The sequence below is a fragment of the Nocardia testacea NBRC 100365 genome (assembly GCF_000308775.1).
In the GTDB taxonomy this organism is placed as follows: Bacteria; Actinomycetota; Actinomycetes; order Mycobacteriales; family Mycobacteriaceae; genus Nocardia; species Nocardia testacea.
Window position 1 is genome coordinate 168,253 of the sequence record NZ_BAGJ01000011.1, and the last position, 56,304, is coordinate 224,556.

Here is a 56,304-nt window from a genome sequence, read left to right on the forward strand (position 1 = left end):
CAGCCCACGCGGATGGGCGCAGGCGATCGCCGCGGCGTTCGAAGCACAACCGGAACCGACCGAGCGCCCAACGGTCACGGTTACGTAGTTGCCCAAGGTATGCGGTACACCCGTTACGTCACTGTGATTATCCCCGGCGCGGCTCGGTAATCGTGCCGGGCGGTCGGTCTGTATTCTTCCGTGCCGCGGAACTTCAAGGGTTTCACGAGCTCCGCCGGAGGAAATTTTCCCGTCCATGGGAACACTGTGTATGGATTTCCCCGGCGCAGACGTCGGCGCGGTGCGACCCTCAGGGAGATCGCACCGCGCCGACGATGCCTGCTATTCGGTGCCGTCCGGCGGAATTTCGGGCAAGCCTTCGCTCGCGCGCAGTTTTTCCGCCATGGAGGTGAGCAGGTTCTGCGACTCCTCCGACAGGTCGAAGGCTCGGCTGGACAGCCGGCGCAGACCGTAACCCTGTAGCTGCGATAGAAGTTCCAGATCGTGGTCGATCTTCGCGGCGTAGATGTCGTTGAAGAAGTAGTCCGGCTTCACCTTGAAGAACTTCGCCAGCGCCGCAACCGTCTCATCGGAAGGATTCGTACGCTGGCCCGACCGTAACTGCGACAGATACGGTTTGGAGATCGGATGACCGGATGCCGTCAGGGCGGCCGCTACCTCTGCATTGGTATGCGGCTTACGCCCCGGGGGATGCACGGTTTCGAACAGCTTGTTCAGCCGCGCCGCGAAATCAGCCATTGTGAGCCGCCCAATTCCCTTCACTGTACTAACAGTCGTTATCTCGGATACCTATCATTGATATTAGCGGCTCAGTAGCTGAAAACCTACGCCTGAATCAGGATTTCCTTGAAGCTTCCAGGCGCATATCAGGGGAAGTGGACCGTGGTACCGCGTTTGCGGGTTGCCCGCACCGGACTTGTGGACCTCTGATACGGCCAGGTAGCCGCCCGTCGCAGGGGTCTTCCCGGGCGGGTGGCCAGTAGCCTCTGGATAGCTGGTATCCCTTCCGTAGTCGCGCCGGAGCCATTGTGTGGCGTACGACACGTCTGCCGAAAGCTGAGATGAACGTTCAACCTACCGGTTCGAATTTGTGATGGACACCGGGCCCGTGCGGGTGCGGCTGGGATCCCGCACAGGCCTGGTGTCCTGTTGTATTAGGGAATTCGGCGATCTCCTACAGGCGTTCGATGATCGTTCCTGTCGCGAGTGCGCCACCGGCGCACATGAGAACCATTGCAATGTTCCGGTCGGAACGTTCGAGTTCGTGCAGGGCCGTGGTGATCAGGCGGGACCCGGTGGATCCGACGGGATGACCCAGGGCGATGGCGCCACCGTTCACATTCACCCGATCGAAATCGGGCTTGTGTACCTGGGCCCAGGACAATGCTACGGAAGCGAACGCCTCGTTGATCTCGAACAGATCGATATCGCCGATGCTCATACCGGACCGCTCCAGCAACCGGCTGCACGCCTGGACCGGGCCGTCGAGATGGAACTCCGGTTCGGAGCCGACCAGGCACTGGGTCACCACCCGTGCCCGCGGCCGCAATCCTTCGCGCTCGGCGGCCTTTTCGTCCATCAGCAGCACCGCCGCGGCGCCGTCGGAGATCTGCGAAGACGTTCCGGCGGTGTGGATTCCGCCCTCCAGTACCGGCTTCAGTTTCGCCAGGCTCTCCGCGGAGGTCTCCCGCAGACCCTGGTCGCGGCTCACCTCCTGTTTCTCCCCGGTCGGATTGCCTTCTTTGTCGACGACGGGTGCGGTGACGGTGAGGACCTCACGGTCGAACCGGCCCTCGGCCCAAGCCTGGGCGGCCAGGCGCTGGGACCGCACGCCGAGCGCGTCCACGTCCTCGCGAGTGATCCCGCGCCGCTTCGCGATTCGCTCGGCCGCCTCGAACTGGTTGGGCATATCGATATCCCAGGAGGCGGGCCGGCGCGGGCCGGCCTGGTCGCCCACGTTGGCGCCCAGCGGCACCTGGCTCATCGCCTCCACGCCGCACGCCACGCCGATATCGATGGCGCCGGTGGCGATCAGGCCGGCGACGAGATGGTTGGCCTGCTGGGCCGAACCGCACTGCGCGTCGATGGTCGTGGCGCCCACCTGCCACGGCAGGCCGGCGGCCAGCCAGGCCGTGCGGGTGATGTTGTTGGACTGGGCGCCGGCCTGGGTGACGCAGCCGCCGATGATCTGTTCGACCTTGGCGGGGTCGAGGTGGGCGCGATCGAGCAGCCCGCGCTGGGCCAGGCCGAGGATCTCGGCGGCGTGCAGTCCGGACAGCCAGCCGTTGCGTTTGCCGATGGGGGTGCGAGCTGCCTCGACGATAACGGGATTGCCCATCATGAACCTTTCGTTTCGGACATAAAACTGTAACGTGTTCCGCACATGGCACGAGGCCTGATCAGTCCACTTTCTTTCCTCGTTCTCCCGCCTGTGCTTCAATGATTGTAGAACGTGTTTCAGTTTGTCGAAGGAGACATCTGGTGGTGGATACGCGCATGGCCCGGCCGAACCTGCCGGACGGGTTCGACGTCACGGACCCCGACATGTACATGCAGCGCATACCGGTCGAGGAGTTCGCCGAACTCCGGCGTACCGCACCGATCTGGTGGCAGGAGAAGTCGCCGGAGGTGGGCGGATTCCACGACGACGGCTTCTGGGTCGTTACCAAGCACGCCGATATCAAGGAGGTGTCGCGGCGCAGCGATGTGTTCTCGACCTTCGAGAACACGGCGCTGCCGCGCTTCAACGACGATATCGAGCGCGAGCAGATCGAACTGCAGCGTTTCATCCTGCTGAACATGGACCCGCCCGAGCACACCCGGATGCGCAAGATCATCTCGCGCGGCTTCACCCCCCGCGCGATCAACTCGCTGCGTGAAGAGCTGTCCAAGCGCACCGAGGCCATCGTCAAGGCCGCTGCCGAGGCCGGGTCCGGTGATTTCGTCACCCAGATCGCCTGCGAACTGCCCCTGCAGGCGATCGCCGAACTCATCGGCGTCCCGCAGGAGGACCGGATGAAGGTGTTCACCTGGTCCAATGAGATGACCGGCTACGACGATCCCGAGATCGACGTGGACCCGGTGCAGGCCTCCACCGAGCTGCTCGGATACGCCTACGCGATGGCCGAGGCCCGTAAAGCCTGTCCGGCCGACGATATCGTCACCACCCTGGTCGAAGCCGATATCGACGGTGAATCCCTCAAGTCCGAGGAATTCGGCTTCTTCGTCATGCTGCTGGCCGTCGCGGGTAACGAGACCACCCGCAACGCCATCACCCACGGCATGATCGCCTTCCTGGAGAACCCGGATCAGTGGGAGCTCTACAAGAAGGAACGCCCCAAGACCGCGGCCGACGAGATCATCCGCTGGGCCAGCCCCATCACCACCTTCCAGCGCACCGCGCTCGAGGACACCGAACTGAACGGCGTCCAGATCAAGAAGGGCCAGCGGGTCCTGATGGTCTACCGGTCGGCGAATTTCGACGAGGACGTCTTCGAGAACCCGATGAAGTTCGACATCATGCGCGAGGACAATCAACATGTGGCGTTCGGCGGTACCGGCGCGCACTACTGCATCGGCGCCAACCTGGCCAAACTGGAGATCGACCTGATCTTCAACGCGATCGCCGACCATATGCCCGACATCACCAAGCTGGGCGACCCGAAGCGGCTGCGGTCGGGGTGGCTGAACGGCGTCAAGGAGTTCCAGGTGGACTACAAGACCTGCCCGGTCACCGGTAAGACCGGAAGCTGACGCTCGCGACCGACCGCTGTTCCGGCCCCGCGTGACCACGGTCCGCGGGGCCGGACTCTTTCGGGCCTCCCCGGCGAATTCTTGCCAGATCGTCGGCCGGTCATCGGCGACGACGGGTTCCTCCGGGCCGACGTCGCAGTTTTCGTCGTCCCGCTGCTCTGGGGCAAAACTGAAGGATTCTGCCCCGCACACCCGGTGGTGTGCGGGGCGGGACCGTACTGCGGAAGCGGCCGCGCCGGGAGGGAAACCGGCCGGCCGCCGCTCAAGTGGCCGGTGCGGCCGTCGCCATGGCCCGATCGACCTCCCAGAACGCGCGCAGCGCGAGGATCTTGCCGGCTTCGTCGACCTTGTAGGTGAACACGCCCTCGGCATCGATGCGGTGGCCCCCGACAACGCTGCGGATGGTGCCGGTGAACGCGACCTCGGCGCCGCAGGCGAACGAATCACCGAACAGGAATTCGATGGAATCCGTCGCGGCGATCGCTTTGTCCCAGAACGCCCCGATGGCCTCCGGGCCACGGTGGCCCTTGCCTTCGGGGTCGAAACCGGACGGGCCGATGGGGTCCTCCACGATGCCGTCCGGAGCGAACAGCGCGAGCCAGGCGTCCTTGTCCCGGGCACGCACTGCGGCTTGGGAGGCGAGCCCGGCCGCGCGGGCGGGATGTTCCTCGCTGCTCATCGGTTCCTCTCGGCAAGCCGGTGTGCCACCACTTCCGTGGCGGCACACGCGGAAGTCAGTTGATCGGGTTCTGGATGTACTCTTCGGCGAATTCGCGCAACGCGTCCTTCTTGGCCTCGAGCTCACCGTCGAAGCCGATACCCGCTGCCAGCCAGGGGATCACGATCGCATCGGTGACCCCGGCGTCGTACTGCTCCTGGTAGCCGTCGCGGCCGAACTTGTCGATGCAGACCGCCTGGATCTCGAACGGCACCTCGGCCCGCCCGTATTCGGCGCGGAGTTCACCGAGCCGGGCGATGGTGGTCTGCAGATCGTCGAACTTCATCATGGCCGAGGTCCAGCCGTCCCCGACCTTCGCGGCGCGGCGCAGTGCCACATCGGTATGGCCGCCGATGTAGAACGGGACCGGTTCGCTCGGTGCGGGACTCATCTGCAGTTCGTCGAAATCGAAGAACTCACCGTGATACTCGACCGTGCCACCCGCGAGGACTTTCTTGATAACCTCGATCATCTCGTCCACGCGGGCGCCGCGGCGCGCATAGGGCACCCCGCACCATTCGAATTCCTCCGGCGCCCAGCCGATCCCCACCCCGAACCCGAACCGGTTACCGGACAGGTTCGCCACCGACCCGACCTGACGGGCCAGCAGCAGCGGATTGCGGGAGCCGAGTTTGAGCACATTGGTGTAGAAGCGCAGCCGGGTGGTCACCGCGGCCATGGCTGTCGCGGCGATGAGCGGATCCACCCACGGAGTGTCCGGACCCCAGAAGCGGCTGCCGTCGGGGGTGTACGGGTACTTCGCCGCCTGGGATTTCATGTAGAACAGCGAATCCGGCAGGGCGATCGAGGTGAATCCGACCTCTTCCGCGGTCCGGGCCAGTTCGGGCAGCTGGTCCAGCGGGCTCAGCGCGATACCGAGGCTGAACTGCAGCGTCATGGGCGTTCCGATCCGACGACCCACATGGAGAAGTACTGCGAGCCGCCGCCGTAAGCGTGGCCGAGCGCCTTGCGGGCATTGTCGACCTGGTAGTCGCCGGCCCGGCCCATGACCTGTTTGGCGGCCTCGGCGAACCGGATCATGCCGGAGGCGCCGATCGGGTTCGAGGAGAGGACACCGCCGGACGGGTTCACCGGCAGGGCGCCACCGATCTCGGTTTCGCCTTTGTCGGTGAGTTTCCAGCCGTCACCGGGGGCGGCGAACCCGAGGTTCTCCAGCCACATCGGCTCGAACCAGGAGAACGGGACGTAGATCTCGGCGGCGTCGATCTCGGCCAGCGGATCGGTGATCCCGGCCTGGGCCCACAGCGCCTTCGCGGCCTCTTGGCCGGCCTGCGGGTTCACCTGGTCGCGACCGGCGTAGGCCAGCGGTTCGGTACGCATGGCGGTCGCGTGGATCCAGCCGACCTTCTTGCCCGACGCCTCCACCGCGGCCGCCGATTTCTCGCCGCCGATGACCACGGCACAGGCGCCGTCGGAGGAGGGGCAGGTCTCGTCGAACCGGATGGGATCCCAGAGCATCTGGGAGGCCAGCACTTCGTCGGCGGTCTTGTCGCCCTGTTTGAGATGGGCGTACGGGTTCTTGGCCCCGTTGCGCCGGTCCTTGGCCGCGACCATCGCGCCGATGTGCAGGGGCGCGTTCGAGCGGCGGATATAGGACCGCACATGCGGAGCGAAGTAGCCACCGGCACCCGCGCCGACCGGCATGGTGAAGGGGACCGGGATCGACAGCGCCCACATGGCATTCGATTCCGACTGCTTCTCCCAGGCGATGGCGAGCACCTTCTCGTGCACCCCGCCCTGCACCATACTGGCGGCCACACAGGCGGTGGAACCGCCGACCGAGCCCGCGGTGTGCACGCGCAACAGCGGTTTCCCGGGTGCGCCCAGCGCGTCGGCCAGGTACAGCTCGGGCATCATCATGCCCTCGAACATGTCCGGCGCCTTGCCGATGACGATCGCGTCGATATCGGCCATGGTCAACTCGGCGTCAGCCAGTGCCCGGTCGATCGCCTCGCGGCACATCCCGGCCATCGAGACATCGCTGCGCTTGGCGACGTGATGGGTCTGTCCGGTGCCCAGCACCGCGGCGGGGAAACTCATCGGCCGGCCTCCTGTGTCATGCGGGACACCCGCACCCGGTCGGCACAGCGAATGGCTGCGCAATGGTGATTCACTGTGCCTCCGAGTTCAAAACGGTCACAAGGTTCTGCTGCAGGGCCGGGCCGCTGGTGGCATGTGCCAGGGTGCGGCCCGCGGTGCCCGCCATGATGGGCAGCGCGGCGTAGCCGATGCGCTCCAGCCCGGTGGCGAACATGGGATTGCCGGCCAGCGCGCCGCCGGACGGGTTGACCTTCGTCTCCGGTTTCAGGCCGAGTGCCTCGGTCAGGATGAGCTGCTGGTGGCTGAACGGCGCGTGCAGTTCGGCGACGTCGATACCGCTGGTGTCGCCGGTGGTCACCGCCTGTCCCGCGGCGGCCGCCGACGGGGAGGTGGTGAGGTCGCGGGCGCCCAGCACACTGGAATCGATCCGGTGGGCCATCCCGGTGATCCACGCGGGACGCTCGGTCAGTTCGCGGGCGCGGTCGCCGACCGCGAGCACGATGGCCGCGGCGCCGTCGGTGATCGGCGCGCAGTCGTGTTCCCGGAGCGGGTCGGCGACATAGGGGTTGGCGAGCAGCTCGTCGACCGATTTCCCGTCGACGGTGTGCGCGGCCGAGACCGCGGCCATATCGCGCTCGGTCCAGCGGCCGGCGTCCAGACCTGCCCGGGCCTGCAACCCGGCGATGGCCAGGGAATCCGGCCACAAAGGCGTAACCAGGTATGGGTCGAGCTGGGTGGACAGCACCTGGCGCAGCGTGCTCGCGGAAGACTTCCCGAACCCGTAGACCAGGGCGGTTTTCGCCTGGCCGGTGCGCAGTTTCACCCACGCTTCGTACAGGGCCCAGGCGGCGTCCATCTCAACATGGGATTCGTTGATGGGCGGTACCGCGCCGATCGAATCGATGGCGGAGATGAACGAGAAGGACCGCCCGGCCAGGTAGTCCGACGATCCGGAACACCAGAAGTCGATATCGGACTTGGTGATACCGAGCTGGTCGTAGAGCTGCTGGAAGCAGGGCACCAGCATCTCCACCCCGTTGGTGGTGCCGTAGGTCTCCGACACATGCGGTGCGTGCGCGAAGCCGACGACGGCGATCTCGGTGGCGTTGTCGATGGAACGCTCGGTGATGGTCACGCGGGGAGCCCTCTCACAGGTGATGCTTGTAGGTGTCGTAGTCGGCATCCGGCTCGCCGGTCGGCTCGAAGTGGCTGATATTGGCCATGGTGTAGCCCCACTCCTCGCGCGGCTTCCAGACCACCTTGACCCGCATCCCCATCCGCACCTCGCTCGCGTCACAGCCGAGCACGAGGTGCAGGAAAGGGATATCCGCGCCGTCGAGCAGGACATACGCCGCCACATACGGTGGCTTGATCCGCTGCCCCAGGAACGGCACGTTCACGATGCAGAAAGTGGTGACCGTAGCGGTCTCGGCCAGTTCGACCGTTTCCGCGGTGGACCGGCCGTCCATGGGGTCGACTCCGCGCGGCGGGAAGTACACCTTGCTGTTCGCGTCGGCCCGCGCGCCGATGAGCTTGCCCTCTTTCAGGCCGCGCAGGAAGGTGCTCTCCTCGGGAGACGCGGTGTGTTTGTAGTCCATCCCGATCGGGGTGGTGATGATGGTGACCGGGTCGGCGTCCGAGGCCGGGGCCGGCTCCGCCGTCGGGGTATCGCCGGGCTCGAAGCAGACGATGTCGTGGATGGTGCCGGTGAGTTCGGCCGCCCAGCGGGCGGTCACCCGCAGGCCGGTGCTGATCTCGTCCGGGCGCTGTACGTCCACCGCGTGCAACAGCGCGGTATCGGCGCCGTCGAGCTGGATCAGCGCGTAGGCGAAGGGCCGGTCGAAGGGCTGGCCGGGCAGTGGGTCGCGGACCCAGGTCCACGACTTCACCGTGCCGGTGGCGGCGACCTCGACGAACTCCGACAGCGGTTCGGCGGTCACCGGGTCGAATTCGGCCGGTGGTACGAGCACCCGGCCGTCCGAACCGCGGATACCGAAGATGCGTCGTTCGCGCAGGCCGGTAAGGAACTTGCCGATGATGGGTCCCACGGAGCGCGTGTAGTCGAACTCCATCCGCAGGGGCGCACTGAGCACATCGCTCGGTTTCAGTCCCGGCGGGCGTTCCTGCGTAATTACCGTGGGTGCAGTATTCCCCTGAGTCACGATATCGAGTAGAACAGGTTCTTATTCTGCTGGCAAGCAGTAGGCCGGAAAGGGGTCGGATGTGAAGTTCGGATTGCAGCTCGGATACTGGAGCGCCGGGCCACCGGAGCATGCCGCGGAAGTGGTCGTCGCCGCGGAGGAGGCCGGGTTCGACGCGGTGTTCGCCGCCGAGTCCTGGGGGTCGGACGCGTTCACGCCACTGGCCTGGTGGGGTTCGGCGACCCACCGGGTACGGCTGGGGACCTCGGTGGTGCAGCTGTCCGCCCGCACCCCCACCGCCACCGCCATGCACGCATTGACCCTCGACCATCTCAGTGGCGGGCGGGCGATTCTCGGCCTCGGCGTCTCCGGTCCGCAGGTGGTGGAGGGCTGGTACGGGCAGCCGTTCGCCAAACCGTTGCAGCGCACCCGCGAATACGTCGATATCGTGCGCAAGGTGCTGGCCCGGCAGGGTCCGGTGACCAACGACGGGCCGAACTATCCGTTGCCCTACAACGGCGTGGGCGCGACCGGTCTGGGTAAACCGCTCAAACCGATAACCCATCCGCTACGTGCGGATCTGCCGATCTGGCTGGGCGCGGAAGGGCCGAAGAATGTGGCGCTGACCGCGGAGATCGCCGACGGCTGGCTGGCCATCTACTACACGCCCCGCATGGCGGATGTGTACAACGAATGGCTGGACGAGGGCTTCGCCCGGCCGGGTGCCCGGCGTTCGCGGGCGGACTTCGAGATCGCCGCGACAGCGCAGGTGATCATTACCGACGATCCGGCGGCCGAGATCGAACGGATGCGCTGGATCACCTCGCTCTACATCGGCGGGATGGGCGCACCGGAACTGAATTTCCACGCGCAGGTGTATCGCCGGATGGGCTACGAGAAGGAAGTCGACGAGATCGGCACGCTCTTCCAGGCGGGCAAGAAGGCCGAGGCCGCGGCCGCGGTGCCGGACGAACTGGTGCTCGAGACCGCGATCATCGGCAACGAGACCCAGGTGCGGGAGCAGATTGCTGTGTGGGAGGCCGCCGGGGTCACCATGCTGTTGGTTTCGGTGCCCGATGTGGAGCAACTGAAGCGTTTGGCGCCACTCGTCGGAACCCGGTGAACTTGTTCCAGAATTGCTCTATCTACCGATACCCGCCGGAGGCGCCCGGTGGGTATCGGGTCGCACCCGCGATGCCGATATCCGATACCGGACCCGCACCGGGCACGAAATCGACGGGGCCCGTTCCGGCCGGTTCGATCGACCCTCACCACTCGGAGATTTCCCCGCCGCTGCCCCGGCGTCATATGTGGTCGGCGCCCCTCGGCACTGGGTAGGACTCGTTTCGGATTCGGCTTGGAGAAGCTTCCCTGGCGGTGTGCAGTGGTGCGGCCAGGTCGAGACGGCCATGGACGAGGGCACCCGGAATACCGGTGAGTCGGTGATATCGGCTGCTCGGTGACGATCAGCCGATATCACCCCGAGAGGTCGTTTCCCAGGGATTGATGATGGTGAGGCCGAGGTCGGTGAAGTCTTCGACGTTCCGGGTCGCTACGGGACAGTCGTTCGCGAGGCAGATCGCGGCAATCTGTGCATCCGCATACCCGATCGGCCGACCTCGGCGACGACGTTCGGCGACAACTCGACCGTAGACACGCGCCGCGCGGAAATCGTAGGCCTCGACCTCGTCGCCGAATTCGTCGAATAGTTCCGCCGCCAATGTGGCCAGGCCCGCCCTGCGAGACCCCTCGGGCAAATTCTCGATGCCTGCCCAGATCTCGCCGATGGTGACTGTGCTGATCGTGACGTCGTCGGAGTTCTCCAGCCAAGTCAGGACGTGGCTGTCGGGGGTGGGTCTGAACAGCTCGGACACCACGTTCGTATCGGCGATGATCACAGCTGTGCCGCTCCGGCCTCAGGCTGTTCCGGGATATCCAGCTCGGCTGCGTAGAGTCGGCTGCGCTCGTAGAGTTCGTGGAGTAACCGTTTCGGGCGCACCGCCGCGGCGAGTATGTCCCGGGCCTCGGCTTCCATGCTCCGTCCATGCGCGGCGGCTCGCCGGCGCAGGCGCTCCTTCACGTCGCTGTCCAGGTCGCGGATAGTTATCGTTGCCATGCAATCAATGCTATCAGTGATTGCATGGGTCGGCGATTGCCTGGACGGAGTGAGATTCTCTCTTCGGCCGGCCATTCTCGGTTGCGCGAGGCGCTCCCTGTTGTCGGTTCCTTGCCCGCGCTTCCCGGGCATGATCAGGGCTATCCGCACCCGTCGCCAAGATGCTCACAATCTCTCTCGGGAGCTATTGACCGAGACCGAAGCGCAATCCAAGTGGATCGTCCCACTGATCCGTGGACGACCTACGCCAGTCGAGTTCGAGTGCTCATCCGCACAGTGCGTGGGTGAGCAAGCCGCGGATGTCCACGGTGGCGGGTGTACCGGTGTAGGTGACGGTGACCGCACGCCCGACCGCGGTGGCACCGGAGATGGCGGAGAAACCACGCACGCTGCCTACGTGGCCGATATATTGTGTACCGCAGGGTAATTGGGTGTAGCCGACGCCGAGCCCATAGGACATGCCGTCGCCTTTGCTCATATCGCTTCCATCGAGCATCTGCTCGAGTTGGGTCCGCGGCACCACCTGTCCGGCCAGCAAAGCGGTGAAGAACCGGTTCATATCGGCGCCCGTGCTCACCAGCGCGCCCGAGGTCCACGGCAGCGACGGCTCAATCCGCGTCTGGTCGGTGACGATGCCGTCGATAGTGGCATAGCCGGTCGGATGAGGCTCGCGCAGACCGGTTTCGCCGGTCGCCGGTAGGTATGTGTCCTGCATGCCCAGCGGAGTGAGGATGCGGTCGCGCAGTTCATCGGCTTAGGAGCGTCCGGTCACCGCCTCGATCAGCATGCCGGCGACGATGTAGTTGGTGTTGGTGTATTTGAATCGGCTACCCGGGGTGAACTGTGCGGGGTGCTGCAGCGCGAGTGCGATCTCCTGTGCTGGGGTGAAGGTGCGACCGGTGCGCGCCGCCTCGTACTCATCGGTCTGCGGGGAGTAGGCCGGTTCGGGTATACCGCTTCGATGTCCCAGGATCTGGCGGACGGTGATGACGTGTCCGTCTACGCCGTCTCCGGCGAGCAAACCGGGTAGATATTCCTCGATCGGCCGGTCGAGGTCGATCTTGTTCTCAGCCACCAGTTGCAGCGCGATCGCGGCGGTGAAGGTCTTGGTGATGCTACCGATCCGGACATGCTCGGGCGGATCGGTGGGCATCGAGGTCCCCGCAGCGATATCTGCCAGGCCGGAGGCCACGACGGTGGTGGCACCGTTGTCGGTGAGTGTGGCAATAGTCCCGACAGCACCCGAGCCGACGATTGCGTCGAGGTCGCCGCGTGCCTTCTCCACACGGGCAAGGGCAACCGTAGGTGCGGTGGACTCTGCCGAACGCGTTGTGCAGCCGGCGAGGAGCGCCGCGGTTGTGCAGATCGAGAGGACGAAGACTCGTTTGTGCATGATTCGACGGTAGGGATGCGAGGTCGGCAAGCACATCGGGCTGCGGTGCCACAGCACATAGGACCGGGGTACCGGTCTCTCGGATCATCGTCGAGTATTGACATGATGCCGACGACGAGTACGTCGAAAAGCCCAGTAGCCGGAGTACCCGGTCTCAGGCCGGTTCGCCTGCCGGTTCCTCCGTCCATTCCGGCGGCAGACCGAACAGCGGGAACAGGCGCTCGGTATCGAGGAAGAAATTGAGCCCGGTGATCACGCCGTCGCGCATCTCCAGGACCGTGATCGACCACGGCAGCCAGCGGCCTGGCTCACCGCTCGGCTTGTAGTGGCCGAACGCGGGATGGCCGTTGGCGCCGGCCAGCGGCACCATACGTGAGCCCCGGCAGGCCGCACCGGTACCGAGCATGAACGCGGCCACGTTCTCCGGGCCGGAAACCCAGAGGTCGAAGGGCGGCATGGACAGCGCCACATCGCTTTTCAGCAGCGCGGTGAGCGCGTCCATATCGTAGGACTCGAACGCCGTGACGAAATTCTCGACGAGTTTGCGCTGGTCGTCGTCGGATTCGTCGTAGGTGTCGGTATCGGCGGGCTTGACCTTGCTCATGGTGGCGCGGGCGCGCTGCAGGGCACTGTTCACCGAGGCGGTGCTCATGGTGAGTGCCTCGGCGGTCTCGTTGGCGGAGAAGCGCAGGACCTCGCGCATGATCAGGATGGCGCGCTGCGTGGCGGGCAGATGCTGGCAGGCTGCGACGAATGCCAGGCGCAGGCTGTCCTTGGCGGTGGCGTGCTCGGCGGGGTCGGCACCGAAGGCGAGCGAGTTGGGGATGGGCTCGACCCAGACGTAGTCCGGCTGCGGGGCCGGCAGCGGGCGGTCCGGTGTCGAGGGGCCGGACAGATCCATCGGCCGGGCGCGGCGCTGCGGGCCGTCGAGCATATCCAGGCAGATATTGGTGGTGATCTTGTAGAGCCAGGAGCGCAGGCTGGCCCGGCCCTCGAAGGAGTCGTAGGACTTCCAGGCCCGGGTGAACGCGTCCTGGACGGCGTCCTCGGCTTCGAAGGACGACCCCAGCATGCGGTAGGCGTAGGCACACAGTTCCCGTCTGTGCACCTCGAAAGATCTCATGACATCGGCATCGACTGTGCTGGTCTGCTCGCTCATGCGTGCCACTGTGGCACAGGGCACCGACATGTGAACAGAGGATGAAACGCGCCGTTTTCGGTCGGCTTCCCAGGCGTATCACCAGGCCCGGTTGCCACAGTCCGCAGCGCACCGGCCGGCTGCCCTCGCCCGCACTGTCGGCTTCGGTCGAGTCTCCGTTCCGCGGGCGCAGGTTCCGCGGCCGGTGGTGATCGTCGTTTCGACGGAATCTGTCCGGCACCGATGATTTTCCGGGATGGCCCGCGTCCGAACCTTTGCAGCCGGCGAAACGCAGACCACCCTCCCGAAAGGATCGACACCGTGAGCAGCAAGATGATTTTCGTGAACCTACCCGTCACCGACCTGGGTCGGTCCAAGAAGTTCTACGAGGCGCTCGGGTGGAAGGTCAACGACGATTTCACCGACGACAATGCCGCCTGCATCGTGGTCGACGACAATATCTGCCTGATGTTGCTGACCCATGGGCATTTCGCCACCTTCAGCCGACGGCCGATCGCCGATACCCGGGCCGCCACCGGCGCCGCCTACGCACTGTCGCTGAGCAGCGCCGAGGAGGTCGACCGGCTGACCGCGGCCGCGGTGGCCGCGGGCGGTACCGAGGAGATCAATACGGACAAGCAGGCCCAGGAGGCGCAGGTCGGGATGCACGGCCGGACCTTCCTGGACCCCGACGGCCACCAGTGGGAGCCGTTCTACATGAATTACCCCGGCGTGTAGGCGTAGTGCGCTCACACGAACGCCCCGGCCGACAACCGTCGAACGGGGCGTTCGGTGTTTCGGTGGCCCGACGCCGGCCGCTGGAACCGGCCGGGCCGTGTATCGACCGGACGCACCGAGCTGTGCTCGGCCCGCACCCGGCTTCTATTTACCGCTGAAGTTGGGCTTGCGCTTCTCCTTGAACGCCTTGGGGCCCTCCTTGGCGTCGGCGGATTGGAAGACCGCCATACCGAGTTTGGCGTCGATCTGGAAGGCCTCTTCCTCGGGGATGCATTCGCTGTCGCGGATGGTCTGCAGGATCGCCTGCACCGCGAGCGGGCCGTTGGCCGCGATGAGGTCCGCCAGTTCCAGCGCCTTGTCCAGCGCTTGGCCGTCCGGCACGACATGGCCGATGAGACCGATGTCCTTGGCCTCGGCGGCGCTCAGATGCCGGCCGGTGAGCAGAATATCGGCGGCAACCGTGTAGGGGACCTGACGGACCAGCCGGACCGCGGAGCCGCCCAGCGGGAACAGACCCCAGCGGGCCTCGGACACCCCGAACTTCGCGCTTTCGCCCGCGACCCGGATATCGGTGCCCTGCAGGATCTCGGTTCCACCGGCGATGGCCGCGCCCTCGACCGCCGCTATGAGCGGTTTGGTGAGCCTGCGGCCCTTCAGCAGCGCCTCGATCTTCGACAGGTCCCAGCCCCCGCCCGCGAACGAATCACCAGGATGCTGCTGGGTCATGCCCTTGAGGTCGGCGCCCGCGCAGAAGGCCCCGCCGGCGCCGGTCAGGATCGCGACGCGAATGTCGGGATCACTGTCGACCTGATCCCACGCATCGCGCATGATCGCCATCATCTCGGTCGAGAGCGCGTTGCGCGCCTCGGGGCGGTTCATGGTGACGATGAGGACATGGCCGCGCTTCTCGACGAGGCATTGAGGCATCGTTGTTTCTCCTGTTACTCGGACCCTTGCCAGAAACAGTAACACGTTCTATTTTTGACCTTGTGACGTACAACATAGCCGACCTCGTCGAACACACCATCGACCTTGTGCCGGACCGGGTTGCGCTGGCTGACGACCACCGCTCGGTGACCTTCGCCCAATTGGAGGACCGGGCGAACCGGCTGGCGCACTACCTGCTGGAACACGGTGTCCAGCCGGGCGACAAGGTCGGTATCTACTCGCGCAACACCATCGAGGCCGTCGAGTCGATGCTGGCGGTGTTCAAAGCGCGGGCGGTGATGGTGAACGTCAACTTCCGCTACGTCGAGAACGAGTTGCAGTACATCTTCGAGAATTCGGACATGGTGGCGCTCATCCACGAGCGGCGCTACACCGACAAGGTGGTGAACGTCCGGTCGAAGGTGCCGCATCTGAAAGCGGTCCTGATCGTCGACGACGGCACGGACGCCGCCACGCCCGCGGACGCGGTGGAGTACGAAGCGGCCCTGGCGGAATCGTCGGGTGAACGCGATTTCGGCGATCGGTCCAACGACGACATCTTCATGATCTACACCGGCGGCACCACCGGTATGCCCAAGGGCGTCATGTGGCGGCACGAGGACTGGTGGCGGGTGCTCGGCGGCGGTATCAACTTCATGACCGGTGAGTATGTCCAGGACGAATGGCAGCAGGCCAAGACCGGCGCGGCCGGCGGCCAGATGGTGCGTTACCCCATTCCGCCGCTCATCCACGGCGGTTCGCAGACCGCGGTCTTCCACGGCCTGTTCGACGGTGGCAAGACCATCATGATCCCGGAGTTCGACGCGCACACCGTCTGGCAGGCCGTGGACGCGCACGGCATCAACATGATCTTCATAACCGGCGACGCCATGGCCCGTCCGATGCTGGACGCGCTGAAGGCGGGTCATCCGGAAACCGGTGAGCCCTACCAGCACACGAACCTGTGGGCCATGGCCAGCAGCGCGGCCCTGTTCTCGCCCGCCCTCAAGGACGAGTACATCGACCTGCTCCCGAATACGGTGATCACCGATTCGATCGGCTCCTCGGAAACCGGTTTCGGCGGTATCTCCATCGCCGCCAAGGGCGCGACGCACACCGGCGGTCCGCGGGTGAAGATCGACGCGTCCACCGCGGTCATCGACGAGAACGGCAAGCCCGTCGTCCCGGGATCCGGGCAGACCGGTGTGCTGGCGCGCAAGGGTCATATCCCGATCGGGTACTACAACGACCCGGTGAAAACCGCGGCGACCTTCAAGGAGTACGACGGCGTCCGCTACTCCATCCCCGGCGACTGGGCCCGGGTGGAGGAGGACGGCACCGTCACCATGCTCGGCCGTGGCTCGGTCAGCATCAACAGCGGTGGCGAGAAGATCTACCCCGAAGAAGTAGAGGGCGCGCTGAAATGCCATCCCGAAATCTTCGACGCGCTGGTGGTCGGCGTCCCGGACGAGCGCTGGGGACAGCGGGTGGCGGCCGTGGTGCAGTGTCGCGGCGACAAACGCCCCACCCTGGAGGAATTGCGCCCGGTGCTGACCCGGGAGATCTCCTCCTACAAGCTGCCCCGCAGCCTGTGGTTCGTGGACGAGATCAAGCGGTCGCCGGCGGGTAAGCCCGACTACAAGTGGGCCAAGGCGCAGACCGAGGAGCGTGACGCCGACGAGCACGGGTCGGCGGGTAACGCTTCCTGAGAGCGATCGGGCGCAGAAGGGCCGATGGATGATCAGCGGTCCTTCTGCGTGTGTCCGGCGATCTATGCTGGTTCGGAAACGATTCGGAACTGGAGGTCGCCGTATGGAGCAAAACGCCGACGACGCGCGGGTGAATGTTTCCGATGAGCGTTCGCGGTTGTTCGATCGCGCTGCCGATCATGTCTTGGCTGTCAGCGCCGAGCTCAATCGGCGGCTCATATGAGCAGCGTGCCGACTTCTCACCGTGCTGGAACAATCAGGTCCACGGTCGGGAAGTAGCCCTTGAAGCGTTGTTCGTCTCGGGTGAGCAGCCGGTATCCGGCCACCGCGGCGTGCGCGCCGATATAGAAGTCGGGCATGGGTGAGCGTTTCGTCCCGTCATTGCGCCTAGAGCGCTGATAGGCCTTGCCGGCCAGGAATCCGGCTCGGAAGGGCAGCGGTTCCCGGACGAAATCCTCGGCCGGAAGCAGCCTGTCCAGCACTTCGACCGTTTCGTAGCCGACCGATACTTCCGCGTAAACGATCGGATTGATGACCACTCGGCCGAAGTCGACTGCTTCGGCCAGCCTTTCGGCCGACCACTGCGCCCAGTTCTTGTCGTCGGTCAGTACGTCCAGAAGAACGCAGGAGTCGACCAGGGTCGTCGGACCACCGATCGGCCGCAGGTTAGTCACCACGGAGCAGTTCCATGATCTCGTCGGTGCTCATACCCTCGATCTCTTTGCTGTCTGCGGTACCGCGCATCCGATCGACCAGCCGCTGACCACGTGTGGGGGTGTTATCGCTCCGGACGATTCGCAGCGCGCCGTCGACCTCGATTACCTCCACTTCATCTCCTTCATGAAGGTTGAACCTTGCGCGTAAGGCGGAGGGGATAGTGACCTGGCCCTTGCTGTTGAGTATCACCGCGCGCTCCTGTCATAGGTAATACGTGTAATACGTAATACTACGCGCGGTGATATCACTCGGGAGTGGCAGCTCAGGCCGATTCGGGGACGAACTGCGCCAAGGGGAGCAGGTGGTCGGTGGCCCCGCCCAGGGCGAACTCGTTGCGGGTGGCGGCGGTGAAGTAGTTGTGCACGATGTGGTCACGGTCGATACCGACGCCGCCGTGTACGTGGACCAGGGTGTGGGCGACCTGATGGCCCGCCTCCGCGGCCCAGAACTTCGCGGTGTGCACAGCCCCGGTGGCGTCCAGGCCCTCCGCGAGCTGCCAGGCGGCCTGGGTGACGGTCAGGCGCAGGCCCTGCAGGCCGATGTAGCTGTCCGACAGGCGCTGGGCCACGGCCTGGAAGCTGCCGATGGCGCGGCCGAACTGTTCGCGTTCGCGCGCGTAGTCGGCGACCAGTTCCAGGGATCGTTCGAGGGTTCCCAGCTGCTGGGCGGCCAGGCCGAGCCAGGCGCGGTCGAGTAGCCAGTCCAGGATCCGGGCGCCGTCCTCGACGGTGCCGAGCAGTTCGGCCGGCGCGTCGGTGAACTCCACCAGCGATTCGGCGCTCCGGTCGGTCACCTGCTGGGCGGTCACAGTGACGGAGTCTGCCGAGGGGTCGACCAGGAAGACCGCGGCGACTCCGGACACCGTCGCGGGGACCAGAATCCGGGCCGCGCGGTCGGCGACCGGGACCGTGGTCTTGGTGCCGGTGACGCGCCAGCCGCCGTCGATTTCGGTGGCGGTCGTGGTGGGGCGGGCCGGTTCCCAGTTGTGCTCTTCGGCCAGCGCCACGGTCAGGATCGCGGTGCCCGCCCCGGCGGCGGTGGCGAGCTGCTTCTGCTCGGCGGACCCGAACTCGGCCAGCGCACCCGCGCCCAGGACGACCGACCACAGGTAGGGCACCGCGGCGACGGCTTTGCCGAGTTCGCGCAGGATCGCGGTCTGTTCGAGTGAACCGAAGCCGCTACCGCCCACTTCCTCGGGCAGGGCGGCGGCGAGCACACCGGTCTCCGCGAGCGATTTCCACAGCGGCTCGTCGAACTTGGCGGTCCCTGCGTCCAATTCGCGCAGGCGATCGGCGGTGACCAGTTTGCCGCAGACCTCGCCGGTGAGCCGGGCCAGATCCGACTGGGCTTCGGTGGGGGTGAAATCCATGGTGAACTCCTGAATCGGGTATCAGCGGCCGGAGGCGGGCTGCTTCAGAGCGGTCATGGCGATGATGTCGCGCTGCACCTCGTTGGTGCCGCCGCCGAAGGTGAGGATCAGGGCGGCGCGATGCATCCGCTCGAGCCGGCCGCGCAGGACCGAGCCGGGGGAGTCCTGCCGCAGCGAGGCCTGCGGGCCGAGGACCTCCATGAGCAACCGGTACGCCTCGGTGGACAGTTCGGTGCCGTAGACCTTGCAGGCCGAGGCGTCCCACGGGCGCGGCGCGGCGTCCCCGCCCGCGTCCACCCGGCTGGCGATCTCCCAGTTCATCAACTTCAGGTATTCGACCTTGGCGTGCACCCGCGCCAGGTTGAGCTGCACCCATTCGCGGTCGAAGATCCGGGAGCCGTCCGCGGCCTTCGTCTCCTTGGCCCACGCGGTTGTCTGGGCCAGGGCCAGCTGCAGCGCGGCGGCGGAGGTCAGGGCGACCCGCTCGTGGTTGAGCTGATTGGTGACCAGCGGCCAGCCGCCGTTCTCCGGGCCGACCAGCGAGGTGACCGGGACGCGCACATCCTGGTAGTAGGTCGCGCTGGTGTCGGGGCCGGCCATGGTGTGCACCGGGGTCCAGGAGAAGCCCTCGGCGTCGGTGGGCACGATCAGCATGCTGATGCCCTTGTGTTTCTTGGCGGTGGGATCGGTACGTACGGCCAGCCAGATGTAGTCGGCGTAGGCGATGAGGCTGGTCCACATCTTCTGGCCGTTGATCACGTAGTCGTCGCCGTCGCGTACCGCGGTGGTGCGCAGGCTCGCCAGGTCGGTGCCCGCTCCGGGCTCGGAGTAGCCGATGGCGAAGTGCAGTTCGCCGGCGGCGATCTTGGGCAGGAAGAACTTCTTCTGCTCGTCGCTGCCGTAGTGCATGATCGTCGGCGCGACGGAGTTGATGGTCAGGAACGGCACCGGGGCGCCCGCGATGGCGGCTTCGTCGGTGAAGATCAACTGATCCAGCATGGGCCGGTTCTGGCCGCCGAACTCCTCGGGCCAGCCCAGCGCCAGCCAGCCGTCGCGGCCCATCTCCGCGACGACCTCGCGGTACACATTGCCTTGGCCGTACTCGCCGGTCTGGGAACTGAGCGCGGCCCGCCGTTCGGGAGTGATCAGCCGGGCGAAGTATTCGCGCAACTCGGCGCGTAGCCGGTCATGTTCCGGGGTATACGCAATGCGCATAGCGGTACCTCGAGCCTTCGTTCTGCGGGATGGGAGATGGGGGCCTGGATGTGGGATCGCGCCGCGCTCACCCGTCGAGAGCGCGGAATGGATCTCCGATACCTTGCTCCGATCATTGCATATGCACTGAAACATGTTCCAGTATTGAAGAGTAATCAGCCCATGTAGCCCGTCTGCGCGGCCGGTGCTTGTTAGGCTTCGGCCATAGGGCGGGAAAAGGAGTTTCGATGAAGGTCAGCGTTGACTTCGATCAGTGCGAAGCGAACGGAATCTGTGCGGGAATCGCTCCCGACGTCTTTGAACTCGATGACGAGGACATGCTGCACGTTGCCGAGGGCGAGGTCGCGCCGGATCAGGAGTCGCAAGTGGCCGAAGCGGTCGCGCAATGCCCGAAAGCGGCGTTGCGTTTGCTGTGAATCGGCTCTTGCCGTGAATAAGAACACGTTCTAGAGTCGGCCCGGTGAGCGATACAGATACCAGCCTTGCCGGGCGAGTTGCGATCGTGACCGGAGCGGGTGCGGGCCTCGGTAGGGCCGAAGCGCTCGCCCTGGCCGCGGCCGGTGCCTCGGTCGTGGTCAACGACCTGGCCGAGTCCGACGCCGTGTCCGAGACGCTGGAGCAGGTGCGGGCACTCGGCGCCAAGGCCGAGTTCGTGGCCGGCAGCGTCGCCGAGCGGTCCACCGCCGACGCGTTGATCACCGCGGCCACCGAATCCTTCGGTGGTCTGGACGTCGTGGTCAACAATGCGGGTATCACTCGCGACAAGATGCTCTTCAATATGTCCGACGAGGACTGGGACGCGGTCCTCGCGGTCCATCTGCGTGGCCACTTCCTGCTGACCCGCAATGCCGGTGCCTACTGGCGTGCGAAGTCGAAGGAAGCCGGTGCGCCGGTCTACGGCCGGATCGTCAACACCTCGTCCGAGGCCGGGCTGCTCGGTCCGGAGGGGCAGGCCAACTACGCGGCCGCCAAGGCCGGTATCACCGCCCTCACGCTGTCCGCCTCGCGCGCGCTGAACCGGTTCGGTGTCCGGGCCAACGCCATCTGCCCGCGAGCGCGCACCGCCATGACCGAACAGGTCTTCAGCGCGGCCCCCGAGGGCGAGGTCGATCCGCTCTCGCCCGACCATGTGGCGCGATTGGTGGCCTACCTGGCCTCTCCCGCGGCCGACGCGGTCAACGGCCAGGTGTTCGTGGTGTATGGACCCATGGTCGCGTTGATGGCCGCGCCGGAGGTCGAGCAACGGTTCGACGCCGCGGGGGCGCAGTGGTCAGGTGACGATCTGGCCACCACGCTGACCGGTTACTTCGCCGGGCGCGAAGAAGGTCGTACGTTCTCTGCAACGGCTCTGCACGAACTGGGTTGAGCGCCGTCGTCGGAGCGTATCGCGAGGTTTCGGCTCCCGATGCGTCCGGTGAGAGTTGAACAACCGTCCAGTCATTGGTAAACAGAGTGGTCGACTGTGCCCGGCCTCACACAATGATGCTCAAGGCGTATGAATCGTGTTGCAATCCCGCTGTCTGGTATTGCAGCAAGTTTCCAGTTCAGAAGCCTCAAAATGGCCCCATTTAGGAAATGAACGTGTTCTACTTATCGGGGCGCGCGCCGGGTTGTACTCCGAGCTGCCGCCAGCGGGACCAGTAGTCGGGCAAGGAGGATCATCAGTGACCGAGGTCCTTACCGTGCCATTGCGGGCCGTCGGCGGATTCTTCGAACTCGCCGCGGCTGTGGCCCGCGCCAGTCTGCGCCGGCCGTTCCAGATGCGCGAGTTCATCGACCAGTCGTGGTTCGTCGCGCGAGTGTCCATCATTCCGACACTGCTCGTGGCCATACCCTTCACCGTGCTGGTGAGCTTCACCCTGAACATCCTGCTGCGCGAGATCGGCGCCGCCGACCTCAGCGGCGCGGGCGCGGCCTTCGGCGCGGTCACCCAGGTCGGCCCGATCGTCACCGTGCTCATCGTGGCCGGCGCCGGCGCCACCGCCATCTGCGCGGATCTCGGGGCCCGCACCATCCGCGAAGAGATCGATGCCATGAAGGTGCTCGGTATCGATCCCATCCACCGCCTGGTGGTCCCGCGGGTGCTGGCGTCGATGTTCGTGGCGCTGCTGCTGAACAGCCTGGTGTGCACCATCGGCATCGTGGGCGGGTTCCTCTTCTCGGTCTATCTGCAGGACGTGAATCCCGGCGCTTTCGTCAACGGCATCACCCTGCTCACCCATCTTCCCGAATTGCTCATCTCCGCGGTCAAAGCCGGGCTTTTCGGCTTGATCGCCGGCCTGGTGGCCTGCTATCTGGGTTTGAATGTCAAAGGTGGTCCCAAAAGTGTCGGTGATGCGGTGAACCAGACAGTGGTTTTCGCCTTCATGGCGCTGTTCGTGGTGAATGTCGTGGTCACCGCCGTCGGCCTCAAATTCGCGGTGCGGTGATATGTCGGCCTCGGTGATCATCCAGTCCCGCTTCCCGAAAGTCGTCCGCCGCGTCCGCCGCTGGTCCACCTCCCTGGACAATCTCGGCAAGCAGGCGGTGTTCTACGGCAAGGCGATCGGTTCGATGCCGCGCGCGCTGGTGCACTACCGCACCGAGACGATCCGGCTCATCGCCGAGATCAGCATGGGCAGCGGCGCGCTGGCGGTGATCGGCGGCACCGTGGTGATCGTCGGCTTCCTCACCCTCTTCTCCGGCGGCACCATCGCCGTGCAGGGCTACAGCTCACTCGGCAATATCGGGGTCGAGGCGCTGACCGGTTTCTTCGCGGCATTCCTCAATGTCCGCATCGCGGCCCCGGTGATCTCCGGAATCGGCCTGGCGGCCACCATCGGGGCGGGTTCCACCGCGCAGCTGGGGGCCATGCGGGTGGCCGAGGAGATCGACGCCCTGGAATCCATGGCGATCCGGCCGGTGCCGTACCTGGTGGGCACCCGGGTACTCGCCGGAATGATCGCGATCGTGCCGCTCTACGCGCTGGCCGTGATCGCGTCGTTCATCGCCAGCCGATTCGCCACCGTCGTCATCTACGGTCAGTCGGCCGGTGTGTACGACCACTATTTCTCCACATTCCTTATTCCGAGCGACATTCTGTGGTCGTTCGCCCAAGCCATTTTCATGGCGCTGGCGGTGATGATGATCCATACCTATTACGGCTACAACGCGGCGGGCGGCCCGGTGGGGGTGGGTGTCGCAGTGGGTAACGCAGTGCGCAGCTCACTGGTCGCCGTGGTCACGGTGACCCTGCTGATCTCCCTCGCCGTCTACGGCACCTCCGGCAACTTCAACCTTTCCGGATAGCCGCGATGACGGGACTGATGCGAGCGAACAGCTTGGGGACAGGGGCGTCGAACGCCACCGCGGGTGGGTCGTCCCGCGGAGGTGAAGATCCCTGGGCCCCCATCGGGGCGAATCGCTGGACCTCGGTCCGCGAGAAGGCCGGGCTGAAACTGGCCGGGGTGGGAATGGTGCTGGCGGCCGTGGCGGCCGTGACCGTCTCGCTGACCATGTTCTTCGGCGGTTTCACCCCCAGCGTCGAGGTGACCGTGTCCGCGCCGCGCAGCGGACTGGTGCTCGACCCGGACGCCAAGGTGAAGGTGCGCGGAGTGCAGATCGGGCGGGTCTCCGGAATCGACCGCACCCCCGACGGTACGAATCTGCGACTGGCCCTGAACCCCGACCTACTGCACCTGGTCCCGGCCAACTCCACCGTCGATATCCGCTCGACCACGGTCTTCGGTGCCAAGTACATCAACTTCGTGATCCCGCCGGAGCCCGCCGCGAAATCCCTGCAACCGGGCGCGCTGCTGGCGGCCGATCAGGTGACCGTCGAGTTCAACACGCTGTTCCAGCATCTCAGCGATGTCCTCGCCGATGTGCAGCCGGAGAAGCTGAGCGCCACGCTGACCGCCCTGGGCACGGCGTTGCAGGGCCGCGGCGAAAGCCTCGGTCGGTTGCTCGCCGACAGCGACGCCTACCTGCGCGAGATCAACCCGATGCTGCTGACTCTGCAGCGCGACCTGAACACCACGGCCGCGGTGAGCAACCTCTACGCCGACGTCTCCGGAGATCTGCTGCGGACCGTGGACGGCGCGACGGTCAGCAGCCGCACGCTCGCCGAATCCGAATCCGATGTCGACTCACTGCTGGCGAATATCACCGGTATCGCCGATACGACGGGTGCGGTGCTGCGCGACAACGAGGGGCAGATCAATACCGCCCTGGACCTGCTGCGCCCGACCGGTGAGCTGCTGAACGGGTACAAGGAAGCGTTGTTCTGCCTGATCGGCGGTAGCGCCAAGGCGCTGCCACTCGGTGAGGCGGTCTTCGGCGGCGGACAGGAAGGTGTCGCCCTGAACACGGGATTCATGTACGGGTCTCCGCCCTACACCTATCCGAACGATCTGCCGAAGGTGAACGCCACCGGCGGGCCGCGGTGCGCGGGGCTGCTGGACCGGGTGCCGGACAGCCACTCCGACTATGTCGTCACCGATACGTCGGAAGGGCACCCCTACACGCCGTCGACGAAGCTGCAGACGAACGCGCCCAAGGTTTTCCAGGTACTGTTCGCCGGACTCCCGGGGGTGGGACAGCCATGAGGAACACCGGTACCACCGTCAAACTCGCCATCTTCACGCTGGTGATGACGCTCGTGTTCGCCGGCCTGGCGGTGGTCTTCTCGCAGATGCGTTTCTCCCGGGAAACCGGTTACAACGCGGTCTTCACCAGCGCCTCGGGCATGCTGCCCGGCGACAAGGTCCGGATCGCCGGCGTGCCGGTCGGGTCGGTCTCGTCGGTGAAGGTCGACGACGAGTACCACGCGCATGTGGAGTTCGATGTCGACACCAAATACAAGCTGCTGACCAGCACCCGCGCGACCATCCGGTACGAGAACCTCGTCGGTGACCGTTATCTGGAGCTGCTGGAAGGCCCCGGCGAGGCGACCACCCTGCACAAGGGCGGCACCATCGGCCTGGACAAGACCGCACCCGCACTCGACCTGGACATGCTGCTGGGCGGATTCAAACCGCTGCTGCGCGGGCTGAACCCGGCACAGGTCAACGATCTGACCAATGCGCTGCTACAGATCTTCCAGGGACAGGGCGGCACCCTGGTCGAGCTGCTCAACAGCGGCGGATCGTTCACCAGGACCCTCGCCGACCGGGACGCGCTCATCGGCAGCGTCATCGACAATCTGAACTCGGTGCTGAAAACCATCGACGATCGCGGCGATCAGTTCGCCACCACCATCGACGAACTGCGTCGTCTGGTGAGCGGGCTGGCCGCGGACCGCGACCCGATCGGTGCCGCACTGCCGCGCATCGCCGACGCCACCGCCGCCACCACCGATCTGCTGGCCCAGGCCCGCCCCGACCTGGCCGCGACCATCGCGCAGACCGGGCGGCTGGCCACCAATCTCGACAACGGTTCGGACACCGTGCAGTGGGTGCTCGACAAACTGCCGGCCACCTATCGCAAGCTGATCCGCATCGGTTCCTACGGTTCGTTCCTGCAGCTGTACGTATGCCGGACGAACTTCCTGATCGACGGTCCGGACGGGAAACCGCTGCTGCTCGAACTACCCGGTGAGCAGACGACCGGAAGGTGTGCCAGCGAATGAGAGAGCAATCGCGTGCGGTGACCATCGGCGTCGTCGGGTTGGTGCTCGCCGTGGCGGTCGCGCTGTCGGCCCTGCAGTTCGAACGGCTGCCCTTCATCCGCGGCGGGGCCACCTTCACCGCCTACTTCGCCGATGCCGGTGGCCTGGTCACCGGTGACGATGTGGAGGTCGCCGGGGTCCGTTCGGGCAAGGTCGAGGATGTAAGCCTGGACGGTGCGCAGGTGCTGGTGCGGTTCAGTCTCGACGAGTCCATCGTGCTCGGCGACAAGACCTCGGCCGCCATCAAGACCAATACGGTACTGGGCCGTAAATCGCTGGCCGTCAACCCGGCCGGCGACGGGGCCCTGAAGGTCACCGACACCATTCCGCTGGCCCGCACCACCTCGCCGTACTCGCTGAACGAAGCGCTCAGCGATCTCGCCGGAACCGTGGGCGATCTCGACCTGCAGAAGGTGGATCAGACACTGGACACCCTGTCGGCCGCGTTCGCCGACACCCCGGCCCCGCTGCGGTCCGCGCTGGACGGTGTCACCGCGCTCTCGCGCAGCATCAACGCCCGCGACCAGGCGCTGTCGGATCTGCTGACCCGGGCCCAGAACGTCACCAAGATCCTGGCCGACCGGGCCGATTCCATCAACGCGCTGCTCGTGGACGGTAATCAGCTGCTCGGCGAACTGGACCGGCGGCGGACCGCGATCAGCCAGATGATCGTGTACGTGAACGCGCTCGCCCAGCAGCTGTCCGGGCTGGTGCACGACAACGAGGCACAGTTGCAGCCGGCACTGGACAAACTCAACTCGGTCCTGGACCTGCTCCAGCGCAACCGGGACAACATCAACGGCGCGCTCGACGGCCTGGGCCCGTTCGCCGCGGCGCTCGGTGAACAGGTCGGCAGCGGACCGTACTTCAACGCCTACGTCGTCAACGCCAGCAGTGAGACGCTGCACCCGCTGGTGGACGCGCTGGTCTGGCCGCAGCATCTGCCCGAATCGCTGCGCGCGTATCTGCTCGAACCCGGTCCCAAGATCGGCCCGTCCGTACAGGAGCCGCCGCGATGAGGTGCCGTACCGATGCTTCGGTCTCCCCGGACCGTATGCCTCCGCTTGGCGGAGGCGCGATGCGGCGATTCCGCCGCCGCCCGGGCCTCGACGGACTGCGTGAACCTGCTCCGAGGAGGAACCCGTGACCACTCTGACGGACAAGGTTCGGGCCATTCCGCGTAAGTGGGTGGCGATCGTCGCCGGTGTCGTGGTGGTGGCGCTGGTTGCCTTCGGCGGATACACGGCCTACCAGCAGATCACCAAGAACGAGATCACCGCCTACTTCACCTCCACCAGCGGCCTCTACGCGGGCGACGAGGTGCGGGTACTCGGCGTGCCGATCGGCCGGATCGACGGCATCGAACCGGGCAAGGACCAGGTGAAGGTCACCATGTCGGTGGACGGCAGCGTGGACCTGCCCGCCGACGCGCGCGCGGTGATCATCGCCCCGTCGCTCGTCTCGGCCCGGTTCATCCAGATCGCACCCGCCTACACCGGCGGGGAGAAACTCGGTGACGACGCGGTGATCCCGATCGACCGCACCGCGGTCCCGGTCGAATGGGACGACATCAAAACCGAGCTGAACAAACTCTCCACCGCGCTCGGTCCCGTCGGGGACGACCCGCAGGGTTCCTTCGGCCGGTTCGTCGACACCGCCGCGAACAACCTGGACGGCAACGGCGACCGCTTCCGGGCCACCCTGCACGAACTCTCCGCCACCCTGACGACACTGTCCGACGGCCGCACCGACCTCTTCGGCACCATTCGCAACCTGCAGAAATTCGTGGATGTGCTGTCCAAGAGCAACGATCAGATCGTGGAATTCGGTGGCCGGCTCGCCTCGGTGTCGTCGGTGCTGGCCGGGGTCTCGCAGGACCTGGGCGCCGGCCTGGACAACCTGGATCTGGCGCTCGGCGATGTGCACCGGTTCCTGGACAGCAGCGGCACCGAACTCACCGAGGGGGTGCAGCGACTGGCCGATGTGACCCAGATACTGGTCGACAAACGACCACAACTCGAACAGGCACTGCATTCGGGCCCGACCGCGCTGGTGAACTTCTACCAGATCTACAAACCCGCCCAGGGCACGCTGACCGGCGCCATCTCGCTGAACAACTTCGCCGATCCGCTGAGCTTCCTGTGCGGTTCGGTACGCGCGCTCGAACAGAACGAATCCGAGACCAGCGCCGACCTGTGCGCCCAGTACCTCGCCCCCGTGCTCAGTTCGCTGGCCATGAACTACCTGCCCATCATGACCAACCCCGCCACCGGCGTCACGGCGTTCCCGAACCAGTTGCAGTACACGACGCCGGATCTGGCCGGGAAGGTGGACCCGCAGAAGGTGGGCCCGCCGGCCGCACCCGAACCGGCGCCGATCACCGTGCCGGCCGGGGTCGCGGGACTGGCCATCCCCGGTGTGCAACTGCCCGGGATACCCGGTCTGCCCGGAGGAGGACGATGATGCGCCGGCTCGACTCGAGGGCGCCGGGCGTCCGGCGCCGGATCGCCGCGGTGGCCGCGGGGCTGACGCTGGCGCTGTCGGCCACGGGCTGCCAGTACGACGGACTCAACTCGTTGCCGATGCCCGGCACCGAGGGCACCGGCGAAGGGTCCTACAAGGTCCGGATCCAGATGCCGAACGTGACCACGCTGACCCGGAACTCACCGGTGCGCGTCGACGACGTCGCGGTCGGCACGGTGACCGATATCGAGGTCGAGGACTGGCACGCCCTGGTCACGGTATCGCTGAACCCCGGCGTGGTACTGCCGGCCAATGCCACCGCCAAGATCGGTCAGACCAGTCTCCTCGGCAGCAACCACGTCGAACTGGCGCCGCCGAACGGCGTGCCGCCGGAGGGGCGGCTGGCCGACGGCGACGTGATCCCGCTGGACCGGGCCGGGGTCTATCCGACCACCGAACAGGTGCTGTCCTCGCTGTCGGTGGTGCTCAACGGCGGCGGCATCTCCCAGTTGGAGAACATCACCACCGAACTCAACAAGGCGCTCGTCGGCAACGAGGACGAGGTACGCGACCTGATCCCGCAGATGAACGACCTGATCCGCAATCTCGATGCGCAGCGGGGCGACATCATCGCCGCGATGGAGGGCCTGGACCGGGTCAGCGGGCAGTTCGTCCAGCAGACCGATGTGGTGGCCGCGGCCATCGAGGAGATCCATCCGGCGCTCACCGTGCTCGCCGACCGGCGGCAGAACATCACCACCACCATCACCAAACTCGGTGAGCTCAGTGATGTGGTGAACCGCCTGATCGCCGCGAGCGGCGACAACCTGAAAGCCAACCTGGCCAATCTGGCCCCGGTCCTGCAGACCCTCGCCGACACCGGCGCCGATCTCACCGAATCGCTGAAGATCATCGCCTCCTTCCCGTTCCCGCTGAAGAACCTGGACAAGGCGATCAAGGGCGACTATCTGAACCTGTTCATGACCGTCGACCTCACCGGCGCGCGACTGGATTCCAACTTCCTCACCGGCACCGGGCTCGGCGGAATGTTCGGCGGGGTCGAGGTCGCGCTCGGTCAGGTCGCCGGACCCGCCGGACAGCAGGGCAATCCGCTCACCACCCCGCTGGCCCCGCCGCCACCCGCGCCGGCCGGGGGAGAACAGCCGCAACCGACAATTCCAGGGCTGCCGCCGATTCCCGGCCTGCCCGCCATTCCCGGGCTCACGGTGCCGGTGCCCGGGCCGCAGCCGCAAGGGGGCGAGGGCCCGTGACACTCACCCGTTTCGTCCGGATCCAGCTGACGATATTCGCGATCCTCACCGTGGTCGGGCTGGCCGTCATGGGCGGCACCTATGTGGGCGTGCCCGCGCTGCTCGGTATCGGCCGCTACGAGGTCACGCTGGAGCTGGCGGCCACCGGCGGGCTCTACCAGAACGCCAATGTCGCCTACCGCGGCACGAATGTCGGGGTGGTCCGGGAGGTCCGGCTCACCACCGAGGGCGTCGAGGCGAAGCTGTCGGTCGACAGCGACTACAAGATCCCCGCCGACTCCTCGGCGCTGATCCGTAGCGTCTCGGCGATCGGCGAACAGTACGTCGACCTGGTGCCGCCCCCCGATCCGGGGGACGCCAACCTCTACGACGGCAGCGTGATCCCGGTGGACCGCACCGAACTCCCCCAGGATGTGGGAGCGCTGCTGGACCAGGCCGACCGTCTGCTGGCCAGCGTCGCCGACACCCGGCTGCGGCAGGTCATCGATGAGGCGTTCCGGTCGTTCAACGGCGCCGGTCCGGATCTGCAGCGTTTCATCGACTCCGCGTCATTGCTGGTCCAGGAGGCCAACGACAATGTGGGCCCGACCAAACAGCTGATCGAGCAGATCGGGCCGCTGCTGGACACCCAGGTGAACTCCGATGCCGCGATCCGCTCCTGGACCCGGGATCTGGCGACTGTCACCGATACGCTGCGCGCCCACGATCCGGCCTTGCGTAACATCCTCGCCACCGGCCCGGCCGCGCTCCAGCGGGTGACCCGGCAGTTCGACGATCTGCGGCCCACCCTGCCACTGCTGCTGAACAACCTGGTGAGCCTGGGCCAGGTGGGCGTCACCTACCACTCCGGTCTGGAACAGATCCTGGTGGTGTATCCGCCGCTGATCGCCGCCCTGCTCACCGCGGTCCGCGGCCCGATGGAATACGGCGCGCTGGTCGACTTCATGACCGTGCTCAACGACCCACCGCCGTGCACCACCGGCTTCCTGCCGCCCGATCAGCGTCGCGATCCGAGCGAGCTCGACACCATCGACACGCCCGAGGGTCTTTACTGCAAGGTGCCGCAGGACGACAAGACCGCGGTGCGCGGGATCCGCAATACGCCGTGCATGGAATATCCCGGCCGCCGGGCGCCGAGCCCCGAACTGTGCCGGACCGGCTATGTTCCGCTCGGTACCAATCCGCCCTTCGGGCCGCCCCAGCCGGTCGCTCCGACCGAACCGCCGGCGCCGGTGGCGCCCGCGGCCGCTCCCGACACGGCGCCGGGGGTTGCGGGAGTACCCCCGGCACCTGCTAGTTTCTCGGGCGCAAGCACCCCCGCCGCCGCGCTCTCCTACGATCCGGCCACCGGGGTCTACACCAGCAGCGACGGACGCAGCTACCGTCAGGGCGATATCGCCCCCGGCGGTTCGGGCACCGTACCCGCGGATTGGCAGGCAATGTTCGAGGAGCAGCAACGATGAGCGAAACCAAGGACCCCCGCCGCCCCCGCCGCCGGGCCAGCCGCACGGCGGGCCCGCCCCCGGCCGAGGCCGCGGCGACCGAGAAGCTCACAACCGGAGCCGCCGATCCCGCAGCGGCGGAGGAAGCGGCCGCGGAGACGGTAGCCACCGGGAAAGCAGCGAGTTCCGCCGAGCAGACCGCAACGGTCACCCCGAAGGCCGGAGCAGATTCCGCGAAGACCGCAAAAGCCGAGCCGGCCACCGCGGCGACCGCGAAGGGGACGGTCGGGGTCGGCGAGAAATCCGCTGCCGAGCCCGCCACCGAAAAGGTCACCCTGGGTGAAGCCGCCGAAGGGGCGCCGGGGTTCGCCGGGGCAGCGGAGAGCCCGGCGGAAACCGTGCGGTTGACGAAGGCCGGTGCGGCCGCCGATTCCACCGAGCATGTCGGCGACGACTCCGCGTCCGACGAGTCCGGAACCACGGAGACTCCGGCGTCCGGCCGGTCGTGGAAGCGGGTCGTGGCCCTCGCCGCGGCGGCCGTACTGGTGATCGGGCTGGTCGGCGCCGCCGTGGTCTCGGTATTCGCCGTGCAGTCCACCCAGCAGCGCGACGAACGCCGTTCGGAATACGTGGCCACCGCGCGGCAGACGGTTCTCAACCTGACCACCATTCGCGCCGATACCGCCAAGGAGGATATCGACCGCATCCTCACCATGGCCTCCGGAGAATTCAAAACCGAATTCGACGGCCGGGTGGACCCGTTCACCGAGATCGTGAAACAGGCCAAGGTCGTCTCCACCGGCGAGGTGGTGGAGGCCGCGGTCGAACGCGACGACGAGAACTCGGCGGTGATCCTGGTGGCGGCGAAGCAGACGCTCACCAATGCGGGGTCGGAGGAACAGCAGCAGCGGTTCTATCGATTCCGGGTGACCGTGCAGCGGGCCGACGACGGCACGCTGACCGCCTCGGACGTCAAGTTCGTGGCATGAGACCGGCCAGCATGACCGGGCCGAACCCGCATGCCGAGAGGAACCGAGAATGAGCGTGCGTAACAAGATCCTGGTCGGCGTGACCGCGGTGGTGGTGGTCGCGGCGGCGGTGGTCGCCGGTATCGGCGGCTACCGGTACTGGGACTACCGGCAGTCGGAGCAGTCCCGCACCGATGCCGTAGCCGCGGCGACCCGAACGGTATCGGCCATGTTCAGCTACGAATTCCAGACGGTGGACCAGGAACTCCCGAAAACCGCCGAGGATCTGGCACCCGACTTCAAGGCCGACTATCTCGAGCTGATCGACAAGGCGATCGTGCCGGGGGCCAAGGAGAAGGAACTGACCGTCAAGGCCACCACACAGGCCGGGGGAGTGGTCTCCGCCGACCGTGCGCACGCCGTGGTCCTGCTGTTCCTCAACCAGGTCACCACCAGCAAGGACAGCCCGCAGGGCACCACCACCGGTAGCCGGGTGCGGGTCGCGCTCGACAAATCCGACGATCGCTGGCTGGTCGCCTCGGTCACCCCGATCTGACCGGCATCCGAACCTCAGGCCCGATCAGTACGACTGGCCGCGCGCGTAACGAATGCGCCTCAGATGCCGACCCCGCCCGCGATTACGGCTCTTGAAGGTCGGCAGCTGCGAATCGCAGTTCGGGCAGATCAGGCGTAGGTTCTCTCGCCGGTTGGTGGTGGGATCGCCATCGATGTGGTCGAGGACGAATACGAGCGGCTTCCCCTGCCACACGACACCGATCCCGCAGATGGCGCAGCGACCCTCCTGTGCCTGTGCGAGATAGTCGCGGATGTAATGCCCCTGATAGCTGCCCACCTCGGCCTCGCCGGTCGCGAGCCAGAGGCGGATCTTGTCCGCGCGTTGCGCGGCCTGCTGGCATCTTGTTGTGCAATAGAGCTTCTGGCTGCGCCTGGTCAGCAGCGCGGAACACCCCCGGCAGTACCTCATGGCGCGAAAATAATTCGGCCCACCGACATGTCGGTGGGCCGAAGTGAGCGGAGCCGCCTGTGGGACTCGAACCCACAACCTACGCATTACAAGTACGTTGCGCTGCCAGTTGCGCCAAGGCGGCGGAGCAGCCCGCGGATACGGTCGCTCGGCAGCCGATCATACGGTGCGGTCCGGGAGTTCGCGAAATGTAAAAGCCCGGCCACCGGGCTCGCGCCACCAACGACACGCACCCCGAGAAGGGCGTCGCACGGGGAGGCGGAGCCCGCGTCGGCCGGGCCCGTGGAGATTCGGCCTACTTGCGGGCCGCCTCGTCGGCCGCCATGGCGTCACGCAGGCTCTTGGGCCGCATATCGGTCCAGTTCTGCTCCACGTACTCCACGCAGGCGGCGCGGCTGTCCTCACCGAATACCACCCGCCAGCCGGCCGGGACTTCGGCGAAGGCGGGCCACAGGGAGTGCTGTTCTTCGTCGTTGACCAGTACGAAGAAGCGGCCGTCCTCGTCGTCGAACGGGTTGGTGCTCATTTCACCTCACTGGGGTGCTCGTGGGTTGTGGATTCGGATCTGTGTGGGCCCGCCCCGGCGGCTCGGGTCTGATATCCGGCTGCCGTGTCGCGAACCCAAACGATGTGTCGACACTAGCAAGCTCGGCGTTAACCGTGGGCCCTCCCCTCACGCCGCGAAGAATTCCAGCAAGATCTTGTTCACCGCGTCCGGGCGCTCCAGATAGCCGTAGTGACCGGCATCGGGAACCTCCTGGTAGCGGGCGCCCGGGATAGCATCGGCGACCTCTCTGGCCAGGTACGGCGGGATCATCCGGTCGTCCGCGAAACCGACGGCCAGGCACGGTACCCGGATATCGCGGTAGGCGTGCAGGCGGTCGAACTCGTGGTCCATCCGGCGCTGCGCCCGGATCCCGGGCGACACCGGGCCGCCGGTGAACTCGAACAGATCCAGCCAGTCGCGGGCCTTGTTCGTATCGGCCATGGTGGCCGGCGAGAGATTCATCACCGCGGTCAGCGCGGCCTCGTACTTGGCCGGCAACCGCACCTCCTTCTCGTCCATCTCGTGCTCGCCCAGCGACAGCGTCTTCTGGAACTGGTCCAGCCGGCCGTGTCCCGCGAGGAACACCGCCTTGCGCACCAGCTCGGGCCGGGCGAGCGCCAGTTCCTGCGCCACCCGGGCACCCATCGACGTACCGGCCACCAGCGCGGGACCCTCGTCGAGGAATTCGATCAGGGCCGCCGTATCGGCCACCATCTCGTGGATGGTCATCCCATCGGCGGCTTCGTAGCTGGGAGCGATCCCCCGGTTGTCGAAGGTGCACACCCGGTACCCGGCAGCGAGCAGCGCCGGCACCTGATGCAGCTCCCACACCCGGCCGGGGCTCCCGGTGCCCATGACGAGCACTACCAGCGGGCCGCCGCCTTTGACGTCGGTGCCCTTGGCGCGGTCTCCCTTGACCTGATAGTTGAGCGATATTCCGTTCACCGTGGCCAACGGCATGCTGCGGGCCCCTTCCTCATCGTTTCTGCTGCCAACCGTATAGCCCCGATCGCCCGCGCCGTGTTACCCCGCGGCGAGAGCGGGCACTTCCCCCGACAGATACCATTGACATTTCACATACAAGCGCACCAGCCGGGAGGACTGAGATGGCCGCGAAGAGCAGCGCCAACGGTATCGCCGACGAAGATCTGGAACCCCTCGCCGACGAGACCGCTCGTCAGGCGCAGCGGGTCGTGGCCGCCTACGCCGCCGATGCCGACGAATGCCGGATGCTCCTGTCGATGCTCGGTATCGGCCCCGGAGCCCGCACCGAGTAACCAGCCGCCGGCGCCAACGGCGACGTCGGCGGATCCCCCCACACAACTACATGGCGTTCAGCGCCGCGCAAAGGATGCGTGAGTGGACCAGATGACCGATCAGCCGTCCAGCGATTCCACCCCCGAGGATGAAACCGCCGTGTCCACGGACCAGCCCGGAGACCGTAACGGTTCCGGGCCGGTAGGCAGCCCGATCGACCCGGCGGAGGCTCTCCCCGAGGCGGTGGATGCCGAACCCCTGCGCGAACGCGGGGCCGGTTCCGGCTTCGTGGTGGTGGCCAACCGGCTACCGGTCGACTTGGAGAAGTTGCCCGACGGCAGCAGCCGCTGGAAACGCAGCCCGGGTGGTCTGGTGACCGCGCTGGAGCCGGTGCTGCGCAGCAACCGGGGCGCCTGGGTCGGGTGGGCCGGGGTCCCCGATGTGGACGTGGACCCCATTGTCGAGGACGGGCTGGAACTGCATCCGGTACCGCTGTCCGCGCAGGAGGTCGCCGACTATTACGAGGGTTTCTCCAATGCCACCCTGTGGCCGCTGTACCACGACGTCATCGTCCGCCCCGTCTACAACCGCGCCTGGTGGTCGGCCTATGTGCAGGTGAACCGGCGTTTCGCCGAGGAGACCGCGAAGGTCGCCGCCGAGGGCGCCACGGTGTGGGTGCAGGACTACCAGCTGCAACTGGTGCCCAAGATGCTGCGGATGCTGCGGCCGGACCTCACCATCGGCTTCTTCCTGCACATTCCGTTCCCGCCGGTGGAACTGTTCATGCAGATGCCGTGGCGCACCGAGATCGTGGAGGGACTGCTCGGCGCCGACCTGATCGGCTTCCACCTCCCCGGCGGCGCCCAGAACTTCCTCTACCTGGCCCGGCGCCTGGCCGGTCAGCCCACTTCGCGCGGCACCGTCGGGGTGCGGTCGAAGATGGGCGTGGTCCAGGTCGGATTCCGGACGGTACGGGTCGGGGCCTTCCCCATTTCCATCGACTCCGCCGGCCTCGACGAACATTCGCGCCGGCGCTCGGTGCGCGAACGTGCCGCGCGCATCCGCGCCGAACTCGGCAGTCCCAAGAACATCCTGCTCGGTGTCGACCGCCTCGACTACACCAAAGGCATCGACATCAGGCTCAACGCCCTCGAGGAACTGCTGGCCGAAGGCCGGGTCGACCCGTCGGAAACCGTGATGGTGCAGCTGGCCACACCCAGCCGGGAACGGGTCGAGAGCTATATCCAGATGCGCGGCGATATCGAACGGCAGGTCGGACGTATCAACGGCGAGTTCGCCCGGGTGGGCTACCCCGTCGTGCACTACCTGCACCGTCCGATCGCCCGCGAGGAACTCATCTCCTTCTTCGTGGCCGCCGACGTCATGCTGGTGACACCCCTGCGCGACGGTATGAACCTGGTCGCCAAGGAGTACGTCGCCTGCCACTCCGGCCTCAACGGAACCCTGGTGCTCAGCGAATTCACCGGGGCCGCGGCCGAGCTCCGTCAGTCCTATCTGTGCAACCCGCACGATCTGGACAGCGTCAAGGACGCCATCGTCGCCGCCCTCACCGACGACCGCGAAACCCGCCGCCGCCGGATGCGCTCGCTGCGCCGCCAGGTCCTGGCCCACGACGTGGACCGGTGGGCCCGGGCGTTCCTGGACGCGCTGGCCCAGGGGCAGGTCGCGGGGAAGGCCCTGATGGCCGACGGGAACCATGATGACGAGGACTACCGGGACTAGGTTCTTTCTGGGGAGGCTCGTGTACTCGAACAAGCTGTGTTCAACACAGCTTGTTCACAGCGAGTGCGCAGGGAGATGCCAGTGGGGTGGGTCAGTATGGGTGGCATGAGTGGGGCGCAGGGCGGAGCACCTGAGGCGCGGGTGCTGGTCGTCGACGACGAGGCGATGATCGTGGAACTGCTGACCGTCAGTTTGCGGTTCCAGGGGTTCGAGGTGGCGTCCGCCGCCGATGGGGCGCAGGCGCTGGATGTGGCGCGCGGGTTCCGGCCCGATGCGTTGATCGTCGATGTGATGATGCCGGGGATGGACGGGTTCGGGCTGCTGCGGCGGTTGCGGGCCGACGGTATCGATGCGCCGGTGCTGTTCCTGACCGCCCGCGACGATATCCAGGACAAGGTGACCGGGCTGACGCTGGGCGCCGACGACTATGTCACCAAGCCGTTCAGTCTGGAGGAGGTCGTCGCGCGGTTGCGGGTGATCCTGCGCCGGGCCGGGGCCACCGCGCCGGCGCGGGAGCAGTCGCGTATCCGGTTCGCCGATATCGAGCTGGACGACGATACGCACGAGGTTTTCAAGGCCGGGGAGCCGGTGGCGTTGTCGCCGACCGAGTTCACGCTGCTGCGGTATTTCATGGTGAACGCGGGGACGGTGCTGAGCAAGCCGCGGATTCTGGATCATGTGTGGCGTTACGACTTCGGCGGGGAGGTCGGGGTGGTGGAGACCTATGTGTCGTATCTGCGCAAGAAGGTCGATACCGGTCCGCAGCGGCTGATCCACACATTGCGCGGTGTCGGGTACGTGATGCGCGAATCCGCCGGCCGGTCGTGACCGCCGGGACCGCGCCGGCGCCCGTTCCGGCCCGGGGGCGGGGGATGACCGGTCGCCTCGCGGCCGTCCCGTTGCGGGTGACGTTGGTCCTGGCGCTGGTCGCGCTGGCCGCCGCGGGCCTGCTGGCTTCGGGGGTGGCGGTGACCTCGGCGCTGCGTGCCGCGTTGATCGATCGGGTGGATCAGCAGTTACAGGAGCAGGCGCAGACGTGGGCGCGGCCCGGTAGCCGGCCACCGTTACCGCTGCCGGGAGAGCCGGGGCGGGAGCGGCCGTCTGTGCCGTACTACGCGCGGGTCGAGGACGACTCGGGCAAGTTGTACCTGCAGTCCGATGTGGGTAATGGTGGGCCGGAGTTGCCACAGGATATGCAGCCGGGGTTCTTCACCACCGGATCGGCCGACGGTGACTCCGGGCAGTGGCGGGTCCGGTACACGGTGAATTCCCGGGGCACCAGTGTGGTGGCGCAACGGCTGGACGAGACCGAGGAGATCGTCGAACGGCTGGTGGTTCTGCAGCTGGTGATCGGGGCACTGGTGCTCGCGGTGCTGGCGGTGGCCGCGTACTTCGTCATCAGGCGCAGTCTGCGGCGGCTGGTGCAGGTGGAGGAGACCGCCGCCGATATCGCGGCGGGGGATCTGCATCGACGGGTGCCGATGCGTGGAACGAACACCGAGGTCGACCGGCTGGCACAATCGTTGAACTCGATGCTGGCCCAGATTCAGCGGGGGTTCGCCGCGACCGAGGCCTCGGAGGAGGCCGCGCGCCGCTCGGAGGAGAAGATGCGCCGTTTCGTCGCCGACGCCAGCCACGAGTTGCGGACGCCGCTGACCACGATCAAGGGTTTCGCCGAGTTGTACCGGCAGGGCGCCACGGGGGACACCGATATGCTGCTCGACCGGATCGAGCGCGAATCCAAACGGATGGGCCTGCTGGTCGAGGACCTGCTGATGCTGGCCCGGCTCGATGCCGAGCGTCCGGTGGAACACGCCCCGGTCGATCTACTGGCCTTGACCAGCGACGCCGTGCACAGTGCGCGCGCGGTCGCGACAGCGCAGGGCCGCCCGGATCCGGAGCGCACGATCCGTTTCGAGGTGCGGCCCGGCTCCGGTACCGCGGAGGTCCCGGGCGACGCGGCCCGGCTGCGGCAGGTGCTGGCCAATCTGCTGAACAACGCGCTCGTGCACACGCCACCCGAGACCGTGGTGACCGTGCGGCTGACGCCCGACCGCGACGAGGTCCGGCTCGAGGTGGCCGATACCGGGCCGGGGATGTCGCCGGACCAGGCCGCGCGAGTTTTCGAGCGGTTCTACCGGGCCGACGATTCGCGCAGCCGGGGCAGCGGTGGTACCGGGCTCGGTCTGTCGATTGTGCAGGCACTGGTCGCCGCGCACGGCGGCACCGTGGAGGTGCGCAGCGAAGCCGGGGTGGGCACCACCTTCACGGTCCGGCTACCGCGTAACCGGCCGGAGCCGGCCGGTCCCGCCGCCGTGGACGACGGCGGGAACCGGACCTGACTCAGGCGGGAACGTTGGCGCCGTGGCCGAGGTCGCGCAGCGCCTGCTTGATCCGTGCCTGCGCGTCGTCGAGAGATTCCGGCTCGGGGTTCGGATCGGCGCCGGAGATATCGAAGTTCCCCATGGTGAACGCCGGGAAGACGTGCACGTGCAGATGCGGGACCTCGAGCCCCGCGATCAGCAGTCCCGCTCGCGGCGCGTCCCAGGCCGCGCGCACGGCCTGCCCGATCTTCTGCGCGACCCCGTTCAGCCGCGCGAAGACCTCGGGCTCGATGTCCTGCCACTGATCGATCTCTTTGCGGGGCACCACGAGGGTGTGCCCCGGCGTCACCGGAGCGATGGTGAGGAACCCGACGAATTCGTCGTCCTCCCACACGAACCGGCCCGGCAGGTCACCGGCGATGATCGCACTGAAAACAGAAGCCATGGGCCGAGACTAGTGTCGGCCGGCCGCACAACCCTTCATGCCCCGACGAAGTGGGACAGAATTCCCTGTACCTCGTAGATGTCGACCTGGCGGTTGAACTTCTTCTGCAGCGGCGTGTCGGTGCCCGCGATCCACAGCACCAGCTCCGCGTCGAGGTCGAAGGTGCCCGCTGTCTCCACCGCGAAATGGGTGATCGAGCGGTAGGGGATGCTGTGGTAGCTGACCTTGCGGCCGGACAGGCCCTGTTTGTCGATGAGGATGAGCCGCCGGTTGGTGAACAGCATGGCGTCGCGGACCAGGATGTAGGCGGAGTAGACCTGCTCGCCGTTGCCGAGTAGCCGCTGGTATTCCTGCTGGGCCCGGGCCGGCTCCACCTGTCCGGCGTTCCCCATGATTCCGTCCATCAGACCCATTGCGCACGTCCTCCCGTATGCGCGCACCGGGATCGCTGGGCCCCGGCACGCGGGTTGTCCACCCGTTCAAGGTGTTTCCTCCATCATCCACAGCCGGCCGGCTGCGGGGTGAAGTCGCTGGTACCGGGCCGGGACCGGCGGTGAACCTGCCCCGTGGAGGATCGATCCGGCACCTATAAGCTGTCCGGGTGCGAGTACTCGTCATCGGTTCCGGAGCCCGTGAACACGCCCTCGTCCTTGCGCTGCGCCGTGACCCGGCGGTGAGTGCGCTCGTCGCCGCGCCCGGTAACGCCGGGATCGCCCAGCACGCGCAGGTGCGGCCGGTGGACCCGAGTTCCGCGGAGTCGGTGGTCGCGCTGGCCCGGGAGGTGGCCGCGGATCTGGTGGTGATCGGTCCGGAGGTGCCGCTGGTCCTGGGTGTGGCCGACGCGGTGCGCGCGGCCGGGATCGCCTGTTTCGGCCCGTCCGCGGCGGCGGCCCGGATCGAGGGCTCGAAGGCGTTCGCCAAGGATGTGATGGCGGCGGCCGGGGTGCGTACCGCGCACAGCGAGGTGGTGGACTCACCCGCCGAATTGGACGCGGCGCTGGACCGTTTCGGCCCGACCTGGGTGGTCAAGGACGACGGGCTCGCCGCGGGTAAGGGTGTGGTGGTCACACCCGACCGTCTGGTGGCCCGCGGGCATGCCGCCGAACTGCTCGAGCAGGGGCATCCGGTACTGCTGGAGTCGTTCCTGGACGGCCCGGAGGTTTCGCTGTTCTGCCTGGTCGACGGGGAGACGGTGGTGCCGTTGCTGCCCGCGCAGGACCACAAGCGGGTGGGTGACGGCGATACCGGGCCCAATACCGGCGGAATGGGTGCCTACACCCCGCTGCCGTGGCTGCCCGACGGTACGGTCGAGCAGATCGTCGACGAGGTGGTGGCGCCGGTGGCCGCCGAATTGGTCCGGCGCGGGGCCGCTTTCAGCGGGCTGCTGTACGCGGGGCTGGCAATGGGTGCGGCCGGGCCCGCCGTGGTGGAGTTCAACTGCCGGTTCGGTGACCCGGAGACGCAGGCGGTGCTCGCCCTGCTGGACAGTCCGCTCGGAGAGCTGCTGTACGCCACCGCGACCGGCACCCTGGCGGAAACGCCCGCGCCACGCTGGCGCGCCGGCGCCGCCGTCACCGTCGTGCTCGCCGCGGAGAACTACCCGGCCCGGCCGCGGTCCGGTGATGTGATCACCGGCGCGAATGACGCGGCGACCGACGACGCGGCGACGGTATTGCACGCCGGCACCGCGCAGCGTGCGGACGGCGCGCTGACCTCCGCGGGTGGGCGGGTGCTCAATATCGTCGGCACCGGAGTCGATCTGGCGGCGGCGCGCGAGGCCGCCTACGACCGTCTGGCCGGTATCAAACTGACCGGGAGCCACTATCGCTCCGATATCGGACTGGCCGCTGTCGAGGACCGTATCCGTCTCTGAAGCCCACCGCCGCGGGGGTGCCTCGGCGTGCGCCGCCCGCGGCGGGCCGGTCTTCCGGCCGATGGATCAGTAGGCCCCGAAGACGTTGTCGATCGAGCCGTAGCGGTGGGCGGCGTAGTTGCAGGCCGCGGCGATATTGGCGACCGGGTCGTAGATATCCCACGCGGTGCCGTCCACATGGTAGGCGGCGAAGGTGGGATCGATGACCTGCATGAGCCCCTTCGACGGGGTGCCCGCCGCGGCATTGGAGTCGTACAGGTTGATCGCCTGGGGGTCACCGCCGGACTCGCGCATCGCGTTGCGGTGGATGCCGTCGTAGCTGGCCGGGATCCCGTGCCGGCCGAGGACCGACAGGGCGTTGCGGATCCAGCCGTCCAGGTCGTTGGTGTAGGCCGGGGTGCCGAATGCTTGCGGCAGCTGCTGCTGCCACTGAAGGATCTGCTGCTGCGCCTGCTGGGCGGGGGCCTGCAGGACTGCCGGCACACCGGTGACGGGTGCGTCGGCGTGGGCCTGGGTGGGGACCACGACGGCAGCGGCAACGGCGACGAGCGGTAACAGGTTTCGTAAACGCATGGGAACGGCTCTCCTACAGCGCAGGTCTCCGCCGCCGGGTGTCATGGCCGTCGACGCAGTCGTTGCGCTGCTTCTCGATTACTTGTGTGGGAAATGCGAGATTCAGTTGTCCGCGCCGATGGCATACTGCACCCGCCGGGGCGACCGGTCGCTCGGAATGTTCAGGATCCGACTCGATAACCGTGCGACAAACGAACTTGCGATTCGTTATCTGGCAAATCACAGATTGATTGCGGTAGGTTAACGGAAGTTGAATACAAACATAACTATTGGTTTTATTCTCCTGAGAGAAATCGATGTACCAGGACTTACATCCGTGTAAGTAGCCGGGCAGTCATTATCCGATGATCGAATTTTTCGGATTCTGATGATTTGCCCTGGGGCCAGGAATTCAGTTGTACGAGAGCCCGTGCAGTGCGAGCCAGCGCTGCGGATCGACGTACTGGCCGTCCAAGATGATCTCGAAATGCAGATGCGGTCCGGTGGAATCACCGCGATTTCCCATGCGCGCGATCTGCATTCCGGCGGGAACACGTTCCCCGACCGAGACGAAGAAGTCGTACATATGGCCGTAGACGGAGATCGCGCCGTCGTCGTGCCGGATCCGTACCCACAGGCCGAAACCGGACGCGGGACCGGCATCGATCACGGTGCCGCTCGCGACGGCGTAGATCGGGGTCCCGATCGGACCGGCGATATCGATACCGCGATGGAAGGTGCCCCACCGGCTGCCGAAACCGGAGGTGAAGGTGCCCGGCGCGGGCAGGACGTAACCGCCGGCTCCGGGAGGTACGGCGCCGGGCGGGATCACTCCGCCCTCGAGCCCCCCGGGTGTGGGCGCGGTATTGATCCATGGCTGCTCCTGGCCGGCGACCGCGGCCGCGGCCTCGGCCTTGGCGCGTTCCAGGGTCGCCCGGGCGGCCGCGGCCACCACTGCCTGCTCGCGCAGGCGTTCACCGTTGTCGATGGCATCGAGATAGCGGCGCACCGACGGCACCGGTGCGGATAGTTGCAACGGGTGGGCGAGGGCCACGCGATAGGCGATCCCGGGAACAGGACTCCGATCGGTGACCGAGATACCCGCGGATCCGTCACCCGCCGCCAGCAGCAGGGCGAGCAGCAATACACCGATGAGCACGCGGTGGCGGCGGGCCGCGTCGGCGATCTCCTCGGCGGTCGGCCGGCGCGAGACGAGGTCGGCGAGGCCGGCCCGGGTAGGGCGGCGGGACCAGAGATCCACGGCGGATCGACGCAGCCACCGTCGGGCGGCCACCACCCGAGGGTCCGGTGTCCGGGCCTGCGCGGCGGCACGCTCCCGCCAGTCGGGGGCGATGACCAGGCCACCACCGGTCGCTGCCGCGCGGTCCAGGGATCTGGACTGCTTCCCGGTGCCGGATTCTGGATCGTCGGGACCCGCGATGGGATCGTGACCTGTGGTTTCCGGCCGGCTGCCACCGCCGCGGCCCGGGTCCGTGGTTTCCGGTGCGTCGCCGCGTCCCGGACCCGTTTCCGCCGATCCGGTGTCGTCCGCGCCGGGGTCGTGCTCAGTGGAGTCCTGCTCCGATCCGGTGCCGACCGCTCCGGGGTCGTGCTCAGCGGTGTCCTGCTCCGATCCGGTGCCGACCGCTCCGGGGTCGTGCTCAGCGGTGTCCTGCTCCGAGTCGTGCCTGACCTGTGGTCTCCGGCCGGAGTGGGTGGCGAGTTCGTGGCCGGCAGGCTCGGGTGTCGCGCCCGCCGCGCCCGGGCGCGTGCCACGGCGAACCGCCGCGGAAAGTGGGTGCACGGCCCGGTTCCAGCGTCGGCGCAGAGCCCCGGTCCCGCGACCCGTCGCGGTGTTCCCGGGGTCCTGGGTCGGCGGGCCGTCGGGCTGCCGGCTGGCCTTGTCGAGCATCAGAGCAGACCATAGCTGTCGAACCGCCCGAAGCGGTGTTCTACCGTCGGTCGGGTGTCCACTGAATCCCGGCGCTCGACCATCCCACCTTTCTACGTGATGGATGTCTGGAAAGCCGCCGCAGAACGCGCCCGAACCCACGGCGACGTGCTGAGTCTCGCGGCCGGGCAACCCTCCACCCCCGCACCGGCTCCGGTCCTGCGTGCCACGAAGACCGCCATCGATGCCGAATTGCTCGGATACACGGAAACATTCGGCATCCTGCCGCTACGTCGGGCGATCGCCGGACACCATCACCGGACCTACGGGTATCCGGTGGATCCCGACGACGTCGTGGTCACCACCGGTTCGTCCGGCGCGTTCACCCTCATCTTCCTGGCGGCGTTCGATCCCGGCGACACCGTGGTGGTCGCGCGGCCCGGCTACCCGGCCTACCGCAATACACTGGCGGCGCTCGGCTGCCGGGTGGTGGAACTGGACTGTCGCGCCGAGACCAGGTTCCAGCCGACCGTCGCCATGCTCGAAGAACTTCCCGAGCCACCGCGGGGCCTGATCGTGGCCAGTCCCGCCAACCCGACCGGCACCATGATCGACCCCGGAGAACTCGCGGCCCTGGCCCGCTGGTGCGACGCGCACGGCACATTGCTGATCTCCGACGAGATCTACCACGGCATCACCTACGGCGGTGAGCGAACCGCCTCGGCCTGGGAGACCTCCCGCTCGGGAGTGGTCATCGGTTCGGTGTCGAAGTATTTCTCGATGACCGGCTGGCGATTGGGCTGGATGCTGGCGCCGCCCGAACTGCGCCCGGCGCTGCAGCGGCTCGCCTCGAATATGACGGTCTGCCCGCCCGCGATCTCGCAGTACGCGGCGGTGCACGCGTTCGGCGACGAAGCGCGCACCGAACTCGACGCCCATGTGCACCGGTACGCGATCAACCGCGCCATCCTTTTGGAAGGGCTGGCCGGGCTCGGTATCACCGACCTCGCGCCCGCCGACGGCGCGTTCTACGCCTACGCCGATATCGGCCACCTCACCGACGATTCCATGGCCTGGTGCGCGGATGTACTGGCCGGCACGGGGGTGGCGCTGGCGCCGGGCCTGGATTTCGACACTGTCAACGGGCATCGCACCGTCCGCCTCTCCTTCGCCGGAGCGACAGCGGAGATCGAGGCGGCGCTCATCCGGCTCCGGGACCACTTGCGGCGGAGCACAGGCCAACCCCATGCGCGGCAATGATTTTCCACAGTACGACAACATCACCGCGTGGATACGGTAGAAACATCGATGGTTCTTTTCCCTTTCCCTGATTTCGCACGGAAGTATTGATGAAGACTGGCACGATGGCACGGTGATAACCGCGACGACTCCGAAGGGTGAACGACGTCGCCAGGCGCTGGTGGCGGCTGCTGCCGAGTTACTGCTCGAAGGCGGTTTCGACGCGGTGCGGCATCGCTCGGTCGCGACCCGCGCCGAATTGCCGCTGGCCTCCACGACCTACTACTTCGAATCGCTCGAGGATCTGATCGCGCGGGCGGTCGAGTTCAGCGGCAACGCCGAACTCGAGGCCATGCGGCGGCGGATCGGCGAGGTGACCCACCGCCGCCGCGGTGCGGAGGCGACCGTCGATCTGGTGCTCGATCTGCTGATCGGTCCCGAAGGTGTGGACGAGGGCGCGCGTGGGCGGTTGATCGCCCGCTACGAACGCACCGTCGCCTCGGCCCGGCACCCCGAGCTGCGCGAGGTCCAGCTTCGACTACGCGGGCAGCTGGACGAGCTGCTCTCCGATGTGCTGCGCCGATCCGACCGGATCGTGCGGCCCGAACAACTGCGCCGGCTGGTCGCCGTCGTCGACGGCGCGGTGGTCGCCGCCCTCAGCGAATCCGACCCGCAACCCCGCCGGTTGGCCCGCGGCGCCCTGCTCGAGGTCATCGATATCGTCGCTCCGGCGACGCACCAGCCGATCGACCGCTACCGGTCATTAGACTGACCGGACGTGACCTCAGACCTGATTCCCAACGTCCTCGCCACCCGCTACGCCGGCCCGCAGCTGGTGCATCTGTGGTCTCCCGAGCAGAAGATCGTGCTCGAGCGGCGGCTGTGGCTCGAGGTGTTGCGCGCCCAGGCCGAACTCGGGGTCGATGTTCCGCCCGGCGTGGTCGAGGACTACGAACGGGTCGTCGAACAGGTCGACCTGGCCTCCATCGCCGAACGCGAACGGGTGACCCGGCACGATGTGAAGGCCCGGATCGAGGAGTTCAACGCCCTCGCCGGGCACGAGCACGTGCACAAAGGGATGACCAGCCGCGATCTCACCGAGAACGTGGAGCAGTTGCAGATCCGGCTCTCGCTGGAACATATCCACGCCCACGGTGTCGCGGTGGCGGCCCGGCTGGCCGAACGGGCCGTCGAATATCAGACGCTGGTGATGGCCGGCCGCTCGCACAATGTCGCCGCGCAGGCCACCACCCTCGGCAAACGTTTCGCCTCGGCCGCCGACGAACTGCTCATCGGACTCACCCGGCTGCGTGAGCTCGTCGACCGCTATCCGCTGCGCGGGATCAAGGGCCCGATGGGCACCGCGCAGGACATGCTGGACCTGCTCGGCGGTGACGCCGCGAAACTGGCCGCCCTCGAACAGCAGGTCTCCCGGCACCTGGGCTTCACCAGCGTGCTGACCAGCGTGGGGCAGGTCTACCCGCGTTCCCTGGATCACGATGTGCTGTCCGCGCTGGTGCAGATAGGGGCCGCGCAGTCCTCGCTGGCCCACACCATCCGGCTGATGGCCGGCCACGAACTGGTGACCGAGGGCTTCCAGCCGGGCCAGGTCGGCAGCTCGGCCATGCCGCACAAGATGAACACCCGCTCGTGCGAACGGGTCAACGGCCTGCAGGTGGTGCTGCGCGGATACGGCTCGATGGCCGCCGAACTGGCCGGCGCGCAGTGGAACGAAGGCGATGTCTTCTGCTCGGTGGTGCGCCGGGTGGCGCTGCCGGACGCCTTCTTCGCCATCGACGGCATGATGGAGACCTTCCTGACCGTTCTGGCCGAATTCGGCGCCTACCCGGCGGTGATCGCCCGCGAACTGGATCGCTACCTGCCGTTCCTCGCCACCACGCGCATTCTCATGGCCGCGGTCCGCGCCGGGGTCGGCCGCGAGGCCGCGCACGAAGTGATCAAGGAACACGCGGTGGCGGTCGCGCTGGCCATGCGGGAGCAGGGCCGCGAACCCGATCTGCTGGACCGGCTGGCCGCCGATGACCGGCTGCCCCTGGACCGGGCGGCCCTCGACGCCGCCCTGGCGGAGAAGTCGGCGTTCATCGGCGCGGCCGACGCGCAGGTGGCCGACGTGGCAGCGCAGGTGGGCAAGCTGGTCGCGGCCTATCCGGAAGCTGCCCGGTATACGCCGTCGCCGATCCTCTGAGTTTTCGGCGCGGGGCCTCGATGCCGCGATGCCGGTGGCGGCGCAGAAAATACACCTATGGATCCATATTCGATCTTTTCCGACATCGTTGCCGGGCGGGCGCCGGCGAGCCGGGTGTACGAGGACGATGATGTGCTCGCGTTCATGGATATCCGGCCTATGACGCCTGGGCATCTGCTGGTGGTGCCCAAGCAACCGGCGCGTGAGCTCGCCGAGCTCGATCCGGTGCTCGGTGGGAAATTGTTCCAGGTGGGGCAGCGGCTGGCGGCGGCGTTGCGGGACAGTGAGGTGGCCTGCGACGGGGTGAACTTCTTCCTGGCCGACGGTGTGACCGCGGGGCAGGAGGTGTTCCACGTCCATCTGCACGTCATCCCCCGCACCCCGGGCGACGGATTCGGATTGCGGGGGCGGCCCCGGACGCCGCCGCGGGCAGATCTGGACTATCTGGCCGGTTCCATCCGTGGGGCCCTGCAGCGGGGGCGGTGAGCGCCGGGTTCCCCACTCGCGAAGCGTTTCCCGGTTCGTATCGAAACGGGCACGTAAGATCGTTTTTCGATTATGGTCGGTATGTTTGCTGTGAATATGCTGACAGTGCGCTATCGCCGAGCGAGATGGTGAGCATGGGCATGAGCTAGTTTCCGGGGTGGGCCAGGGAGGTGCGATCGTGCGGTATTTTCGGTTGGCTGTACTGATGCTGGCGGTGATCGGTTCGGCTGCCGGGCTCCCTGTCCTCCGGCCCGCTCCGGCCGCCGCGGCCGAGGTCGTCCGGATCGATGAACTCGGCCCGACGCGTTCGGCGGTTTTCATCGCATCGCCCGCCATGAACCAGGTCGTGCAGGTGCAGGTGCTGCATCCGGCCGGGGGCGGCAGCCGGCCCGGCTACTACCTGCTGGACGGGCTCGATCCGGGAGTCGGTCAGAGCACCTGGACCAATGCCACCGAGGCCGAGCGGTTCTTCCTCGGCAAGAATGTCAATGTCGTCCTGCCCGTCGGCGGTAGGGCCAGTTATTTCACCGACTGGCAGCGCGACGACCCGGCCCTGGGCCGCTACCGGTGGGAAACCTTCCTCACCCAGGAGCTGCCACCGATCATCGACGGCAATTTCGCCGGTAACGGTGAGAACGCGATCGGTGGCCTGTCCATGGGCGGGCACGCCGCCTATATCCTGGCGGCCCGGCATCCGCAGCTCTATACGGCCGTGGCCGGGTACAGTGCCTGCCCGGATTCCGGGATGGCGGCCGGTGCGGTGCAGTTCTCCATCATGACCAGGGGCGGCAACCCGGACAATATGTGGGGGCCCGCCGGCAGCCCGGCCTGGGCGGCCCATGATCCTGCGCTGATGCTGGACCGGTTGCGCGGTAAAACGCTGTTCCTGTCGACCGGCACCGGTCTGCCCGGGCCGCACGAACTGGAGCTGAAACCGCAGCTGCCGGAGAACATCGTGCTCGGCGGGCCGATCGAATTCGCCGTCGACGCCTGTGTGATCTCGTTCGAGCGCAAGGCGCGCGCGGCGGGGCTGCCGCTGCGGGTCGACTACAGCCCGGTCGGTACGCATTCGTGGTCGTATTGGAACGACCATCTGAAGGCGTCCTGGCCGACCATCGGCCCGGCGATCGGCGCCTGATCCACTCGGCCGGTGGCCGCCGGACGCGGTCACCCGCGGTGGTCCGGCGCGGGCCGCTACGGTGGTGGCCATGGCTGACAGTGGTAGTCCGGTAACCGACGCGGCGCCCGCGGCGGTCGCGCCCACGGCGAAGAGGGTTCCGTTCGAGCGGGTACACCACGGCGACGTATTCGTCGACGAATACGAATGGCTGCGGGACAAAGAGGACCCGGAGGTCATCGCCCACCTCGAGGCCGAGAACGCCTATACGGAGGCCCGGACGGCGCATCTGGCACCGCTGCGCGAGAAGATCTTCGACGAGATCAAGAGCCGCACCCAGGAAACCGATCTGTCGGTGCCGACCAGGCTCGGTGAGTACTGGTACTACTCGCGCAGCTACGAGGGCAAACAGTACGGTGTGCACTGCCGGTGCCCGATCGACGCGAACGCCGCCGGGATCGATGCCTGGACGCCTCCGCAGCTCGAGGCCGGGACCGAGATACCCGGCGAGCAGGTGCTGCTGGACAGCAATGTGCTGGCCGAAGGGCACGATTTCTTCGCGCTCGGCGCGTTCTCGGTGAGCCACGACGGGAATCTGCTGGCCTTCTCGGTGGACACCGCCGGCGACGAACGCTACACATTGCGGTTCCTGGATCTGCGTACCGGGGAACTGCTCGGTGACGAGATTCCGCGGACCGCGCCCGGCGCCACCTGGTCGCTGGACGGCAGCCATGTCTTCTATCAGACCGTCGACGAATCCTGGCGGCCGGATACGGTGTGGCGGCACCGGCTCGGCGATACTTCGACCGCGGACGTGCAGGTATTCCACGAGCCGGATGAGCGCTACTGGGTGAGCGTCGGCGCCACCCGGTCGGAGAAGTATCTGATGATCTGGGTGGGGTCCAAGATCACCACCGAGGGCTGGATCCTGGAATCGGATGACCCGACCGGTGAGTTCCGGGTACTGCTACCTCGCCGCGAGGGAGTCGAGTATTCGGCGGAGCACGCGGTGGTGGCGGGCGAGGACCGGTTCCTGATCCTGCACAACGATGTCGTGGACGGGGCGAAAGCGGAGAACTTCGTCCTGGCCGAGGCACCGGCCGACGATCCGTCCCGGTTGCGCACCCTCATCGGGCACCGCGACGATGTGCGGCTCGAGGATGTCGATGCCTTCGCCGGGCAGTTGGTGCTCAGCTATCGCCGCGAGGCGCTGCCCCGGGTGGCGGTATGGCCGCTGAGCGCGGACGGCTACGGCGAACTGCGCGAACTCGAATTCGAGCTGGAGCTCTACAGCGCCGGGCTCGGTTCCTGCCCGGAATGGGATCAGCCCACCCTGCGACTCGGGCTCACCTCGTTCATCACACCCACCCAGGTCTTCGACTACGTGGTGGAGACCGGGGCGCTGCTGCTCCGCAAGGAGCAGCCGGTACTCGGCGGCTACGACGCGGACGATTATGTGCAGCACCGTGATTGGGCCGTGGCCGCGGACGGCACCCGGATTCCCATCTCGATCGTCGCCCGGCGCGATACCGACCGCGCCACCGGCCCGAAACCATTGCTGCTCTACGGTTACGGCTCCTACGAAGCGAGTATGGACCCGGGTTTCTCGGTATCGCGGCTGTCGCTGCTCGATCGCGGCATGGTGTTCGCGATCGCTCATGTCCGCGGCGGCGGTGAGATGGGCCGGCTCTGGTACGAGAACGGCAAAACCCTCACCAAGAAGAACACCTTCACCGACTTCGTCTCCTGCGCACGCCATCTCGTCGACAACGGAACCACCGCGCCGGATCGGATGATCGCCGACGGGGGTAGCGCGGGCGGGCTGCTGGTGGGCGCGGTCGCCAATATCGCGCCGGAATTGTTCGCCGGGGTGCTGGCCAATGTGCCTTTCGTCGACCCGCTCACCTCGATTCTCGATCCCTCGTTGCCGCTGACGGTGATCGAATGGGACGAGTGGGGAAATCCGCTGGAGGACAAGGACGTCTACGAATACATGAAGTCGTATTCGCCCTACGAGAATGTCGCGGCCGCGGACTATCCGGCCATCCTCGCGATCACCAGCATCAACGACACCCGCGTGCTGTACGTGGAGCCGGCGAAATGGGTCGCCAAACTGCGCGCCACCAAGACCGGTGATTCGCCGCTGCTGCTCAAAACGGAGATGAGCGCCGGGCACGGCGGCGTCAGCGGGCGGTACGAGAAATGGCGCGAGGTCGCCTTCGAGTACGCCTGGGTGCTGGACACCGTCGGTCTCGGGGAGAAGTAGGCCCGCCGGGCGGCGGCCGGATCGTGTCCCGATGTTCGCCGCCCGGCCATATCCGCTCCACGGGCCGGTCACCGGACCTGCATGCGCAGGTCATCGGTACTGCACGCCCCGGACACCTGCGGCTGTCAGTGTGGGTACATGAACGCTGAGCTGCTCGTTTCGGTGTCGGGCGTCCGGGAATCCACCCGGGACGCGGCGATCGGTTTCGCCGAGGAGATGGATCAGCGCGGGGTGCGGTTGTCGCTGCTGGTGGCGCCGCGGCTGAAGGGCGGCTACCGGCTCGCCGACGACCCCACCACCCAGACCTGGTTGCGCGGCCGGCGCGGTCGCGGGGATGCCGTGGTGTTGCACGGCTACGACCAGGCCGCGACGAAACGGCGCCGGGCCGAGTTCGCGACGCTGCCCAGGCATGAGGCGCTGTTACGGCTGACCGCCGCCGACCGGGCCATGGAGCAGGTGGGCCTGCGCACCCGCCTGTTCGCCGCGCCCCGCTGGGATGTGTCCGCCGGGGCGACCGCGGCGCTGCCCGAGGTCGGTTTCCGGCTCTCGCTCGGGTTGACCGGTATCCAGGATCTGGAACGCGATTCGGTACAGAAGGCGCGGGTGTACGGCATCGGTGAGGGGATCCGCGCCGAACCCTGGTGGTGCCGCGCGCTGGTACTGGGCGCCGCGCGTACCGCGCGGCGGGGCGGGGTGCTCCGCTTGGCGGTTTCGGCCGCGCAGTTGGGCCGGCCCGGTCCGCGGCAGGCCATGCTGGACGCCGTGGACCTCGCGCTCTATCACGGGGCGCGCAGCGAGGTGTACCGCTGGGAGCCTGTGCGCGCCGTGCGCGCGGCCTGAGACTCCGCCGCCCCATTCGGCGATAGCGGGGCGGCGGTTCCATCTTCCGGGACCGAGTCGAGTGGACTCGGCCATATTCCGCATGTTATGCATGAGTCATGCATGATAGCCGCACCGTGAACCTGCTGGGCGCCGCCGCCCTGGCGGTCACCGATCTGATGCTCGAACGGGTGGCCGAGGACACCGGTGTCGGAACGAGTGCCGCCGCGGCGCTGGTGGTCCTGGCGGGCTCGCCCGGGCTGAGCGGCACCGAACTGGGGCGCCGGGTCGGGTCGAGCCAGTCGGCGGCGGCGCGCATGATCGACACCCTGCTGCGGCGAGAACTCGTGGAACGCCGGCCCGGACAGGGTCGCGAGATCGCCGTCCGCCTCACCGAACGCGGCCGGCAGGCCGCGGCGAATATCCTGGCCGCCCGCAGCGGCGGGCTGGCGTATGTGCTGGAGCCGCTCGACACCGCCGAACGCGAGACCCTGGCGCTGCTGCTCGACAAGCTCCTGACCGGTCTGTACTCCGAGATCGGAAATGCCGACCTGCTGTGCCGGCTCTGCGACCGGCGTTCGTGCACCACCGATGCCCACTGCCCGGTGGGGCAGGCCGAACGGGACCGGTCCGCATGAGTGCGGGTGCGGCGCTGGCCCTGGCCTCCGCGGCCGCCTACGGTGTTTCCGACTTCGCCGGCGGACTGCTGGCCCGCCGGATCGATCTGCGCGTGGTCGCGGTCGTCGGGCAGGTCGGCGGATTGGTCGTGGCGCTGGCCGCCGCGCCGCTGTTCCCCGGGCACTGGGATGGCGCGAGCATGCTGTGGGGCGCGGTCTCGGGGATGGGGACCGGGATGGGCATGCTGTTCCTCTTCCGCGGGCTCAGCCGCGGCGCCATGAGCACTGTGGTCCCGGTCAGCGCGGTCGGCGGTGTCGCGTTGCCGGTCCTGGCCGGGGTGCTGTGGCTCGGTGAACGCCCCGCAGTGACGGCCTGGATCGGGGTGGCGGTGGCGGTTCCCGCCCTGTGGCTGGTTTCCCACGCCGGTGACGGCGCGGGCGGGCGTGCCGCGGGAACGGGTGACGCGCTGATCGCGGGGGCGGGTATCGCGGTGCAGTATCTGGCCCTGGCCCAGAGTGACCCGGCCGCGGGTATCTGGCCGGTGGTCGCCGGTCGGGTGGCCGCTGTCCTCACCCTGTCACCACTGTTGCGTGGCACGGTCGAGCGGCCGCGGCCCGCCACTGTGGTGTGGTCGCTCGCGACCGGCGCCGCCGCCGCGATCGCCCTGATCTGCTATCTGCTCGCCGGGCGGGAGCAACTGGTGGTGATCGCGGTGGTGCTGTCCTCGCTGTATCCGGTGATCCCGGTCGTCCTCGGACTGGTCGCACTCGGCGAAAAGCTCACCCGGGTACGGGCGATGGGCCTGGTCGCCGCGCTGCTCGCGGTCGCGCTGCTCGTATTCCACTGAGACCGCCACCGCGTTCGGCTCCGCCGAGCACCCGGTGAACCGGCGCCGCGTGCGCGTCCGACGCGGATCGGAACTCACCCGCGTGCGCGTCCGACGCGGATCCGAACTCCACACCGTGGCCGGGTCCCGGCGCGCCGGGACCCGGCCACGGTGACATCGAGTAGTTCGAGGCCAGTATTCCGGCGAGCCTCGACGCGTACCGAGCGGATCGATGACCATTTGCCGAGGAGCGGCGCGCACCGCACACCGGATACCGCCGCCCGGGCCCGCCGGCGAAGTCGCCGGTGCGCCCGAACTCGGCAGCGACCTCAGCGGCAACCGATGTCGTGCGGAGGACGACCCCGTCGGATCGCCGGGCGCGGCAGTGATCTCGTGCGCACGCGGGCACCGGCCACCGGATACGGTGGCGGCGAAGCGAGCCCGCCCCGGGACGCATGGTCGTCGCGGATCGTGCGCGTACCGAGACCGACGAGACCACCGAGGAGAAAGCCATGACCTCCGCCGACGACACGGCCACTGCCGCGCTGCGCGACCGGGTGGCCGGATACATGCCGCGAGCGCGCGCGGACCTGGCCGAACTCGTCGCCTTCCGCTCGGTCGCCGATCCGCGGCAGTTCCCGCCCGAGGAATGCGAGCGAGCGGCCCGGTGGGTGGCCGACGCCTTCGTCGCGGCCGGGCTCGCCCGCGCCGAACTGTACGAGACCTCGGACGGCAGCACCGCGGTCATCGCCTCCCGGCCCGCCCCACCCGGAGCGCCGACGGTCCTGCTCTACTGCCATTACGACGTGCAGCCGCCGCTCGACGAGGCGGCCTGGCACACACCGGTCTGGGAACTCACCGAGCGGGACGGCCGCTGGTACGGCCGCGGGGCGGCCGACTGCAAGGGCAATATCGTCGTGCACCTGACCGCGCTGCGGGCGTTGGGCGAGCAGTTGCCGGTCGGGGTGACGCTGGTGGCCGAGGGGTCCGAGGAGCAGGGCACCGGTGGGCTGGAACGCTTCGTCGAAGCGAACCCGGAGCTGCTGCGCGCCGACGCGATCGTGGTGCTGGACAGTGGGAATTTCGCGGTCGGGGTACCGACCCTCACCGAAACACTGCGCGGCAATGTGAACGTGGTGGTCACGGTGGAAACTCTTGCCGGTCCGGTCCATTCGGGTATGTACGGCGGCGCCGCCCCGGACGCGCTGGCCGCGCTGATCCGGCTGCTGGACTCCCTGCGCGACGACAAGGGCAATACGACCGTGGACGGGCTCGCGGACGCGGGCACCTGGTCCGGTGTGCAATACCCGGCCGAGCAGTTCCGGGCCGACGCCGGTGTACTCGACGGTGTCGGTCTGCTCGGTGACGGGACCGTCGCCGATATGCTCTGGGCTCGTCCGGCGCTCACCGTGCTCGGCATCGACGCCCCCGGCGTAGTCGGCTCGTCGGCCGCGGTCCAGCCCAGGGCCCGCGCCCGCCTCAACCTGAGGATTCCGCCCGGGATCGACCCGGATCCCGCCTACCGTGCCCTGGTGGCGCATCTGGAAGCGCACACCCCGTGGCAGGCGAGGCTCACCGTCGAACCGGAGGGCACGGGCGCGGCCTTCCGATCCGGCCGGGGCGGTCCCGCCCGCACCGCGATGGAGGCCGCGCTCGCCGCCGCCTACGGCCGTCCCGCGACCACCCAGGGCCAGGGCGGCTCGATTCCGCTGTGCAACGTCTTCGCCGACACCTACCCCGACGCCGAGATCATGCTGCTCGGTGTCGAGGAGCCGCGCTGTCTCATCCACGCGCCGAACGAGAGCGTCGATCCCACCGAGATCGAGCACCTGGCGCTCGCCGAGGCGCTGTTCCTGTCGTCCTACACCCGCTGAACCGGCCGCGCGTTCAGAGCTCGGCGTCGTTCTCCGGACGCAGGACGGTGAATTCGGTATCGGCCTTGCGCATTTCGTCGAGCCGGCTGAAATACACACCCCAGGCCGGCTCGGCGATGATGCCGTAGTGGATCGGGAAGGCCAGCCGGGGCGCCACCGACCGCAGGTAGTCGACCGCCTCGCTGATCTTCATCCAGGGAGCGGCGGCGGGGACGGCGAGCACATCGACCGGAGTGGAGGGCACCCAGAGCGAATCCCCGGGATGGACGAACTGGGTCGGGTTCGCGGCGGTGCCCAGCTGGAAGACGGTGTTGTCGATCACCGGCAGTTCGGGGTGGATCACCGCGTGCCGGCCCCCGCCGCCGGTGATCCGCAGACCGTCGAGGTCCACCACATTGCCCGCGTGCAGCGCCTCCCAGGCCCCGCCCCGGAGTTCGGCGGTCTGCGGATCCGACAGCAGGCGCGCGCCGGGATTCGCCTCGATCAGCGGGTCGATCCGGTTCGGATCGATATGGTCGGCGTGCTGATGGGTGACGGCGATCGCGTCCAGTCCGGTGAGGCCTTCGAAACCGTGGGAGAACGCGCCGGGATCGAAGAGGATCTTCTTCCCGTTCAGTTCGACGAGTACGCAGGAGTGACCGAAGTGGGCTACATGCATGCACGCAAGGCTAGTACCGCATATGTTCGGTCACCCGCCGCGTCCTTCCGGCCACCGGGCAATTAGGCTGCTCAGGTAACCCCATCCGCGTCCCGGCGTCGGCGCCGGACGCAGCTCACCCCTTTTTGTGAGGAGCAACCCGTGGCACGTGTCGTGGTCGAGGTGATGCCGAAGGCCGAGATCCTGGATCCGCAAGGGCAGGCCATAGCCGGCGCTCTGCCGCGTCTGGGATTCGAAGGCGTCACCGACGTCCGGCAGGGCAAACGCTTCGAACTCGAGGTCGGTGACGACGTCAGCGACGACCAACTCGCCTCGATCGCCGAATCGCTGCTGGCCAACACCGTGATCGAGGACTGGAAGGTGGTGCGCGTCCCGTGACCGCCCGCATCGGTGTCATCACCTTCCCCGGAACCCTCGACGATGTGGATGCCGCCCGCGCGGTCCGGCTGGCCGGCGCCGAAGCCGTGAGCCTCTGGCACGGCGACGCCGATCTCAAAGGCGTCGACGCGGTCGTGGTCCCCGGCGGTTTCTCCTACGGCGACTACCTGCGCGCCGGCGCCATCGCCCGGTTCGCGCCCGTGATGGGCACCGTCGTCGAAGCCGCCCGCAACGGCATGCCGGTGCTCGGTATCTGCAACGGTTTCCAGGTGCTGTGCGAGGCCGGACTGCTGCCCGGCGCCCTCACCCGCAACGAGGGCCTGCACTTCATCTGCCGCGACCAGTGGCTGAGCGTCGAAGCCACCGACACCGCCTGGACCTCCCGCTACGAACCGGGCGCCCAGATCCTGGTCC

At 67.4% G+C, this 56,304-nt stretch carries 57 protein-coding genes, 1 tRNA gene and 1 pseudogene (2 of these 59 cut by a window edge); 34 read left to right on the forward strand and 25 right to left on the reverse strand.

Features of this window, described 5'->3' with window-relative positions; all coding sequences use genetic code 11:
- Window positions 1-88 carry the final stretch of a hypothetical protein gene (locus ON38_RS02290; protein ID WP_039821886.1) on the forward strand. It extends 935 nt beyond the left edge of the window, so only the last 88 of its 1,023 coding nucleotides appear in the window; the start codon falls outside the window, past its left edge; it ends in the stop codon at window positions 86-88.
- A 233-nt stretch (window positions 89-321) separates the two neighbouring features.
- Here ON38_RS02290 and ON38_RS02295 read toward each other — a convergent pair whose 3' ends face one another.
- Entirely contained in the window at window positions 322-738 is a 417-nt protein-coding gene (locus ON38_RS02295; protein WP_011207048.1) for a helix-turn-helix domain-containing protein, read from the reverse strand.
- 436 nt (window positions 739-1,174) lie between these two features.
- Window positions 1,175-2,338 (reverse strand): steroid 3-ketoacyl-CoA thiolase, encoded by a 1,164-nt coding sequence (locus ON38_RS02300; RefSeq protein WP_039821887.1) that lies wholly within the window; start codon window positions 2,336-2,338, stop codon window positions 1,175-1,177.
- A 158-nt stretch (window positions 2,339-2,496) separates the two neighbouring features.
- Between ON38_RS02300 and ON38_RS02305 the strand changes: the two genes are divergently transcribed.
- A complete protein-coding gene (locus tag ON38_RS02305) occupies window positions 2,497-3,753 on the forward strand; it encodes a cytochrome P450 (RefSeq protein ID WP_039821888.1) in 1,257 nt (418 codons plus the stop codon).
- 262 nt (window positions 3,754-4,015) lie between these two features.
- Here the strand turns inward: ON38_RS02305 and ON38_RS02310 are convergent, their stop codons facing one another.
- The 5 genes from ON38_RS02310 to ON38_RS02330 form a co-directional block, all read right to left on the reverse strand.
- On the reverse strand, window positions 4,016-4,432 hold the full coding sequence (locus tag ON38_RS02310; RefSeq protein ID WP_039821889.1) for a nuclear transport factor 2 family protein: 417 nt from the start codon (window positions 4,430-4,432) through the stop codon (window positions 4,016-4,018).
- A 55-nt stretch (window positions 4,433-4,487) separates the two neighbouring features.
- Window positions 4,488-5,363 (reverse strand): TIGR03619 family F420-dependent LLM class oxidoreductase, encoded by an 876-nt coding sequence (locus ON38_RS02315; RefSeq protein ID WP_039822030.1) that lies wholly within the window; start codon window positions 5,361-5,363, stop codon window positions 4,488-4,490.
- Window positions 5,364-5,365: 2 nt separating this feature from the next.
- The gene (locus ON38_RS02320; RefSeq protein WP_039821890.1) at window positions 5,366-6,532 is read right to left on the reverse strand and encodes a thiolase family protein; all 1,167 of its coding nucleotides are present in this window, start codon (window positions 6,530-6,532) and stop codon (window positions 5,366-5,368) included.
- A 70-nt stretch (window positions 6,533-6,602) separates the two neighbouring features.
- Window positions 6,603-7,667, reverse strand: coding sequence for a thiolase family protein (locus ON38_RS02325; protein ID WP_245563859.1), 1,065 nt, complete (start codon window positions 7,665-7,667; stop codon window positions 6,603-6,605).
- 13 nt (window positions 7,668-7,680) lie between these two features.
- Window positions 7,681-8,694, reverse strand: coding sequence for a Zn-ribbon domain-containing OB-fold protein (locus tag ON38_RS02330; protein WP_373281183.1), 1,014 nt, complete (start codon window positions 8,692-8,694; stop codon window positions 7,681-7,683).
- Between the two features lie 61 nt (window positions 8,695-8,755).
- Between ON38_RS02330 and ON38_RS02335 the strand changes: the two genes are divergently transcribed.
- Entirely contained in the window at window positions 8,756-9,796 is a 1,041-nt protein-coding gene (locus ON38_RS02335) for an LLM class F420-dependent oxidoreductase (protein ID WP_039821892.1), read from the forward strand.
- A gap of 343 nt (window positions 9,797-10,139) precedes the next feature.
- Here the strand turns inward: ON38_RS02335 and ON38_RS02340 are convergent, their stop codons facing one another.
- The 4 genes and pseudogenes from ON38_RS02340 to ON38_RS02350 form a co-directional block, all read right to left on the reverse strand.
- Window positions 10,140-10,571 carry a type II toxin-antitoxin system VapC family toxin gene (locus ON38_RS02340; RefSeq protein WP_039821894.1) on the reverse strand — a complete coding sequence of 144 codons (432 nt, stop codon included), beginning with the start codon at window positions 10,569-10,571 and terminating at the stop codon, window positions 10,140-10,142.
- Window positions 10,568-10,789 carry a FitA-like ribbon-helix-helix domain-containing protein gene (locus ON38_RS37325; RefSeq protein WP_083872127.1) on the reverse strand — a complete coding sequence of 74 codons (222 nt, stop codon included), beginning with the start codon at window positions 10,787-10,789 and terminating at the stop codon, window positions 10,568-10,570. Before ON38_RS37325 ends, ON38_RS02340 begins: the two co-directional genes overlap by 4 nt.
- A gap of 265 nt (window positions 10,790-11,054) precedes the next feature.
- Window positions 11,055-12,218: pseudogene (locus ON38_RS02345) on the reverse strand (serine hydrolase domain-containing protein).
- Window positions 12,219-12,336: 118 nt separating this feature from the next.
- On the reverse strand, window positions 12,337-13,341 hold the full coding sequence (locus ON38_RS02350) for a sigma-70 family RNA polymerase sigma factor (protein ID WP_039821896.1): 1,005 nt from the start codon (window positions 13,339-13,341) through the stop codon (window positions 12,337-12,339).
- A gap of 300 nt (window positions 13,342-13,641) precedes the next feature.
- Between ON38_RS02350 and ON38_RS02355 the strand changes: the two genes are divergently transcribed.
- On the forward strand, window positions 13,642-14,058 hold the full coding sequence (locus ON38_RS02355) for a VOC family protein (protein WP_083872129.1): 417 nt from the start codon (window positions 13,642-13,644) through the stop codon (window positions 14,056-14,058).
- Window positions 14,059-14,202: 144 nt separating this feature from the next.
- Here the strand turns inward: ON38_RS02355 and ON38_RS02360 are convergent, their stop codons facing one another.
- Window positions 14,203-14,985 (reverse strand): crotonase/enoyl-CoA hydratase family protein, encoded by a 783-nt coding sequence (locus ON38_RS02360; RefSeq protein ID WP_051164274.1) that lies wholly within the window; start codon window positions 14,983-14,985, stop codon window positions 14,203-14,205.
- A gap of 62 nt (window positions 14,986-15,047) precedes the next feature.
- Between ON38_RS02360 and ON38_RS02365 the strand changes: the two genes are divergently transcribed.
- A complete protein-coding gene (locus ON38_RS02365) occupies window positions 15,048-16,694 on the forward strand; it encodes an acyl-CoA synthetase (protein ID WP_039821898.1) in 1,647 nt (548 codons plus the stop codon).
- A gap of 239 nt (window positions 16,695-16,933) precedes the next feature.
- Here the strand turns inward: ON38_RS02365 and ON38_RS02370 are convergent, their stop codons facing one another.
- From ON38_RS02370 to ON38_RS02385, 4 genes are all read right to left on the reverse strand, one after another.
- Window positions 16,934-17,371: a type II toxin-antitoxin system VapC family toxin gene (locus tag ON38_RS02370; protein ID WP_218000729.1), complete on the reverse strand. Its 438-nt coding sequence runs from the start codon at window positions 17,369-17,371 to the stop codon at window positions 16,934-16,936.
- Entirely contained in the window at window positions 17,361-17,600 is a 240-nt protein-coding gene (locus tag ON38_RS02375) for an AbrB/MazE/SpoVT family DNA-binding domain-containing protein (RefSeq protein WP_039821900.1), read from the reverse strand. Before ON38_RS02375 ends, ON38_RS02370 begins: the two co-directional genes overlap by 11 nt.
- A 73-nt stretch (window positions 17,601-17,673) precedes the next feature.
- Complete coding sequence (locus ON38_RS02380) at window positions 17,674-18,780, reverse strand: acyl-CoA dehydrogenase family protein (protein WP_039821902.1); 1,107 nt, start codon at window positions 18,778-18,780, stop codon at window positions 17,674-17,676.
- A gap of 21 nt (window positions 18,781-18,801) precedes the next feature.
- Window positions 18,802-19,995 carry an acyl-CoA dehydrogenase family protein gene (locus tag ON38_RS02385; protein ID WP_039821904.1) on the reverse strand — a complete coding sequence of 398 codons (1,194 nt, stop codon included), beginning with the start codon at window positions 19,993-19,995 and terminating at the stop codon, window positions 18,802-18,804.
- A gap of 227 nt (window positions 19,996-20,222) precedes the next feature.
- Here ON38_RS02385 and ON38_RS02390 point away from each other — a divergent pair, with 227 nt between their 5' ends.
- From ON38_RS02390 to ON38_RS02445, 12 genes are all read left to right on the forward strand, one after another.
- Window positions 20,223-20,411, forward strand: a complete 189-nt coding sequence (locus ON38_RS02390) for a ferredoxin (RefSeq protein ID WP_030522901.1) — start codon at window positions 20,223-20,225, stop codon at window positions 20,409-20,411.
- A 44-nt stretch (window positions 20,412-20,455) separates the two neighbouring features.
- Window positions 20,456-21,361 (forward strand): 3-oxoacyl-ACP reductase, encoded by a 906-nt coding sequence (locus ON38_RS02395; RefSeq protein WP_039821905.1) that lies wholly within the window; start codon window positions 20,456-20,458, stop codon window positions 21,359-21,361.
- A 298-nt stretch (window positions 21,362-21,659) separates the two neighbouring features.
- Entirely contained in the window at window positions 21,660-22,424 is a 765-nt protein-coding gene (locus tag ON38_RS02400) for an MlaE family ABC transporter permease (protein ID WP_030522899.1), read from the forward strand.
- Between the two features lies 1 nt (window position 22,425).
- Window positions 22,426-23,283, forward strand: a complete 858-nt coding sequence (locus tag ON38_RS02405; RefSeq protein WP_039821906.1) for an MlaE family ABC transporter permease — start codon at window positions 22,426-22,428, stop codon at window positions 23,281-23,283.
- Window positions 23,284-23,447: 164 nt separating this feature from the next.
- Window positions 23,448-24,581, forward strand: coding sequence for an MCE family protein (locus tag ON38_RS02410; protein ID WP_051164289.1), 1,134 nt, complete (start codon window positions 23,448-23,450; stop codon window positions 24,579-24,581).
- The gene (locus tag ON38_RS02415; protein ID WP_039821908.1) at window positions 24,578-25,603 is read left to right on the forward strand and encodes an MCE family protein; all 1,026 of its coding nucleotides are present in this window, start codon (window positions 24,578-24,580) and stop codon (window positions 25,601-25,603) included. Before ON38_RS02410 ends, ON38_RS02415 begins: the two co-directional genes overlap by 4 nt.
- Entirely contained in the window at window positions 25,600-26,661 is a 1,062-nt protein-coding gene (locus ON38_RS02420; RefSeq protein ID WP_039821910.1) for an MCE family protein, read from the forward strand. Before ON38_RS02415 ends, ON38_RS02420 begins: the two co-directional genes overlap by 4 nt.
- A gap of 124 nt (window positions 26,662-26,785) precedes the next feature.
- On the forward strand, window positions 26,786-28,105 hold the full coding sequence (locus ON38_RS02425; RefSeq protein ID WP_373281184.1) for an MCE family protein: 1,320 nt from the start codon (window positions 26,786-26,788) through the stop codon (window positions 28,103-28,105).
- Window positions 28,102-29,376, forward strand: a complete 1,275-nt coding sequence (locus ON38_RS02430; RefSeq protein ID WP_373281185.1) for an MCE family protein — start codon at window positions 28,102-28,104, stop codon at window positions 29,374-29,376. Before ON38_RS02425 ends, ON38_RS02430 begins: the two co-directional genes overlap by 4 nt.
- Complete coding sequence (locus ON38_RS02435; RefSeq protein WP_039821911.1) at window positions 29,373-30,839, forward strand: MCE family protein; 1,467 nt, start codon at window positions 29,373-29,375, stop codon at window positions 30,837-30,839. The genes ON38_RS02430 and ON38_RS02435 overlap by 4 nt, the downstream gene beginning before the upstream one ends.
- Window positions 30,836-31,807, forward strand: a complete 972-nt coding sequence (locus ON38_RS33885) for an Rv1363c family protein (RefSeq protein ID WP_051164276.1) — start codon at window positions 30,836-30,838, stop codon at window positions 31,805-31,807. Before ON38_RS02435 ends, ON38_RS33885 begins: the two co-directional genes overlap by 4 nt.
- Before the next feature lie 49 nt (window positions 31,808-31,856).
- Window positions 31,857-32,342, forward strand: a complete 486-nt coding sequence (locus ON38_RS02445; RefSeq protein ID WP_039821913.1) for an Rv1363c family protein — start codon at window positions 31,857-31,859, stop codon at window positions 32,340-32,342.
- Window positions 32,343-32,366: 24 nt separating this feature from the next.
- On the opposite strand, the gene ON38_RS02450 is transcribed toward ON38_RS02445, so the two are convergent.
- From ON38_RS02450 to ON38_RS02465, 4 genes are all read right to left on the reverse strand, one after another.
- A complete protein-coding gene (locus ON38_RS02450) occupies window positions 32,367-32,771 on the reverse strand; it encodes an HNH endonuclease family protein (RefSeq protein WP_039821915.1) in 405 nt (134 codons plus the stop codon).
- Between the two features lie 51 nt (window positions 32,772-32,822).
- A tRNA-Thr gene (locus ON38_RS02455) sits at window positions 32,823-32,895 on the reverse strand.
- Window positions 32,896-33,066: 171 nt separating this feature from the next.
- On the reverse strand, window positions 33,067-33,297 hold the full coding sequence (locus ON38_RS02460) for an MbtH family protein (protein ID WP_030522889.1): 231 nt from the start codon (window positions 33,295-33,297) through the stop codon (window positions 33,067-33,069).
- Window positions 33,298-33,444: 147 nt separating this feature from the next.
- Window positions 33,445-34,278, reverse strand: a complete 834-nt coding sequence (locus ON38_RS02465) for an alpha/beta fold hydrolase (protein WP_039821916.1) — start codon at window positions 34,276-34,278, stop codon at window positions 33,445-33,447.
- Window positions 34,279-34,424: 146 nt separating this feature from the next.
- Here ON38_RS02465 and ON38_RS36590 point away from each other — a divergent pair, with 146 nt between their 5' ends.
- The 4 genes from ON38_RS36590 to ON38_RS02480 all read left to right on the forward strand — a co-directional run bounded on the left by ON38_RS36590 (window position 34,425) and on the right by ON38_RS02480 (window position 38,660).
- On the forward strand, window positions 34,425-34,595 hold the full coding sequence (locus ON38_RS36590; RefSeq protein ID WP_169333239.1) for a hypothetical protein: 171 nt from the start codon (window positions 34,425-34,427) through the stop codon (window positions 34,593-34,595).
- A gap of 91 nt (window positions 34,596-34,686) precedes the next feature.
- The gene (locus ON38_RS02470; RefSeq protein ID WP_245563872.1) at window positions 34,687-36,318 is read left to right on the forward strand and encodes an alpha,alpha-trehalose-phosphate synthase (UDP-forming); all 1,632 of its coding nucleotides are present in this window, start codon (window positions 34,687-34,689) and stop codon (window positions 36,316-36,318) included.
- Between the two features lie 96 nt (window positions 36,319-36,414).
- Window positions 36,415-37,146, forward strand: a complete 732-nt coding sequence (locus tag ON38_RS02475) for a response regulator transcription factor (RefSeq protein ID WP_085995329.1) — start codon at window positions 36,415-36,417, stop codon at window positions 37,144-37,146.
- Window positions 37,147-37,190: 44 nt separating this feature from the next.
- Complete coding sequence (locus ON38_RS02480; RefSeq protein ID WP_051164277.1) at window positions 37,191-38,660, forward strand: sensor histidine kinase; 1,470 nt, start codon at window positions 37,191-37,193, stop codon at window positions 38,658-38,660.
- Between the two features lies 1 nt (window position 38,661).
- Here ON38_RS02480 and ON38_RS02485 read toward each other — a convergent pair whose 3' ends face one another.
- Both ON38_RS02485 and ON38_RS02490 read right to left on the reverse strand, forming a co-directional pair.
- Entirely contained in the window at window positions 38,662-39,087 is a 426-nt protein-coding gene (locus tag ON38_RS02485) for an HIT family protein (protein WP_039821919.1), read from the reverse strand.
- A gap of 35 nt (window positions 39,088-39,122) precedes the next feature.
- Complete coding sequence (locus ON38_RS02490; protein WP_051164278.1) at window positions 39,123-39,500, reverse strand: PH domain-containing protein; 378 nt, start codon at window positions 39,498-39,500, stop codon at window positions 39,123-39,125.
- Window positions 39,501-39,688: 188 nt separating this feature from the next.
- On the opposite strand from ON38_RS02490, the gene purD reads away from it, so the two are divergent.
- Complete coding sequence (gene purD, locus ON38_RS02495; RefSeq protein WP_039821921.1) at window positions 39,689-40,960, forward strand: phosphoribosylamine--glycine ligase; 1,272 nt, start codon at window positions 39,689-39,691, stop codon at window positions 40,958-40,960.
- A gap of 66 nt (window positions 40,961-41,026) precedes the next feature.
- Here purD and ON38_RS02500 read toward each other — a convergent pair whose 3' ends face one another.
- Both ON38_RS02500 and ON38_RS02505 read right to left on the reverse strand, forming a co-directional pair.
- Window positions 41,027-41,533 (reverse strand): transglycosylase SLT domain-containing protein, encoded by a 507-nt coding sequence (locus tag ON38_RS02500; RefSeq protein ID WP_039821922.1) that lies wholly within the window; start codon window positions 41,531-41,533, stop codon window positions 41,027-41,029.
- A gap of 391 nt (window positions 41,534-41,924) precedes the next feature.
- The gene (locus ON38_RS02505) at window positions 41,925-42,902 is read right to left on the reverse strand and encodes a M23 family metallopeptidase (RefSeq protein ID WP_039822050.1); all 978 of its coding nucleotides are present in this window, start codon (window positions 42,900-42,902) and stop codon (window positions 41,925-41,927) included.
- Between the two features lie 576 nt (window positions 42,903-43,478).
- On the opposite strand from ON38_RS02505, the gene ON38_RS02510 reads away from it, so the two are divergent.
- The 10 genes from ON38_RS02510 to ON38_RS02555 all read left to right on the forward strand — a co-directional run bounded on the left by ON38_RS02510 (window position 43,479) and on the right by ON38_RS02555 (window position 54,854).
- On the forward strand, window positions 43,479-44,663 hold the full coding sequence (locus tag ON38_RS02510) for a pyridoxal phosphate-dependent aminotransferase (RefSeq protein WP_085995324.1): 1,185 nt from the start codon (window positions 43,479-43,481) through the stop codon (window positions 44,661-44,663).
- Window positions 44,664-44,775: 112 nt separating this feature from the next.
- Window positions 44,776-45,414: a TetR/AcrR family transcriptional regulator gene (locus ON38_RS02515; protein WP_039821924.1), complete on the forward strand. Its 639-nt coding sequence runs from the start codon at window positions 44,776-44,778 to the stop codon at window positions 45,412-45,414.
- 6 nt (window positions 45,415-45,420) lie between these two features.
- Window positions 45,421-46,848, forward strand: coding sequence for an adenylosuccinate lyase (gene purB / locus ON38_RS02520; protein WP_174372382.1), 1,428 nt, complete (start codon window positions 45,421-45,423; stop codon window positions 46,846-46,848).
- A 57-nt stretch (window positions 46,849-46,905) separates the two neighbouring features.
- Window positions 46,906-47,334: an HIT family protein gene (locus ON38_RS02525; RefSeq protein ID WP_039821925.1), complete on the forward strand. Its 429-nt coding sequence runs from the start codon at window positions 46,906-46,908 to the stop codon at window positions 47,332-47,334.
- Between the two features lie 205 nt (window positions 47,335-47,539).
- Window positions 47,540-48,472, forward strand: a complete 933-nt coding sequence (locus tag ON38_RS02530) for an alpha/beta hydrolase (protein WP_039821927.1) — start codon at window positions 47,540-47,542, stop codon at window positions 48,470-48,472.
- A gap of 70 nt (window positions 48,473-48,542) precedes the next feature.
- Window positions 48,543-50,717, forward strand: a complete 2,175-nt coding sequence (locus tag ON38_RS02535; protein ID WP_039821928.1) for a S9 family peptidase — start codon at window positions 48,543-48,545, stop codon at window positions 50,715-50,717.
- A 138-nt stretch (window positions 50,718-50,855) separates the two neighbouring features.
- Window positions 50,856-51,557 carry a DUF2334 domain-containing protein gene (locus ON38_RS02540; RefSeq protein WP_039821930.1) on the forward strand — a complete coding sequence of 234 codons (702 nt, stop codon included), beginning with the start codon at window positions 50,856-50,858 and terminating at the stop codon, window positions 51,555-51,557.
- A 98-nt stretch (window positions 51,558-51,655) separates the two neighbouring features.
- The gene (locus ON38_RS02545) at window positions 51,656-52,174 is read left to right on the forward strand and encodes a MarR family transcriptional regulator (RefSeq protein WP_039821932.1); all 519 of its coding nucleotides are present in this window, start codon (window positions 51,656-51,658) and stop codon (window positions 52,172-52,174) included.
- Window positions 52,171-53,001, forward strand: a complete 831-nt coding sequence (locus ON38_RS02550; RefSeq protein ID WP_039821933.1) for an EamA family transporter — start codon at window positions 52,171-52,173, stop codon at window positions 52,999-53,001. The genes ON38_RS02545 and ON38_RS02550 overlap by 4 nt, the downstream gene beginning before the upstream one ends.
- Window positions 53,002-53,492: 491 nt before the next feature.
- Entirely contained in the window at window positions 53,493-54,854 is a 1,362-nt protein-coding gene (locus ON38_RS02555; protein WP_039822054.1) for a dipeptidase, read from the forward strand.
- Window positions 54,855-54,867: 13 nt separating this feature from the next.
- On the opposite strand, the gene ON38_RS02560 is transcribed toward ON38_RS02555, so the two are convergent.
- Complete coding sequence (locus ON38_RS02560; protein ID WP_039821934.1) at window positions 54,868-55,512, reverse strand: MBL fold metallo-hydrolase; 645 nt, start codon at window positions 55,510-55,512, stop codon at window positions 54,868-54,870.
- A gap of 141 nt (window positions 55,513-55,653) precedes the next feature.
- Here ON38_RS02560 and purS point away from each other — a divergent pair, with 141 nt between their 5' ends.
- Both purS and purQ read left to right on the forward strand, forming a co-directional pair.
- On the forward strand, window positions 55,654-55,890 hold the full coding sequence (gene purS, locus ON38_RS02565; RefSeq protein WP_030522869.1) for a phosphoribosylformylglycinamidine synthase subunit PurS: 237 nt from the start codon (window positions 55,654-55,656) through the stop codon (window positions 55,888-55,890).
- Window positions 55,887-56,304: the 5' portion of a phosphoribosylformylglycinamidine synthase subunit PurQ gene (gene purQ, locus ON38_RS02570; protein WP_039821935.1), read on the forward strand. Its footprint extends 260 nt past the window's final position; 418 of the gene's 678 nt are visible here — the first part of the coding sequence; the start codon lies at window positions 55,887-55,889; its stop codon lies beyond the right edge, outside the window. The genes purS and purQ overlap by 4 nt, the downstream gene beginning before the upstream one ends.

What these genes read in the sequence shown, in the direction of transcription:
- ON38_RS02445 (WP_039821913.1), top strand. Translation starts at nt 31,857, where the DNA reads ATGAGCGTGCGTAACAAGATCCTGGTCGGCGTGACCGCGGTGGTGGTG.
- ON38_RS02405 (WP_039821906.1), top strand. Translation starts at nt 22,426, where the DNA reads ATGTCGGCCTCGGTGATCATCCAGTCCCGCTTCCCGAAAGTCGTCCGC.
- ON38_RS33885 (WP_051164276.1), top strand. Translation starts at nt 30,836, where the DNA reads ATGAGCGAAACCAAGGACCCCCGCCGCCCCCGCCGCCGGGCCAGCCGC.
- ON38_RS02390 (WP_030522901.1), top strand. Translation starts at nt 20,223, where the DNA reads ATGAAGGTCAGCGTTGACTTCGATCAGTGCGAAGCGAACGGAATCTGT.
- ON38_RS02475 (WP_085995329.1), top strand. Translation starts at nt 36,415, where the DNA reads ATGGGTGGCATGAGTGGGGCGCAGGGCGGAGCACCTGAGGCGCGGGTG.
- ON38_RS02470 (WP_245563872.1), top strand. Translation starts at nt 34,687, where the DNA reads ATGACCGATCAGCCGTCCAGCGATTCCACCCCCGAGGATGAAACCGCC.
- ON38_RS02525 (WP_039821925.1), top strand. Translation starts at nt 46,906, where the DNA reads ATGGATCCATATTCGATCTTTTCCGACATCGTTGCCGGGCGGGCGCCG.
- ON38_RS02490 (WP_051164278.1), bottom strand. Translation starts at nt 39,500, where the DNA reads ATGGGTCTGATGGACGGAATCATGGGGAACGCCGGACAGGTGGAGCCG.
- ON38_RS02305 (WP_039821888.1), top strand. Translation starts at nt 2,497, where the DNA reads ATGGCCCGGCCGAACCTGCCGGACGGGTTCGACGTCACGGACCCCGAC.
- ON38_RS02550 (WP_039821933.1), top strand. Translation starts at nt 52,171, where the DNA reads ATGAGTGCGGGTGCGGCGCTGGCCCTGGCCTCCGCGGCCGCCTACGGT.
- ON38_RS02500 (WP_039821922.1), bottom strand. Translation starts at nt 41,533, where the DNA reads ATGCGTTTACGAAACCTGTTACCGCTCGTCGCCGTTGCCGCTGCCGTC.
- ON38_RS02415 (WP_039821908.1), top strand. Translation starts at nt 24,578, where the DNA reads ATGAGGAACACCGGTACCACCGTCAAACTCGCCATCTTCACGCTGGTG.
- ON38_RS02465 (WP_039821916.1), bottom strand. Translation starts at nt 34,278, where the DNA reads ATGCCGTTGGCCACGGTGAACGGAATATCGCTCAACTATCAGGTCAAG.
- ON38_RS02410 (WP_051164289.1), top strand. Translation starts at nt 23,448, where the DNA reads ATGGTGCTGGCGGCCGTGGCGGCCGTGACCGTCTCGCTGACCATGTTC.
- ON38_RS02360 (WP_051164274.1), bottom strand. Translation starts at nt 14,985, where the DNA reads ATGCCTCAATGCCTCGTCGAGAAGCGCGGCCATGTCCTCATCGTCACC.
- ON38_RS02460 (WP_030522889.1), bottom strand. Translation starts at nt 33,297, where the DNA reads ATGAGCACCAACCCGTTCGACGACGAGGACGGCCGCTTCTTCGTACTG.
- ON38_RS02530 (WP_039821927.1), top strand. Translation starts at nt 47,540, where the DNA reads ATGCTGGCGGTGATCGGTTCGGCTGCCGGGCTCCCTGTCCTCCGGCCC.
- ON38_RS02560 (WP_039821934.1), bottom strand. Translation starts at nt 55,512, where the DNA reads ATGCATGTAGCCCACTTCGGTCACTCCTGCGTACTCGTCGAACTGAAC.
- ON38_RS02450 (WP_039821915.1), bottom strand. Translation starts at nt 32,771, where the DNA reads ATGAGGTACTGCCGGGGGTGTTCCGCGCTGCTGACCAGGCGCAGCCAG.
- ON38_RS02555 (WP_039822054.1), top strand. Translation starts at nt 53,493, where the DNA reads ATGACCTCCGCCGACGACACGGCCACTGCCGCGCTGCGCGACCGGGTG.
- ON38_RS02485 (WP_039821919.1), bottom strand. Translation starts at nt 39,087, where the DNA reads ATGGCTTCTGTTTTCAGTGCGATCATCGCCGGTGACCTGCCGGGCCGG.
- ON38_RS02545 (WP_039821932.1), top strand. Translation starts at nt 51,656, where the DNA reads ATGCATGATAGCCGCACCGTGAACCTGCTGGGCGCCGCCGCCCTGGCG.
- ON38_RS02535 (WP_039821928.1), top strand. Translation starts at nt 48,543, where the DNA reads ATGGCTGACAGTGGTAGTCCGGTAACCGACGCGGCGCCCGCGGCGGTC.
- ON38_RS02300 (WP_039821887.1), bottom strand. Translation starts at nt 2,338, where the DNA reads ATGGGCAATCCCGTTATCGTCGAGGCAGCTCGCACCCCCATCGGCAAA.
- ON38_RS02350 (WP_039821896.1), bottom strand. Translation starts at nt 13,341, where the DNA reads ATGAGCGAGCAGACCAGCACAGTCGATGCCGATGTCATGAGATCTTTC.
- ON38_RS02310 (WP_039821889.1), bottom strand. Translation starts at nt 4,432, where the DNA reads ATGAGCAGCGAGGAACATCCCGCCCGCGCGGCCGGGCTCGCCTCCCAA.
- ON38_RS02380 (WP_039821902.1), bottom strand. Translation starts at nt 18,780, where the DNA reads ATGGATTTCACCCCCACCGAAGCCCAGTCGGATCTGGCCCGGCTCACC.
- ON38_RS02430 (WP_373281185.1), top strand. Translation starts at nt 28,102, where the DNA reads ATGATGCGCCGGCTCGACTCGAGGGCGCCGGGCGTCCGGCGCCGGATC.
- ON38_RS02420 (WP_039821910.1), top strand. Translation starts at nt 25,600, where the DNA reads ATGAGAGAGCAATCGCGTGCGGTGACCATCGGCGTCGTCGGGTTGGTG.
- ON38_RS02480 (WP_051164277.1), top strand. Translation starts at nt 37,191, where the DNA reads ATGACCGGTCGCCTCGCGGCCGTCCCGTTGCGGGTGACGTTGGTCCTG.
- ON38_RS36590 (WP_169333239.1), top strand. Translation starts at nt 34,425, where the DNA reads ATGGCCGCGAAGAGCAGCGCCAACGGTATCGCCGACGAAGATCTGGAA.
- ON38_RS02540 (WP_039821930.1), top strand. Translation starts at nt 50,856, where the DNA reads ATGAACGCTGAGCTGCTCGTTTCGGTGTCGGGCGTCCGGGAATCCACC.
- ON38_RS02295 (WP_011207048.1), bottom strand. Translation starts at nt 738, where the DNA reads ATGGCTGATTTCGCGGCGCGGCTGAACAAGCTGTTCGAAACCGTGCAT.
- ON38_RS02385 (WP_039821904.1), bottom strand. Translation starts at nt 19,995, where the DNA reads ATGCGCATTGCGTATACCCCGGAACATGACCGGCTACGCGCCGAGTTG.
- ON38_RS37325 (WP_083872127.1), bottom strand. Translation starts at nt 10,789, where the DNA reads ATGGCAACGATAACTATCCGCGACCTGGACAGCGACGTGAAGGAGCGC.
- ON38_RS02320 (WP_039821890.1), bottom strand. Translation starts at nt 6,532, where the DNA reads ATGAGTTTCCCCGCCGCGGTGCTGGGCACCGGACAGACCCATCACGTC.